The following is a 57671-nucleotide window of genomic DNA, read 5'->3' as shown; positions in this document are numbered from 1 at the left end:
AGCGAAGTGAAATATGGCGAAGAGAATAGCCGTATCGATATTATGTTACAGGCAGATGACCGACAAAACTGCTATATTGAAGTGAAATCGGTTACGTTGGCGGAGAAAGAATACGGTTATTTTCCCGATGCGGTGACCACGCGCGGTCAGAAGCATCTGCGGGAACTGATGGCCGTCGCGGCAAATGGCGACCGCGCGGTGATTTTATTTGCCGTCCTGCATTCGGCAATTGACCGTTTTTCTCCCGCGCATCATATTGATGCCAGATACGCACAGCTGTTAACAGAAGCCCAGGACAAGGGGGTGGAAATTCTCGCCTGGAAAGCGGAACTTTCTACGACGAGGATGACTCTGAATAAGCCGATCGCCGTGGTGTTAAACCCCGGTAAATAAGTGGCTAAATAGTGTTCGGGTCGCAAGCGCGAATACGCTTTTCTTCACAGGGTTGTCAAGTGTAACGTTTAGATAATTGCTATCCGGAAAAGCATCTGCTATTTATAGCGGCCTGATTTTCCCCCACATGGGGATCGATAGTGCGTGTTAAGGAGAAGCAACATGCAAGAAGGGCAAAACCGTAAAACATCGTCCCTGAGTATTCTCGCCATCGCTGGGGTGGAGCCGTACCAAGAGAAACCGGGCGAAGAGTATATGAACGAAGCCCAGCTGGCGCACTTCAAGCGTATTCTTGAAGCATGGCGTAATCAACTCAGGGATGAAGTGGATCGCACCGTATCGCACATGCAGGATGAAGCAGCTAACTTCCCGGACCCGGTAGACCGTGCCGCCCAGGAAGAAGAGTTCAGCCTGGAACTGCGTAACCGCGACCGCGAACGTAAACTGATCAAAAAGATCGAGAAAACGCTGAAAAAAGTTGAAGACGAAGACTTCGGCTACTGCGAATCCTGCGGCGTGGAGATCGGCATTCGCCGTCTGGAAGCGCGTCCGACAGCGGATCTGTGCATTGACTGCAAAACCCTGGCGGAAATTCGCGAAAAACAGATGGCGGGCTAATCCCCTGCTGCCTCACTCTCTGGCGGGAGTCTCTCCCGCCTGGTTCTGTTGTCCGTACCATGACTGACTCACGCTATATAGGGCGCTTCGCCCCCTCCCCCTCCGGCGAACTCCACTTCGGCTCTCTGATCGCCGCGCTCGGCAGCTACCTGCAAGCCCGCGCGAACCAGGGCATCTGGCGTGTTCGTATTGAAGATATCGACCCGCCGCGCGAAGTCCCCGGTGCCGCCGATACCATCCTGCGCCAGCTTGACCACTACGGTCTGCACTGGGATGGCGACGTGCTGTGGCAGTCGCAACGGCACGAAGCCTACCGCGAGGCGCTGACGTGGCTGGGCGAGCAAGGGCTGAGCTATTACTGCACTTGCACCCGCGCGCGGATCCACGCCGTGGGCGGGATCTACGACGGCCACTGCCGCGATCTCGGGCTGGGGGCGGAAAACGCCGCGCTGCGCCTGCGCCAAACCCGTCCGGTGCTGCAGTTTAGCGACCGTCTGCGCGGCACGCTCATCGCCAATGAGCCGCTGGCGCGTGAGGATTTTATTATCCACCGTCGCGACGGGCTGTTCGCCTACAACCTGGCGGTGGTGGTCGACGACCACTTTCAGGGGATCACCGAGATTGTCCGCGGCGCAGACCTGATTGAGCCGACGGTGCGGCAGATTTCGCTGTATCAGCATTTTGGCTGGCAGGCGCCGGATTACCTCCATCTGCCGCTGGCTCTCAATGGCGACGGCAATAAACTCTCTAAACAAAACCACGCGCCGGCGCTGCCGGAAGGCGATCCGCGCCCCGAAATCGTCCGGGCGCTCCGCTTTCTGAATCAGGCGATCCCCGAGGAGTGGCAGGCCCTGAGCATCGATGATTTACTCGTCCAGGCCGTCGCCAACTGGCAGCCGGCGAAAATCGAGCATTCTCAAATGGCTCCCGCTGAGCTATGATTAGCCGCTATTTTTACACTGTACAGTTGATCTGAAGTCCGTCTGACACTACGAGGTGCACCATTTTTACCCGAGTCGCTAATTTTTGCCGTAAGGTGCTAAGCCGTGAGGAGCGCGAGGCAGAAGCCGCCGTCGAACCAACGCCTATGACGGTGATCCCGCGTGAGCAGCATGCTATTTCCCGCAAAGATATCAGTGAAAACGCCCTCAAGGTCATGTACCGCCTCAACAAGGCGGGCTACGAATCCTGGCTGGTCGGCGGCGGCGTCCGCGACCTGCTGCTTGGCAAAAAGCCTAAAGATTTTGACGTTACCACCAACGCCACGCCGGATCAGGTACGCAAGCTGTTCCGCAACTGCCGTCTGGTTGGGCGACGTTTCCGCCTGGCGCATGTGATGTTCGGGCCGGAAATCATTGAGGTCGCCACCTTCCGTGGCCATCACGAAGGGCATACCACCGATCGCGTCACTTCCCAGCGGGGCCAGAACGGCATGCTGCTGCGCGATAACATCTTCGGCTCGATCGAGGAGGATGCCCAGCGTCGCGACTTCACTATCAACAGCCTCTATTACAGCGTGGCGGACTTTACCGTTCGCGACTACGTCGGCGGCATGAAGGATCTGCAGGACGGCGTGATCCGCCTGATCGGCAATCCGGAAACTCGCTATCGCGAGGATCCAGTGCGCATGCTGCGCGCGGTGCGCTTTGCCGCCAAGCTCAATATGACCATCAGCCCGGAAACGGCTGAACCGCTGCCGCGCCTGGCCGCCCTGCTCCACGATGTGCCGCCGGCGCGTCTGTTCGAAGAAGTGCTCAAGCTGCTGCAGGCCGGGTATGGCTACCAGACCTACATGCTGCTGCGGGAATACAGCCTGTTCCAGCCGCTGTTCCCGACCATCACCCGCTACTTTACCGAGCGCGGCGACAGTCCGATGGAGCGGATCATCAGCCAGGTGCTGAAGAATACCGATACCCGCATTCATAACGATATGCGCGTCAATCCGGCCTTCCTCTTCGCGGTGATGTTCTGGTATCCGCTGCTGGAGACGGCGCAAAAAATCGCTCAGGAGAGCGGCCTGGCGTACTACGACGCCTTCGCCCTGGCGATGAACGATGTGCTGGACGAAGCCTGCCGTACGCTGGCGATCCCTAAGCGCATCACCACCCTTATTCGTGATATCTGGCAGCTGCAGCTGCGCATGTCCCGTCGTCAGGGCAAACGCGCCTGGAAGCTGATGGAGCATCCGAAATTCCGCGCCGCCTATGACCTGCTGGAGCTACGCGCCGGCGCCGAGAACAACCACGAACTGCAGCGCCTGACCAAATGGTGGGGCGAATTCCAGGTCGCCGCGCCGCCGGCGCAAAAAGATATGCTCAACGACCTCGGGGACGATCCTGCGCCGCGCCGTCGTCACCGTCGTCCGCGCAAGCGCGCGCCGCGCCAGGGTAACGCATGACTCTGGTCTATATCGCTCTTGGCAGCAACCTTGCTTCTCCACTGGAGCAGGTGCAGGCGGCTATCCGCGCCCTGGGCGAAATTCCGCACAGCCGCGTGGTCGCCGTCTCTTCGTTCTACCGCACGCCGCCGCTGGGCCCGCAGGATCAGCCGGACTATCTCAACGCCGCCGTTGCGCTGGAAACCGCCCTGCCCCCCGAGACGCTGCTCGATCATACTCAGCGCATCGAACTGCAGCAGGGGCGAGTGCGCAAAGCCGAACGCTGGGGGCCGCGCACGCTGGACCTCGATATCATGCTGTTTGGCGATGCTGTCATTAACAGCGAGCGCCTGACCGTTCCGCACTACGATATGAAAAACCGCGGCTTTATGCTCTGGCCGCTGTTCGAGATCGCCCCGGACCTTCACTTTCCTGACGGCCCGGCGCTGCGCGCCGTGCTGGATAATCTCGGCGCGGAAAAGCCCGCCAGCTGGTAATCCCCTCTTCCTTTTTTAGCATTTGCGGCGATCGTCGTAATCGGTTGCCCAAAATCATTGCCCCTCTGAATGCTGCTGTTAGAATGCCGGTTAATATGACTTTCATCATCAGGAAATGTTATGAAACCGACCACCATTGCCCTGCTGCAGAAATGCAAACAGGAAAAGAAGCGCTTTGCCACCATTACCGCCTACGATCACAGCTTCGCGAAGCTGTTCGCCGATGAAGGCATTAATGTGCTGCTGGTAGGCGACTCGCTGGGAATGACGGTGCAGGGTCACGACTCCACCCTGCCGGTTACCGTGGAAGATATCGCCTATCACACCCGCGCCGTCCGCCGCGGCGCGCCAAACAGCCTGCTGCTTGCCGACCTGCCGTTCATGGCCTATGCCACCCCCGAGCAGACCTTTGCAAATGCCGCCATCGTGATGCGCGCTGGCGCCAATATGGTCAAACTCGAGGGCGGCGCCTGGCTGGCCGACACCGTGAGGATGCTGGCGGAGCGCGCGGTGCCGGTTTGCGGCCATCTTGGCCTGACGCCGCAGTCGGTGAACGTATTCGGTGGGTATAAAGTGCAGGGTCGCGGCGATGCGGCGCAGACCCTGTTTGAAGACGCGTTAGCGCTGGAGGCGGCGGGTGCGCAGCTGTTGGTCCTGGAGTGCGTGCCGGTTGAACTGGCGAAGCGCATCACCGACGCTCTGACCATTCCAGTGATCGGCATCGGCGCGGGCAACGTCACCGACGGGCAAATCCTCGTGATGCATGACGCTTTCGGCATTACCGGCGGCCACATTCCTAAATTTGCCAAGAATTTCCTTGCCGAAGCGGGCGACATCCGCGCCGCGGTGCGGCAGTATATTGCCGAAGTCGAATCCGGAGTCTATCCGGGCGAAGAACACAGTTTCCATTAAGGAGTCTTGTTGTGCTGATTATTGAATCCGTACTGCTGCTGCGGCAGCATATCCGCCGTCTGCGTCAGGAAGGTAAGCGTATCGCGTTGGTCCCGACAATGGGCAACCTGCATGATGGTCATATGAAGCTGGTTGATGAAGCCAAAGCCAGTGCGGACGTGGTGGTGGTCAGTATTTTCGTCAATCCGATGCAGTTTGACCGCGTCGACGACCTGGCGCGCTACCCGCGCACCTTACAGGATGATTGCGAAAAGCTGAACAAACGTCATGTCGACTTTGTCTTCGCGCCGACGCCGGCGGAAGTGTACCCCCAGGGTACTGAAGGCCAGACCTACGTCGACGTTCCGGGATTATCCACCATGCTCGAAGGCGCCAGCCGCCCGGGCCATTTCCGCGGCGTGTCGACCATCGTCAGTAAGCTGTTCAACCTTGTTCAACCAGACGTCGCCTGCTTCGGCGAGAAAGACTTCCAGCAGTTGGCGCTGATCCGCAAGATGGTCGCCGACATGGGCTACGACATTGAGATCATCGGCGTGCCGATCGTCCGCGCGAAAGATGGCCTGGCGCTGAGTTCGCGTAACGGCTACCTGACCGCCGACCAGCGCAAAATCGCGCCTGGTCTGTATAAAGTGCTGAGCGCGGTGGCGGAAAAGCTGGCCGCCGGCGATCGGCAGCTCGATGAGATCATCGCTATCGCTGAACAAGAGCTGAATGAGAAAGGCTTCCGCGCCGACGACATTCAGATCCGCGATGCCGACACCCTGCTTGAGCTGACCGATGCCAGCCAGCGCGCGGTGATCCTGATGGCCGCCTGGCTGGGGCAGGCCCGCCTGATCGACAACCGGATCGTCACGCTCGCTCAGTAGACAGCGGGTAAAAATCGGGCAATACTGCCCGGGCTTTTCTCAGGGCGGGCGCCGTGTCCGCTCTGCTACATTAAGGTTGAAGGGTAGAAGTTATGATGCGTAATATGCTGCAGGGCAAGCTCCACCGCGTAAAAGTCACGCAGGCGGACCTGCACTATGAAGGTTCTTGCGCCATTGACCAGGACTTCCTGGATGCGGCCGGTATTCTGGAGAATGAAACTATTCACCTCTGGAACGTCACCAACGGCAACCGTTTCTCCACCTACGCCATTGCCGCCGAGCGGGGCTCCCGGATCATCTCCGTTAACGGCGCCGCCGCGCACTGCGCCAGCGTCGGCGATATTTTGATCATCGCCAGCTTCGTTACCATGTCGGACGAAGAGGCGCGCAGCTGGCAGCCTAACATCGCCTACTTCGAAGGCGACAACGAAATGAAGCGCCAGGCAAAAGCTATTCCGGTACAGGTCGCCTGATGGCCGCGACGCTGCGCTCAGGCGCAGCGTCGGTATTACCCCTGCGGCTGGTTACTGATCAGCCGCGACATCGTCTCCAGCGAATCCGTGCGTAAGATATATAACCGCTTTAACAGAAACGGATTGTCCCCCGGCTTCACCTTCCCACGCACCGTCGTTACCGCCATATGAAACCCGGCGTCATTCGCCGCCTGCACCGCCGTAGCGTTATAGCCGCCGAAGGGATAGGAAAGGTAGAGAACGTGCGGATTAAACTGGCTCAGCGCCCGGCGCGAGCGGGCGAAATCAAACAGAATATTATGGTAATTGCGACTGAATAAAATCGGCCGCCGGCCGGCGTCAACCCGATGCAAGAAGTGAGTATGCGACTGAATATCAAAGACGTCCTGGATCTGGCGTAGCTCGGAAATGCTCATAAACTGCAGGGATTTCGGATCCCACTTCTGCGGATGGCGCTTAATACGCGAGGAGATAATAAACGCGGTGGCATGGAAACCGTACTGTTTCAGCACCGGATAGGCGTAGCGGTTCACCGATTTCAAGCCATCATCGAAAGTGATCGCCACCGCCCGCGCCGGGAGATTGATTTTATTACGCACATAGCCTTCCAGCTGATACAGGGTCAGCGTGGTATAGCCCTGATCGCGCAGCCAGGTCATCTGATTCGTGAAGGCGCGAACCGAGGTGGTGGTCGACGTATGACGAAAACGGGTGTTCTCTTCATCGCGCAGAATATGGTGATAGGTCAGCACGGGAATACCGTGATCCTCCTGCGCGTCCAGACTACTGACCCACGCCAGCCGGTCGCCAATGCGGATCTGAAACCAGGTCTGATTGAGCCGGTCCTTCAGCTTGCTGAGGATCGGATAGCGCAGATTGTTGGCCAGCGTGCCGAACGGCGCGCTGCTTACCGAGGGAGCGTCATAGAGCGGTGTATCTTTCCAGGTGAGTAAATTTTGGTTACTCAGCGGTTTATTAAGATCCCCCAGACGGTCCTCCACCCGCTGCTTGCCCTGCACCGGCTCGAGATGCCCTTTATCAATAAACCCGGTGCCAAAGCCGAAACGAAACTCATAGTAGTCAGCCGCCGTCGGGACGACTGCGAGGATCTGCCCGGCACGAACATTGCCGACGCTGACCACATGGTTTCCCACCTGCGCCCAGATGACCGCGTCTTCGGTGGTTTGCATATAGCGCACAGCCTTGCCGTGCTGGCTAAGCAGGCTGGCGGAGGCGCTGAGTGAGGTCAGGAAAAGAAGCAGGGTCAAAAATCGGGCAAGCATACGCATCAAACCGTTATACCATCAACGGCGGTTATTGTAACAAAAGCGGTATCTGTCCCGCTGCTTAATTTCCCCAGGCATCATGGCGCAACCGGAACGGGGGGTTCTTCTGCTGCTGATGCCACAGGCTGCTCACCATCGGCCCGCCCGCGCTGACGATCGCCTGGCGAAACGCCACGCTGCTTAACGTGCCTCGCAGGAGATACATTCGCTCAAGGAGTGGATAGCTGACGCCGGAGATCACTTCGCAGTGGGTATGTTTGTGACTCATCAGCGCCGCGGCCCGATAAGGCGCCGCACCGGTTTTGTCAGTGAGAAAAATGACCCCGTCCCCGGAGTCGGTGGCATGCAGCGCATCGCACATCATCCGGCTCAACATATTGCTGCTGAGATTGCGCCAGTAATTGACCGCCCGGCACTGGGCCAGCGGACCAAACTTTTGTTCAAGACGATCCAGCATCTCCTGCGCCAGCTCATCGTGACAGGTAATGACCCATCCGAGCATGCTTCCCTCCTTAGCCAGCGAATAATGTAGCAAGGTGAAGATGACGTATCGGTGATGGGAGTCAAAGATAAGCGGTTAGCGCTTCGCATATTTACTTCAGGAAGCGCTAACCATGATGAGTATCAGCTACGCAGGCCGCGACCGCGCTGAATTAACGACCAGCACAGCAGATAGAAGGCGACAATGAACACCACCAGCACGGCGAAGGTGGTCGCCAGCGGGACGTCGTTGATACCGAGGAAGCCGAAGCGAAAACCGCTGATCATGTAGACGATGGGGTTCAGATGCGACAGCCCCTGCCAGAACGGCGGTAGCAGGGTCAGCGAGTAGAACACCCCGCCGAGATAGGTCAGCGGCGTCAGCACAAAGGTCGGGATCAGGCTAATGTCATCGAAGGTCTTGGCAAACACCGCGTTCAGCAGCCCGGCCAGCGAGAACAGCACCGCGGTGAGGAGCAGCGTCAGGGCGACAAACAGCCAGGAGTGAACCTGGAACGGCACAAAGAATAGCGACACCGCGGTCACCAGGATACCTACGCACAGTCCTCGCGCTACCCCGCCGCCCACGTAGCCGGCAATAATCACATGCGTCGGCACTGGCGCCACCAGCAGCTCTTCAATATTGCGCTGAAACTTGGCGCTGAAGAAGGATGAGGCGACGTTGGCGTAAGCATTAGTGATCACCGCCATCATGATCAGGCCTGGGACGATAAACTGCATATAGGTAAAACCATGCATCTCACCAATGCGCGAGCCGATCAGGTTGCCAAAGATCACGAAATACAGGGTCATGGTGATCACCGGCGGCACCAGCGTCTGCACCCAGATGCGCATAAAACGGTGGATCTCTTTGGTCCAGATGCTTTTCAGCGCGACCCAATAAAGCTGCATCATGCTGATTCTCCTTTTCGCTCATGCACCAGCGTGACAAACAGCTCTTCCAGACGGTTGGCTTTGTTACGCATACTCAGTACCTGCACCCCCTGGGCGCTCAGCTGCGCGAAGACGCTGTTAATTCCCTGCTCACGCAGAACCTCCACTTCCAGCGTCGAGGTATCGACCAGCTGGTACTGGTAGCCTTCGAGCTTCGGCACCGGGCTTTTTGGCGCGAGGTCAAGAATAAAGGTCTCTGACTTCAGCTTCGACAGCAGCGCTTTCATCGAGGTGTTTTCCACCAGCTCGCCGTGCTGGATGATGCCGATGTTGCGACATAGCATTTCGGCCTCTTCGAGATAGTGGGTGGTCAGGATAATGGTGGTTCCGCGATCGTTGAGATCCTTGAGAAAGCCCCACATCGAGCGACGCAGTTCAATATCGACGCCGGCGGTCGGTTCGTCGAGGATCAGCAGCTTCGGCTCATGCATCAACGCGCGGGCGATCATCAGACGGCGCTTCATCCCGCCGGAGAGCATTCTCGCGCGTTCGTTGCGTTTTTCCCACAGGTCGAGCTGTTTTAAATACTTTTCACTGCGGGAAAGGGCTTCTTTACGCTCAACGCCGTAGTAGCCCGCCTGGTTAACGACGATCTGCTGCACGGTTTCGAACGGGTTGAAGTTAAACTCCTGCGGCACCAGGCCAAGCTGGCGCTTGGCATTGACGACGTCTTTCTCCAGATCGTAGCCAAAGACATTGACCTGACCAGAGGTTTTGTTCACCAGCGAGCTGATGATGCCGATGGTCGTGGATTTTCCGGCCCCGTTCGGGCCCAGCAGGGCATAAAAATCCCCCGCTTCGACCTGCAGGTCGATCCCCCGCAGCGCCTGAACCCCGCCGGGATAGGTTTTTTTGAGCTGTTTTAATTCCAGAGCAATGGTCATTAAATATCTCTTCTCGTGTCGTGACACGTCATTAACCCGCCTGACTCACGTTTGCGCTGGACCGGCGCTGACGCCGCCAACGCATCTGCAGCCTGAAGTATCACGGGTTAAGATGGTTTTAAAAAAGGTGAGCTTACCCTATATTAGCGCAACGCACTTACTTGGTTACAGGCCGATAACGTCCATGAATGATATAGATACACTCATCAGCAACAATGCACTATGGTCAAAAATGCTGGTGGAAGAGGACCCCGGCTTTTTTGAGAAACTGTCGCAGACGCAGAAACCGCGCTTCCTGTGGATTGGCTGTTCGGACAGCCGCGTTCCCGCTGAGCGACTCACCGGCCTGGAGCCTGGCGAACTGTTCGTGCATCGTAACGTAGCGAACCTGGTGATCCACACCGATCTCAATTGTCTGTCGGTGGTGCAGTATGCCGTCGATGTCCTGGAAGTCGAGCACATTATTATCTGCGGCCACTACGGCTGCGGCGGCGTGCAGGCGGCGGTGGAGAACCCGGAGCTGGGGCTTATCGACAACTGGCTGCTGCATATCCGCGATATCTGGTTTAAGCACAGCTCGCTGCTCGGTGAAATGCCAGAGGAGCGCCGTCTGGATACCCTTTGTGAACTGAACGTGATGGAACAGGTGTACAATCTGGGACATTCGACGATTATGCAATCCGCGTGGAAGCGCGGACAGAAGGTGACCATCCACGGCTGGGCTTACGGGATTCACGACGGACTGCTGCGCGATCTGGATGTCACCGCTGTGAGCAGGGAAACCCTCGAACAGCGCTATCGCCACGGGATCTCCAACCTCAAGATCAAGCACATCAACCACAGATAGCCTTCAGACTTCGCCACCCTGGAGAGCGCGGCGTGCGCTGTCCAGAGTGGGATATCCCCTTACTCGTCCAGCAGGGTGACTTTGCCGATATACGGCAGATGGCGGTAGCGCTGAGCATAGTCGATACCGTAGCCCACCACGAACTCATCCGGAATCGCGAAACCGACGTATTCAACCGGGACGTTCACTTCGCGGCGGCTGGGTTTATCAAGTAGCGTACAAATGGCCAGCGATTTCGGCTCGCGCAGGCTGAGGATTTCGCGAACTTTAGACAGGGTATTGCCGGAGTCGATGATGTCTTCCACGATCAGAACGTCTTTACCACGGATGTCTTCATCCAGATCTTTAAGGATTTTCACATCACGAGTGGTGGACATGCCGCTGCCGTAGCTGGAGGCGGTCATAAAATCGACTTCATGCGGCACCTGCACTTCACGGCACAGGTCGGCCATGAACATAAACGAGCCGCGCAGCAGCCCCACCAGCACCATTTCGCTGCCGCTGTTCTGATAATGTTCGTTGATTTGACGACCCAGTTCCGCGATACGCGCTTTGATCTCGGATTCCGGGATCATCACTTCTACAGTATGTTTCATAATACTAACCATTTGATTCTAAATATAAATCATCAAAGCCGCTGCTTTCGCCCCGACGATGACCGGCAAGCCATCCAGTATACCAGCAAAAAGAAATCTTCGGTGCAGGGATTAATAAAGCCATATTTGTGATTCCGATCACACTTGTTAAATCCTATAATTAATTGCAGTTAAAAAATTTAACAAACACATGAGTAACTTTTTATGGCTGAAACAAAGTCTCAACAATCAAGGCTCCTGGTGACGCTGACTGCGCTATTTGCAGCGTTCTGCGGCCTCTATCTATTAATCGGCGGGGCATGGCTGGTCGTGCTTGGCGGCTCCTGGTACTACCCTATCGCCGGGCTGGTGATGCTGGGCGTGACCGTAATGCTGTTCCGCGGCAAGCGCGCTGCGCTGTGGCTGTACGCCGCGCTGCTGCTGGCGACCATGATCTGGGGCGTCTGGGAAGTTGGTTTCGACTTCTGGGCGTTGACGCCGCGTAGCGATATCCTCGTCTTCTTTGGCATCTGGCTGATCCTGCCCTTTGTCTGGCGTCGTCTGCCGGTGCCTTCCGCTGGCGCCGTTGGCGCGCTGGTCGTCGCCCTGCTGATCAGCGGCGGCATGCTGACCTGGGCTGGTTTTAACGACCCGCAGGAAGTCAACGGCACCCTGAGCGCCGACGCTACGCCGGCCGCACCGATTTCCACCGTCGCCGACGGCGACTGGCCGGCCTATGGCCGTAACCAGGAAGGCCAGCGCTTCTCCCCGCTGAAGCAGATTAACGCCGATAACGTGAAGAACCTGAAGGAAGCCTGGGTGTTCCGCACCGGCGACCTGAAACAGCCGAACGATCCGGGTGAAATCACTAACGAAGTGACGCCGATTAAAGTCGGCGATACGCTCTTCCTGTGTACCGCTCACCAGCGCCTGTTTGCGCTGGACGCCGCCACCGGTAAAGAGAAGTGGCATTTTGACCCGCAGCTGAACGCCGATCCGTCGTTCCAGCACGTCACCTGCCGCGGTGTTTCTTATCACGAAGCGAAAGCGGATAACGCCCCTGCCGACGTCGTCGCCGACTGTCCGCGCCGCATTATCCTGCCGGTGAACGATGGTCGCCTGTTCGCGGTAAACGCCGACAACGGTAAGCTGTGCGAAACCTTTGCTAATAAAGGTATTCTCAATCTGCAGACCAACATGCCGGTCACCACGCCGGGCATGTATGAACCCACTTCACCGCCGATCATCACCGATAAAACCATCGTGATTGCCGGCGCGGTCACCGATAACTTCTCTACCCGCGAGCCGTCAGGCGTGATCCGCGGCTTTGATGTGAATACCGGTAAACTGCTGTGGGCCTTCGATCCGGGTGCGAAAGATCCGAACGCCATCCCGAGCGATGAACATCACTTCACGCTCAACTCGCCGAACTCATGGGCGCCTGCCGCCTACGACGCTAAGCTGGATCTGGTCTATCTGCCGATGGGCGTGACCACTCCGGACATCTGGGGCGGCAACCGTACGCCGGAGCAAGAGCGTTATGCCAGCTCGATTGTGGCACTGAACGCCACCACCGGTAAGCTGGCCTGGAGCTATCAGACCGTCCATCACGATCTGTGGGATATGGACATGCCTTCCCAGCCGACGCTGGCTGATATTGAGGTCAACGGCAAAACCGTACCGGTCATCTATGCCCCAGCGAAAACCGGCAACATCTTCGTGCTGGATCGTCGTAACGGCGAGCTGGTGGTCCCGGCGCCGGAAAAACCAGTACCGCAGGGCGCTGCCAAAGGTGATTACGTTACCAAAACCCAGCCCTTCTCCGATCTGAGCTTCCGTCCGAAGAAAGATCTGACCGGCGCGGACATGTGGGGTGCCACTATGTTCGACCAGCTGGTGTGCCGCGTGATCTTCCACCAGCTGCGCTATGAAGGTATCTTCACCCCGCCGTCTGAGCAGGGCACGCTGGTGTTCCCGGGTAACCTGGGGATGTTTGAATGGGGCGGTATCTCCGTCGATCCGAACCGTCAGGTGGCTATCGCCAACCCGATGGCGCTGCCTTTCGTCTCAAAACTGATCCCGCGCGGGCCAGGCAATCCGATGGAGCCGCCGAAAGATGCGAAAGGCTCTGGTACCGAGTCCGGCGTGCAGCCGCAGTACGGCGTCCCGTACGGCGTAACGCTGAACCCGTTCCTGTCGCCGTTCGGCCTGCCGTGCAAACAGCCGGCCTGGGGGTATATCTCCGCCCTGGATCTGAAAACCAACGAAGTGGTATGGAAAAAACGTATCGGTACTCCGCAGGACAGCCTGCCCTTCCCGATGCCGGTTAAACTGCCGTTTACCATGGGGATGCCGATGCTGGGCGGTCCAATCTCCACGGCCGGTAACGTCCTGTTCATCGGCGCGACTGCAGATAACTACCTGCGCGCGTACAATATGAGCAACGGCGAGAAGCTGTGGGAAGCCCGTCTGCCAGCCGGCGGTCAGGCGACTCCGATGACCTACGAAGTGAATGGCAAACAGTATGTTGTCATCTCTGCCGGCGGTCACGGCTCGTTCGGTACCAAAATGGGCGATTATATTGTCGCCTATGCGCTCCCGGATGACGCCAAATAAAACGCAAAACGGCAACGAAAGTTGCCGTTTTTTTTGGTGTTCCGTCCTTCTTCCCGTTGGGGATCGCAGCAGGTCGCAGAGACTTAAACCGTGAACCCCAACATCATCCCGGTGTCTTCATGTTCCAGCAGGTGGCAGTGGGCCATATAGGCAAACTCCTTCGGCGCCGGATGATCAAACTTCACTAATACTTCACTCACGTCCCCTTCCACACGAACGGTGTCTTTCCAGCCGCGACGATGCGCCGCTGGCGGCTTGCCGTTTTCGCTGAGGATACGGAACTGGGTGCCGTGGATATGGAACGGATGCAACATCATGTCGCCCTTACCAGAAATCACCCAGCGCTCATACTGGCCTCTGGCGGCGGCAAACATCGGCTCATTCATGTCGAAGGCTTTGCCGTTGATGCGGTTGGCGTTATGGAAATCAAAGCCCTTGCCTGACGACATGCCATGCTCCATGCCGGATCCGTGGTTCATGCTCATGTCGCCGTGATGCATATTCCCCATGTCGCTCATGTCGCCATGCCCCATCATGCCGTGATCCATTCCGGCCATCGCCTGGTCGCCATACTTCTCCATCAGCGCCTGCATGCCCATCCGGTCGAGCATCGGATCCATCGACAGATGGAGCTGACGCTGCGTCAGCCCCGTCAGGGACGGTAACGCCGGGAGAGCGGCCAGAGTATCCAGCAGCTTGCCGGAGGCGGGAATGACCAGCGGCTGGACGCGCAGTACCGGCTGTGGTTTATCAAAAGGCGCAATCGCCATGCCCATCTGGCTCACCGGCAGGGTCACCAGATCGAAAGGTTTACCGTCGCTGGTGTCCACCAGCACCTCAAAGCGTTCCCCCATCAAGACCGGCAATTCATCGACCTTGACCGGCTCGGCCAACAGACCGCCATCGCTGGCCACTACGTACAGCGGGCGCTTATCGCTGGTGGCAAAATTGAGGGAACGGGCATTACAGCCGTTCAGCAAGCGCAGGCGCAGCCAGCCGCGCGGCGCGGCATGTTCGGGATAGAGGGCCCCATTGGTCAGTAGCGTATCGCCAAACCAGCCGACGGCGGCGCTCATCACATCCAGCTGATAGTCGATCTCGCCGGCGGCGGTGAACTTCTTATCCTGGACGATCACCGGCACATCATCGATTCCCCACTGCTTAGGCAGCAGCAGGCGCCCGCTCTCTTCATCCTCGATCAGCACCAGGCCGGCCAGCCCCATCGCCACCTGCCGGCCGGTGCTCCCATGCTGATGCGGATGAAACCAGCAGGTCGCCGCCCGCTGCGTTGGCGTGAAGCTTACCGTGCGGGTGGCACCCGGCGCGATAACCCCCTGTGGCCCCCCGTCGACCTCGCCCGGTACCTCCAGACCATGCCAGTGCAGCGTGGTCTCTTCCGCCAGCTGGTTAGTAATATCCACCGTGACGGTCTTCCCCTGCGTCAACTGCAGCGCAGGGCCCAGCAGCGACCCGTTGTAGCCCCAGGTAGTGGCATTCAGGGCGCCAAACCGCGTTTTGCCCGCCTGGATCCTGAGCGCGATGCGGTTGCGCGCATCGGCGGCTAACAGCGACGGTATCGGCAGAGCCGGGCGACTGGCGGCAAAGACCGCCCGGCTCCATAACGGCAATGCGCTGGCCATGCCGACCGCGGCGGTCAGTTTGAGGAAGTCTCGACGTTGCATATTCACATCCTTTTATTCTGCGGGCGAATATTTGAGCTTAAACCCTACCGTAACGGGAAGGTCAAGCAGAAGAGTAAGAATAAAGATCGGCGCTGTGTAAAGAAGTATGCTAATTTGAAGCGTCGGTGATCTAATGGTAGAAAAAATGAAGACGCTTTTCAGAACAATGGTACTCGGCAGCCTGCTTGCTCTCTCCGCCAACAGCTACGCGCTCAGCGAATCCGAAGCGGAAGATATGGCTGATTTAACCGCGGTTTTTGTGTTTCTGAAAAACGACTGTGGCTACCAGAACCTGCCCAACACGCAGATCCGTCGCGCGCTGGTGTTCTTTGCCCAACAGAACCAGTGGGACCTGAGCAACTATGACAGCTACAACATGAAAGCGCTTGGCGAAGACAGCTATCGCGATCTTAGCGGCATTAACATTCCGACGGCGAAAAAATGTAAAGCGCTGGCCCGCGATTCGCTCAGCCTGCTGGCTTACGTTAAATAATTCCCTGCGCGGGCGGCAACGCTCCGCGCCTTTAGCATTTCAATTCCCCCTTTAAATATTTATATTTATTATTGTATATAAACAAACCTTATTTAATTACGAACCTATCAATTTGCCAAATAAAGTAAACCCATAATAATGAAGAATGACTAAAAAACTAATAAAATATCATTATTCATATATTGCAAAATAAAAAGCACCCTTCTAGAATCCGGTAAAAATATACCTACTTCATGGACTGAAATTGTGAATATCTCGCTGACTCTTCGTGTTATCCCTCTCGCCGCGCTGTTAGTAGCCGGCTGTAGCAATACCTCTTCCCGCCAGCCGGTTAAACCGATCGCCACGCCGCTGACGACACAGCAGCAGGCAGAGCAGGAGCGGGCGGCCAGCGAACAAGCGCGCATTGAATCCTGTCGCCAGGCGCTGGATTCGCTAAAAGAGGTTAACCCACAGCAAGCCACTAAACTCAACAATGACTTTAACGCTTTAGTGCGCGCGGCGTCACAATACAATAGCGTGCGCGAGAAAGTGGCGGATCCTACCCGGCTTGGCATTGACTCCATGTATCAGTTTAAATCCATCAAACTGTGCGCCGATATCCAGAAAACGCTGATCGATAGCCTGGTACAGCGTGGTGAAAGCAAACAGCCATGAACAGAGCCGCCACGCTGACCCTCAACGCGCCCCTGCTGATGCTCGTCGCTGCGCTGGCGCTTTCAACCCCCTTCACCGCCGGCGCCGCGCCGGCCTTTCTTGATTACGCCCAACAGCAAACCCAGCAATCTCAGGCGCAAGAAAAAAACGATGCCGCAAGCGCAAAACAAACACAAGAAAGCCGCCAGAGCGCAGATAATAAAAAAACCGGTACCAGCACCTCACAATTACAAAAAAGAATCACCAGCCAGCAGGCGGCGATTGCACAAAAAGATAAGCTTATACAGCAATTAAAAAAACAGCTTGCCGCTACGCCGCAAACGGATACTGCCGGAGCGAATGAGCAAGCGGCGTTGAATAAGAGAATTAATGAATTACAGGTCGCCTTAAGCGCCGCTACTGCAGAAAAAGAGGCATTAATAAAAAAAGCAGGCGTTGTGCAGAATAATAATCTACAGCAAAGCCAGGCCGCGGCGCGTCAGCAGATCCAGCAATTAACGACGCAGATTCAGCAAGCCGAAGCTGAAAATAAACGCCTCAGCGCCAGCTTTACCACGCTTAATAAAGATAAACACGCGCTAATGACCCAACTGGCCGCTGCGGAAAAAGAGAAACAGGCCGCTCTTGAGCAGGTCAAAGCGCTTAACGCTGAAAAACAGCCGCTGACGACCCGGCTGGCCGCCGCGGAAAAAGAGAAACAGGCCGTCCTCGAGCAGGTTAAGGCCCTTAACGCCGATAAGCAGTCGCTGACTATTCGCCTCGCCGCTGCGGAAAAGACGCAGCAGGCTGCCCTCGATCAGGTCAAAGCCCTTAACGCCGATAAACAATCTCTGTCCACCCGGCTCGCCGCTGCGGATAAAGTGCCGCATGGCCCCGCTAACGACGCCGCTGCGCCAAAAAATGAGCCACCAGAGATGGCGGCCATAGTGGCAGCCTATCGCCTGCAGGCGGATAAAGACAACGCCCAGCTACGGATGAAAGAAGATGAAATCGAACTGCTGAGAACGCAGCTTTCTGTACAGTCCAAAACGCGCAGCGGCGAGAGCGCCGCTGCCAAACTCAGCGCATCGGGAGAACAGCAGGCTTATGCGATCGGCGCCTCGATGGGAAGCGAGGCGCTCAACGTCCTTACCACCCGTCGCACTCAGGGAGTTACCGTCGACGCAGGCCTGGTGTTGCAGGGCATCGAAGATGCCTTTCGCGGCCAGCTTCGTCTCGGAGAGCAGGAACGTAACAAAGCGCTGTTTGATGTGTCGCAGCAGGTTTATCAGAACCTGAATAAAATAGAGCAGAAAAACATCAGTGCCGGCAAGAAATATCAGCAGGCGTTTGCGCGCAAAAAAGATGTGGTCTTTAAAGAGGGCGTCTACAGCCGCGTCGATTACCCGGGTAAAGGAAAAATAAGCGGTAACGACCTGGTTACCGTGGTGATCAAAGAGATGCTGACGGACGGGACGGTGATCAACGATATGGAAGCGAAAGATCAGGCGCTTACGCAAAAGCTGGATGCCTATCCCCCGGTGTTTCGCGAACCGCTGAAGCGTCTACAGAACCACGGCTCCGTGACGCTCGTCGTCCCGCCTGAAAAGGCCTATGGCAGTAAAGGATTACCGCCAAAAATCCCGCCAGGCGCCACCATGGTTTATTCCGTGCGGATAGTAGATAGCCAACCCGAGCCGGCAAAATAGCCTCATCCTCTCCACCGCCCTTCCGGGGCGGTGGCTGTTATTCCTGCCTCATTGCTGCAATAACCGCCGTGCATCCTCATCTATAGTTGTCTATGATGTTGCACTCGTTTTACGGGTGTAACAGATGTTAACGAAGGAGGAGCCTTATCGTGGCCGATAATCCACTGTGGCATGAAACGCTGCATGACCATTTTGGTCAGTATTTTAGCGTTGATAACGTGCTGTACCACGAAAAAACCGATCATCAGGATCTGATCATCTTTGATAACCGCGCCTTTGGCCGGGTGATGGCGCTGGATGGCGTCGTACAAACCACCGAACGCGACGAGTTCATCTATCACGAAATGATGACCCATGTGCCGCTGCTGGCTCACGGCAACGCGAAGCATGTGTTGATCATTGGCGGCGGCGATGGCGCGATGCTGCGCGAAGTCTCTCGTCACCGTAGCATCGAAACCATCACCATGGTGGAAATCGACGCCGGGGTAGTTTCATTCTGCCGCCAGTACCTGCCGAACCATAACGCCGGCGCCTATGACGATCCGCGCTTTACGCTGGTGATTGATAATGGCGTCAATTTTGTTAAACAGACGACGCAAACGTTTGACGTGATCATTTCGGACTGTACCGACCCTATCGGCCCGGGAGAAAGCCTGTTCACCTCGGCTTTTTATGAAGGCTGCAAACGCTGCCTGAACCCGGGTGGGATCTTTGTTGCCCAGAATGGCGTCTGCTTCCTGCAACAGGATGAAGCGGTAGGCAGCCATCGCAAGCTAAGCCACTATTTTCGCGACGTCAGCTTCTACCAGGCGGCAATTCCAACCTATTACGGCGGGATCATGACCTTTGCCTGGGCGAGCGACAATGAGGCGCTGCGCCATCTCTCCAGCGAAATCATTCAGGCGCGCTTTCACAAAGCCAACCTGACCTGCCGTTACTACAATCCGGCAATCCATACGGCGGCCTTCGCCTTACCACAATATCTGCATGATGCTCTGTCCGCACCGTGACGCGAAATAAGGGGGTGAACTAAATTGAAAAAATTGAAGCTGCACGGCTTTAACAACCTGACCAAAAGCCTGAGTTTTTGTATCTACGATATCTGTTACGCCAAAACGGCAGAAGAGCGCGACGGCTACATCGCCTATATCGACGAACTCTATAATGCCAATCGCCTGACGGAGATCCTGACAGAAACCTGTTCTATTATTGGCGCCAATATCCTGAATATCGCCCGTCAGGATTATGAACCCCAGGGCGCCAGCGTGACCATTCTGGTCAGCGAAGAGCCTGTCGATCCCAAGCTGATTGACCAGACCGAACATCCTGGCCCGCTACCGGAAACCGTGGTCGCCCATCTCGATAAGAGCCATATCTGCGTGCATACCTACCCGGAGAGCCATCCGGAGGGCGGCCTGTGCACCTTCCGCGCCGATATCGAAGTTTCAACGTGCGGCGTCATTTCCCCGCTTAAAGCGCTGAACTATCTGATTCACCAGCTGGAATCGGACATTGTGACCATTGACTACCGTGTGCGCGGCTTTACCCGCGATATCAATGGGATGAAGCATTTTATCGATCATGAAATCAATTCGATTCAGAACTTTATGTCCGACGATATGAAGTCGTTGTATGACATGGTCGACGTCAACGTTTATCAGGAAAATATCTTCCATACCAAAATGTTGCTCAAGGAGTTCGACCTTAAGCACTACATGTTCCATACCCGACCGGAAGAGTTGACTGCCGAAGAGCGCAAGGTCATTACCGACCTGCTATGGAAAGAGATGCGCGAGATTTACTACGGCCGCAATATTCCTGCCGTGTAATCTATGAAATGCCCGGCGGCGCTTTTGCTTGCCGGGCCTGTAGTTCTGCGCCGCCTGGTAGACCGGGTCAGGCGCTAGCCGCCTGGTAGACCGGGTCAGGCGCTAGCCGCTCCCGGGATTTCCCCTGCTCACGCTACACTTTGCAGGGCTACGGTTCTGCGCCACCCGACATAAAAGGGGTCATTAACGCTGCTGCATAAACTCACGATAGGCGGCGACCACCTGCAGGAAATCCTCAACACCGCACAGAGAGAGACTTTCTTCGTCGTAGTAGCTCATCCCCTCCTCGATTTCGTCGCCGGAAAACTCCAGCTGATTGGCGCGGATCATCACCTCTTCGCCATCCAGCCACAGCGTATATTCATGCCCGGCACGCTGCCAGGAACGCTCGCTGCCCTTCACGGTGCGCGCAGCCTGCTCCACTTCGTCCAGCAGAGCAAGATTGCCTTTCACCTCCTCGTTGAACCAGTGGCCGATCGCCTCGTGATCCATCGACATTCGCACCTTTACCACTCCGGTAATATCGCGCAGAAATTCGTAATCCATAGTCTTTTCCTCTGCAAGGGCAATGCGTCACCGCTGCACTGTACCCATGCAGTAATTATCGCAGCAGACAGAAAGAAAAAAAGCGTAGCGGGCGGGAGGTTTGGAAATAAAAATGCCCGCTGATGCAATGTTCACCGGGCATTGGAGAGTTTATCGCCAAACGGTCAGCCGGGCTGACCGAATGGTTTACACCGCGGTCTGGAAGATCACGCCGTCAGCTTTTTCAGTGTACTGATCCAGCTGGTTGAAGTTCAGATAACGGTAGGTATCTTCCGCCGTCTTATCCACCTGCGCCACGAAGGTCTGGTACTCTTCCGGCGTCGGCAGTTTGCCGAGCAGCGAAGCCACCGCTGCCAGTTCGGCAGAGGCCAGATAGACGTTAGCGCCGGTACCTAAACGGTTCGGGAAGTTACGGGTAGAGGTGGAAACCACCGTCGCGCCGTCGGCCACGCGCGCCTGGTTACCCATACACAGAGAACAGCCAGGGATTTCGATACGCGCCCCGCTCTTACCAAACACGCTATAGTAGCCTTCTTCGGTCAGCTGCGCGGCATCCATACGGGTTGGCGGCGCCACCCACAGGCGAGTCGGCAGTTGGCCTTTGTGGCTGTCCAGCAGCTTACCGGCGGCACGGAAGTGGCCGATGTTGGTCATGCAGGAGCCGATGAACACTTCGTCGATCTTCTCGCCCTGCACATCAGACAGCAGGCGGGCATCGTCCGGATCGTTCGGCGCGCACAGAATCGGCTCTTTAATATCCGCCAGATCGATGTCGATCACTGCCGCGTATTCCGCGTCAGCATCGGCTTCCAGCAGCTGCGGATCCGCCAGCCATTTTTCCATGCCCTGGATACGACGCTCCAGGGTACGGCGGTCGCCGTAGCCTTCGGCGATCATCCACTTCAGCAGAACGATGTTGGAGTTCAGATACTCAACGATCGGCTCTTTATTCAGCTTGATGGTGCAGCCGGCGGCAGAACGCTCCGCCGAGGCATCGGTCAACTCGAACGCCTGCTCGACTTTCAGATCCGGCAGACCTTCGATCTCGAGGATGCGACCAGAGAAGATGTTTTTCTTACCTTTCTTCTCCACGGTCAGCAGGCCCTGCTTGATGGCGTACAGCGGGATGGCGTGGACCAGGTCACGCAGGGTGATCCCCGGCTGCATTTTACCTTTGAAACGCACCAGCACCGATTCCGGCATATCCAGCGGCATCACGCCGGTCGCGGCGGCGAAGGCCACCAGACCAGAGCCTGCCGGGAAGGAGATGCCGATTGGGAAACGGGTGTGGGAGTCACCGCCGGTACCCACGGTATCCGGCAGCAGCATGCGGTTCAGCCAGGAGTGAATCACGCCATCGCCCGGACGCAGAGAAACACCGCCGCGGTTCATGATGAAGTCCGGCAGAGTGTGGTGCGTGGTAACGTCAACCGGCTTCGGGTAGGCCGCGGTGTGGCAGAAGGACTGCATCACCAGGTCTGCAGAGAAGCCCAGGCACGCCAGGTCTTTCAGCTCATCACGGGTCATTGGACCGGTGGTGTCCTGAGAACCGACGGAGGTCATTTTCGGTTCGCAATAAGCGCCCGGACGGATACCGGCAACGCCGCAGGCGCGGCCAACCATTTTCTGCGCCAGCGAGAAGCCGCGGGTGCTTTCCGCCACGTCTTTCGCCTGACGGAAGACATCGCTGTGCGGCAGGCCCAGCGCTTCACGCGCTTTGGTGGTCAGACCGCGACCGATGATCAGCGGAATACGGCCGCCGGCGCGCACTTCGTCGATCAGCACATCGGTTTTCAGCTCGAAGCTGGCCAGCAGTTCGTTGGTCTCGTGGTTACGCACTTCGCCTTTGAACGGGTAAACGTCGATTACGTCGCCCATGTTCAGGTTAGACACATCAACTTCGATAGGCAGCGCGCCCGCATCTTCCATGGTGTTGAAGAAAATTGGCGCGATTTTACCGCCCAGACACAGGCCGCCGCCGCGCTTGTTCGGCACGTTCGGGATATCGTCGCCCATAAACCACAGCACCGAGTTGGTGGCGGATTTACGTGAAGAACCGGTCCCGACCACGTCGCCGACGTAGGCCAGCGGGTAGCCTTTCTGCTGCAGGGCTTCGATCTGTTTGATTGGGCCAACCACGCCCGGCTGATCCGGCTCAATGCCTTCGCGGGGGTTTTTGAGCATTGCCAGCGCATGCAGCGGGATATCCGGGCGCGACCACGCATCCGGCGCCGGAGAGAGATCATCGGTGTTCGTTTCGCCGGTGACCTTGAAGACGGTAACAGTGATTTTCTCTGCCAGCTGCGGACGGTTCAGGAACCACTCGGCGTCAGCCCAGGATTGCATAACCTGTTTAGCATGCTCGTTACCCGCTTTGGCTTTCTCTTCCACGTCGTAGAAGTTATCGAACATCAGCAGGGTATGGGAGAGCGCTTTCGCGGCAATCGGCGCCAGTTTCGCGTCGTCCAGCGCATCGATCAGCGGATGGATATTGTAACCGCCCTGCATGGTGCCCAGCAGTTCAACGGCTTTTTCAGGGGTAACCAGGGGGGAGGTCGCTTCGCCTTTGGCGATCGCGGCAAGGAATCCAGCTTTAACATAGGCGGCTTCGTCGACGCCCGGCGGTACACGGTTAATCAGCAGGTCTAACAGGAATTCTTCTTCGCCCGCAGGCGGGTTTTTCAGCAGTTCTACCAGCGCGGCCATTTGGGTTGCATCTAAGGGTTTGGCAACAATCCCCATGGCGGCACGCTCAGCTACGTGCTTACGGTATTCTTCTAGCACGACGGTTCTCCTCGCTCTCATTGTCATAATGCGGCCTACACGTCTTCAATCAATCTGCCTCTGTCCTGGCTTAGCTTGCCGCGTGACGCATCTTGAAGGATTTAGTGGCTGGGCGATTTTCTTCACGCTCCTGTGAGACAGCAGTTTGTAGGGTAAATGCCCGATACCGCGTCGGCAGCATAGCAGGATTTTTGAAAGGTGTTAATCTGTTTACAAAAAAGCAACATTAAAATTTAGCTGAATCGTTAAGGGCAGGATATTGCAGGCTTTCTGTTCAAATCCCGCGACAAAAATTCCTTTCCGCGTACAACGCCACGGGCCGATCCCAACAATAATCAATAAAAAGCCATACCGCTTACTTATACTCAGCAAACGCGCCGTTTTCGCAGATACTTTAGCGAGATGGGTTACTTTTTGGGTCAGGAGTTTCCATGTCACTGCCGTTCAAACCCCATATTATCGCCCTGCTCTGTAGCGCTGGCTTACTCGCGGCGGCAGGAACACTCTATGTACAAAGCCGAACCCCAGCGACGATCGCTGAACCGCCTGCGCAGCAAGCGCCAGCGCCCGCAGCGTCGACGACACAGCCGGTGGCCGCCACTTACACCCAGGCGCAAATTGATCAGTGGGTCGCCCCTATCGCGCTCTACCCGGACAGTCTGCTGTCGCAGGTGTTGATGGCCTCCACTTATCCCGACAACGTCCTGCAGGCGGTCCAGTGGTCCCAGGATAACCCCGCGATGAAAGGGGATGCGGCCGTGCAGGCGGTTGCCAGCCAGCCGTGGGACCCTAGCGTCAAATCTCTTGTCGCTTTCCCTGCCCTGCTGGCGATGATGGGCGAGAATCCGCCCTGGGTGGAAAATCTTGGCAATGCGTTTTTGGCCCAGCCGCATGATGTGATGGATTCAGTGCAGCGCCTGCGCGCCATTGCCCAACAAACCGGGACGCTGAAATCCACACCGCAGCAGAAAGTGATTGTCACCCCTGCCGCACTGGTTTCAGCCAGCAGCAGCACGGCAGCAACCGCAACCGCCCACACAGCGGCGCCTGCGCCCACGCAGGTCATTAAAATAGAGCCGACCAATCCACAGGTGGTCTATGTTCCCAGCTATAACCCCTCCACCGTCTATGGTACCTGGCCGAACAGCGCCTATCCGCCGGTCTATCTGCCGCCCCCTCCCGGGGAGCAGTTTACCGATAGCTTCGTCAAAGGCTTCGGGTACAGCCTCGGCGTGGCCACCACCTGGGCGCTGTTCAGCAGTATCGACTGGGATGATGATGACCATCACCATCACGATGACGACTACCGCCACGGCGATTACTCGCATAATGGCGATAACATCAATATTAATGTAAATAATTTCAATCATATAACAGGAGAAAACCTGCCGGGAAACCACGTTAACTGGCAGCACAATCCTGCCTATCGCGGACACACACCGTATCCCGATAATACGGTAGCTCAGCGCTTCCATCAGACCAACGTTTCCGGCGGACTGAGCGCGACCCAACATGCGCCAGTCGATCGCGAAGCGCAGCGCCGGGCAGCGATGACCCAGCTGCAGCATAACGTACCGACGGCCACAGCGGGCAATCTGGCGGCAAACAACGCCTCACGCGACGCCCAGCGTCAGGCGGCCTCGGCGCAGCTGAAGCAAGCCACCCAACGCAGTAATTACCGCGGTTACGACAGCACGCCGACCCAACAGCAGCGTCGCGAGGCGGCAAAAACGCAGCTGAAAACCCCCACGCCGCAGCAACAGCAGCGTCGAGAAGCCGCCAGGAGCCACGAGCAGAACCGCACACCTCAGCAGCAGCAGCGCCGGCAGCAGTTCCAGTCCGCCACGCCAGCCCAGCGTCAGCAGACGCTCAGCCATCTGCGCGCCAACGCCCTTAGCGGCAACGAAAGCCGCGCCCCCTCCTGGCAAGCGCAGCAGGAACGAGGACTGCAGAGCCGCCAGTTATCCGGCGTAAACCGCGAGTTACGCGAGGGCGCCAGAGAACGTCTTTCCGAACACCATGAACTGCGTCGCCGCTAAGGATGAGCAGAATGAGAAACCCATTATCCGTTGCCCTGTTTACGTTAATGCTGTCGCCGCTTGCCGCCTTCGCCCAACAGCAGTTTGCCACGCCGGAACAGGCCGCAACTGCGCTGGCCGAAGCGATCAGCCAGCCTAATGAAGCCGCGCTGAGCGAAGTACTCGGCGATAACTGGCAGCAGTTTTTACCCACGGACGGGATCGACCCTGCCGCCGTCGATCGCTTTCAACGCGACTGGCAGGTGAAACATGTCATCATCCAGCAGGGTGACAAAGCCTGGCTCGATGTCGGTAGCGAGGCATGGCGTCTGCCCGTGCCTATCGTAAAAGCGTCTGAGGGATGGCGCTTTGATATGGCCGCTGGCGAAGAGGAGATCCTCACCCGCGCCATCGGCCGCAATGAGCTGTCGGCGATCGCCGCCATGCATGCCTATGTTGATGCCCAGCAGGATTATTATCATCTGAACCACCGCTGGGCGCAGAAAATCATCAGTAGCGAAGGCAAAAAAGATGGCTTGTACTGGCCAACTTCGCCGGGCGAAGCGCCAAGCCCGCTCGGTCCGGCCTTTAGCCCGACGGTGCCCGGTAGCGGCTACCATGGCTATCGCTTTCGAATTATCGCCGGTCGCGATGACCAGAGCGTCGCCTTGCTGGCCTGGCCGATAGCCTGGGGTGAAACCGGCGTGATGAGCTTTATGATCGATCAGCAGGATAGGGTCTATCAGGCCAATCTCGGTGAAGAGAGCGCCGCAAAGGCACAGGAGATAACGCGTTTTACCCCCGACGCTGACGCCGGCTGGCAAGTGGCAGAACCTTAAAAAAAACGCCCGGTTGCACTCACGCAACCGGGCGTTTTCATTCACTTAGCCCTGGTGAGGCATCAGAGAAGGATCGCCGGCAAAGGCTGGTTTTGTGCTGGATAATGCCGCTTCGTCAGCGCTGATGCTACCGGAATTCGCCGCCCATACCCCTTCATTGGTCTTCGTCACCTGCTGATGCTGGGCATTCAGATCCTGGCCCATCGCCGCAATGTGGGTCGTTTCCGTACCGCCGCTGTTGTCCGCCCAGGGAATGTTGGCGTCAGCGGCGCAAGCCACACCGGTAAAAAACGTTGCAGCGACCAGCGCTGTGGTTAAAAAGCGTTTCATCTCACACCTCATCGATATCATTAACTACCTATAAGTTTACTGAGTGACTATTTTCAAAGTATGTATGAGGTGTAGCGGTTTATGAACAGTGACATAGTTCTAAACATCAGGCATAAAAAAAGCGGCTCCCGGAGCCGCTTATGCTTTTTTCCTGAAAGAAAAAGTTACTTTTTCTTCGCTTTGGCGTTTGGCAGGTCGGTGATGCTGCCTTCGAACACTTCCGCCGCCAGGCCAACGGACTCGTGCAGAGTCGGGTGAGCGTGGATGGTCAGGGCGATGTCTTCAGCGTCACAGCCCATCTCGATAGCCAGGCCGATCTCACCCAGCAGCTCGCCGCCGTTGGTGCCGACAATCGCGCCGCCGATAACACGGTGGGTCTCTTTGTCGAAGATCAGTTTGGTCATACCATCTGCGCAGTCAGAAGCGATAGCACGGCCGGAAGCAGCCCACGGGAAGGTGGCGGTTTCGTAGCTGATGCCTTTCTCTTTCGCTTCTTTCTCGGTCAGACCGACCCATGCCACTTCTGGTTCAGTGTAGGCGATGGATGGGATCACTTTCGGATCGAAGTAGTGTTTCAGACCGGAGATAACTTCTGCGGCAACGTGGCCTTCATGGACACCTTTGTGCGCCAGCATCGGCTGGCCGACGATATCGCCGATAGCAAAGATGTGCGGCACGTTGGTGCGCATTTGTTTGTCAACGCGGATGAAGCCGCGATCGTCAACTTCCACGCCCGCTTTACCTGCATCGAGGTTTTTACCATTCGGTACGCGGCCGATAGCGACCAGCACTGCGTCGTAACGCTGCGCTTCCGCCGGTGCTTTTTTACCTTCCATGGAAACGTAAATACCGTCTTCTTTCGCTTCAACGGCAGTCACTTTGGTTTCCAGCATCAGGTTAAATTTCTTGCTGATGCGTTTGGTGAAGACTTTCACCACGTCTTTGTCGGCAGCCGGGATAACCTGGTCGAACATTTCCACCACGTCAATCTCTGAACCCAGCGCATGGTATACGGTACCCATTTCCAGACCGATGATACCGCCGCCCATCACCAGCATGCGTTTCGGTACAGATTTCAGTTCCAGCGCGTCGGTGGAGTCCCATACGCGCGGATCTTCATGCGGGATAAACGGCAGCTGAATCGGACGGGAACCCGCCGCGATGATAGCGTTGTCGAAGTTGATCACGGTTTTGCCGTTTTCGCCTTCCACTTCCAGGGTGTTAGCGCCGGTAAATTTACCCAGACCGTTAACCACCTTCACTTTACGACCTTTGGCCATACCAGCCAGACCACCGGTCAGCTGAGTGATGACTTTTTCTTTCCAGGTGCGGATCTTGTCAATGTCAGTTTTCGGTTCGCCGAAAACGATGCCGTGTTCGGCCAGCGCTTTCGCTTCTTCGATAACTTTTGCCACGTGCAGCAGCGCTTTGGAAGGGATACAACCCACGTTCAGACAAACACCACCGAGGGTGCTGTAACGTTCTACGATGACGGTTTCCAGACCTAAATCAGCGCAACGGAAGGCTGCAGAGTAACCTGCGGGGCCTGCCCCAAGTACCACGACCTGAGTTTTGATTTCAGTACTCATCATGACCTCTGTAATTTATATCCGGCGGGTCTGACGCTATTATTCTTACGCCCAAGTCCACCGGGACGTTCTATCCGCGTGTATTTTACAAAATTGTTAACAATTTTTAAACAACAAACGGCAAACGATTTTGTCCTTTGTTGCTGATAATCCCCAACAGCCTGAGGTTATCAGAAAAAAGCCGGCCGTCAGGCCGGCTTTTTCGATTACATCACCAGGCGGCGAATGTCGCTCAGGGTGTTGTTAATGATGGTAATGAAGCGGGCACCATCAGCACCGTCGATGACGCGGTGGTCGAAGGACAGAGAGATTGGCAGCATCAGGCGCGGCACAAACTCTTTACCATTCCATACCGGCTCCATCGCGGACTTAGACACGCCGAGGATGGCCACTTCCGGCGCGTTAACAATCGGCGCGAAGTGGGTGGTACCCAGGCCGCCGATGCTGGAGATGGTGAAGCAACCGCCCTGCATTTCGCCAGCCGTCAGTTTGCCATCGCGCGCTTTCTTCGAGATGGTGGTCAATTCACGAGACAGCTCGGTGATGCTCTTCTTGTTCACGTCTTTGAAGACCGGAACCACCAGACCGTTCGGGGTATCCACCGCCACACCGATGTTGATGTATTTCTTCAACGTCAGGCGCTGACCATCTTCGGAGAGCGAGCTGTTGAAGCGCGGCATCTGCTCAAGCGCAGCGGCAACCGCTTTCATGATGAAGACCACTGGAGTGAATTTCACGTCCAGTTTGCGCTTCTCAGCTTCGGCATTCTGCTGCTTGCGGAACGCTTCCAGATCGGTGATATCGGTTTTGTCGAAGTGGGTAACGTGCGGGATCATCACCCAGTTACGGCTCAGGTTGGCGCCAGAGATTTTCTGGATACGACCCAGCTCCACTTCTTCGACTTCGCCAAACTTGCTGAAGTCAACCTTCGGCCACGGCAGCATGCCCGGGATACCGCCGCCTGCGGCAGCCGCCGGTGCGGATTCAGCGCGTTTAACCGCGTCTTTCACGTAGGCCTGAACGTCTTCGCGCAGGATACGACCTTTACGGCCGGTGCCTTTCACTTTCGCCAGGTTAACACCGAACTCGCGCGCCAGGCGGCGAATCAGCGGGGTCGCGTGAACGTAGGCATCGTTTTCAGCGAATTCGCTTTTACCTTCTGTTTTCGCAGCCGGCGCAGCGGCAGGCTTAGCGGCCTGAGCCGGGGCAGCAGCTGGTGCCGGGGCAGCAGCCTGAGCCGGAGCGGCGGCAGGCGCAGCGCCTTCCACTTCGAAGACCATGATCAGGGAACCGGTTTTGACTTTATCGCCGGTGCTGATTTTGATCTCTTTAACGGTACCCGCGAACGGCGCCGGAACTTCCATAGAGGCTTTGTCGCCCTCTACGGTGATCAGGGACTGTTCCGCCGCGACTTTATCGCCGACTTTAACCATCACTTCGGTGACTTCAACTTCGTCGCCGCCGATGTCCGGGACGTTAACATCTTTCACGCCTGCTGCGGCAGCCGGAGCCGCAGCAGCCGGCGCGGCAGCCTGTGCCGGAGCGGCTGCAGGCGCAGCGCCCGCCACTTCGAAGATCATAATCAGGGAGCCGGTGGAAACTTTATCGCCGGTATTGATTTTGATCTCTTTGACGGTACCGGCGAACGGCGCCGGAACTTCCATAGAGGCTTTATCGCCTTCTACGGTGATCAGGGATTGCTCAGCGGCGATGGTGTCGCCCACTTTAACCATGATCTCGGTGACTTCGACTTCATCGCCGCCGATATCCGGGACGTGAACTTCTTTCGCTGCCGCGGCAGCCGCTGGAGCAGCGGCGGCCGGAGCGGCTTCTTTCTTCTCTTCCTGCGCAGGTGCAGCGGCGGCTGCACCTTCGGCGGAATCGAAAATCATAATCAGTTTGCCAGTCTCGGTTTTGTCGCCGACGGAGACTTTAATCTCTTTCACGACGCCAGCCTGCGGAGACGGGACTTCCATAGAGGCTTTGTCGCCTTCTACGGTGATCAGCGACTGTTCAGCTTCTACTTTGTCGCCAACTTTGACCAGGATCTCGGTGATTTCAACTTCATCAGCCCCGATGTCCGGTACTTTGATTTCGATAGCCATTATTCTTTTACCTCTTACGCCAGACGCGGGTTAACTTTTTCTGCATCGATGTCGAATTTCGCGATAGCGTCAGCCACCACTTTCTTATCGATTTCACCACGTTTAGCCAGTTCGCCCAGCGCTGCTACGACCACATAGGAAGCATCGACTTCGAAGTGGTGACGCAGGTTTTCACGGCTGTCGGAACGACCGAAGCCATCGGTACCCAGTACGCGGTAATCATCAGCCGGTACGTAAGTACGAACCTGCTCAGCGAACAGTTTCATATAGTCAGTGGATGCCACTGCCGGAGCGTCGTTCATTACCTGAGCGATATACGGCACGCGCGGGGTTTCCAGCGGGTGCAGCATGTTCCAGCGTTCGCAATCCTGGCCATCACGCGCCAGTTCGGTGAAGGAGGTAACGCTATACACGTCGGAACCCACGCCGTAGTCTTTCGCCAGGATCTGCGCTGCTTCACGCACGTGACGCAGGATAGAACCGGAGCCCAGCAGCTGAACTTTACCTTTGCTACCTTCGATGGTTTCGAGTTTGTAGATACCTTTACGGATACCTTCCTCGGCGCCTTCCGGCATGGCCGGCATGTGGTAGTTTTCGTTCAGCGTAGTGATGTAGTAGTAAATGTTCTCTTGCGCTTCGCCGTACATACGGACCAGACCATCATGCATGATGACAGCCACTTCATAGGCGTACGCCGGGTCGTAAGAGATACAGTTCGGGATAGTCAGCGACTGAATGTGGCTGTGACCATCTTCGTGCTGCAGACCTTCGCCGTTCAGGGTAGTACGACCGGAAGTCCCGCCAATCAGGAAGCCGCGAGCCTGCTGATCGCCAGCCGCCCAGCACAGATCGCCGATACGCTGGAAGCCGAACATCGAGTAGTAGATGTAGAACGGGATCATCGGCAGGTTGTTGGTGCTGTAAGAGGTCGCAGCAGCCAACCAGGATGCGCCTGCGCCCAGCTCGTTGATCCCTTCCTGCAGAATCTGGCCTTTCTCGTCTTCTTTGTAGTAAGCAACCTGCTCACGGTCCTGCGGGGTATACTGCTGGCCGTTCGGGCTGTAAATACCGATCTGACGGAACAGACCTTCCATACCGAAGGTACGCGCTTCGTCGGCGATGATCGGCACCAGACGATCTTTGATCGACTTGTTCTTCAGCATCACGTTCAGGGCGCGAACGAAAGCGATAGTGGTAGAGATTTCTTTGTTTTGCTCTTCCAGCAGCGCGCTGAAGTCGGCCAGGGTCGGCAGCTCGAGTTTCTCAGTGAACTTCGGCTGACGAGTCGGCAGATAGCCGTTCAGCTTCTGACGCTGAGCGTGCAGGTAAGTGTGCTCTTCGGAACCTTCCGGGAAGGTTACGTACGGCAGTTTTTCGAGATCGGCATCCGCCACCGGCACATTGAAACGATCGCGGACGTAGCGAACACCGTCCATGTTCATTTTCTTAACCTGGTGCGCGATGTTCTTACCTTCAGCGGTATCGCCCATACCATAACCTTTAATGGTATGCGCCAGGATCACGGTCGGCTGACCTTTGGTCTCCTGCGCTTTCTTCAATGCAGCGTAGACTTTCTTCGGATCGTGACCACCGCGGTTCAGAGCCCAGATCTGCTCGTCAGTCCAGTCAGCGACCAGGGCAGCGGTTTCCGGATATTTGCCGAAGAAGTGCTCACGAACGTAAGCGCCGTCTTTGGATTTGAAGGTCTGGTAGTCGCCGTCAACGGTTTCGTTCATCAGCTGAATCAGCTTACCGCTGGTGTCTTTACGCAGCAGCTCATCCCAACGGCCGCCCCAGATAACCTTGATAACGTTCCAGCCAGCACCACCGAAGATGCCTTCCAGTTCGTTAATGATTTTGCCGTTACCGGTGACCGGGCCGTCCAGACGCTGCAGGTTGCAGTTGATGACGAAGACCAGGTTGTCCAGTTTTTCACGGGTGGCGATGGTGATAGCGCCTTTTGATTCCGGCTCATCCATCTCGCCGTCGCCCAGGAAGGCGTAAACGGTTTGTTCGGAGGTGTCTTTCAGACCGCGGTGTTCCAGATATTTCAGGAATTTGGCCTGATAGATAGCGCCCAACGGCCCCAGACCCATGGATACGGTCGGGAACTGCCAGAATTCCGGCATCAGTTTCGGGTGCGGATAAGAGGACAGACCCTTGCCGTGAACTTCCTGGCGGAAGTTGTCCATCTGCTCTTCGGTCAGACGGCCTTCCAGGAACGCACGTGCATATACGCCCGGAGAGATGTGACCCTGGAAGTACACCAGATCGCCGCCATCTTTCTCAGTGCGCGCACGGAAGAAGTGGTTGAAGCAGACTTCGTAGAAGGTCGCGGAAGACTGATAGGACGCCATGTGGCCGCCCAGTTCGAGATCTTTTTTCGACGCGCGCAGAACGGTCATGATGGCGTTCCAGCGAATCGCAGAACGAATGCGACGTTCCAGATCCAGATTGCCCGGGTATTCCGGCTCATCTTCAACGGCAATAGTGTTGACGTAGTTGCCGGCGGAAGCGCCTGCAGCAACCTTCACTCCGCCTTTACGGGCTTCAGAAAGGAGTTGGTCAATCAGATACTGAGCGCGCTCAACACCTTCTTCACGGATGACCGATTCGATCGCCTGTAGCCAGTCGCGAGTTTCGATCGGATCCACGTCATTGTGTAAACGTTCTGACATGGGGGTATTCCTTATCTATCTAATCGTTGATTAATCTGGAACCTGTCCCATTGAACTCTTCGTTCTTCACGCTGGAACAACCAAAAATTCAATAAGACAGGTTCTGCGTTTAGTTGCCGCGCTCTAAAAATGGCGCTTAAGAACCGGAGTTCTCGTCCTTTCGTTGCTGTAAACGACGCAGTGAGCGCTCTCGACGGCTCTGCTCACGACTACGATCCAGCAAAATTTCCTCAATGAACGCCAGGTGACGGTGCGACGCTTCACGCGCCTGCTCCGGCTCCCCGGCCATTATCGCCTCGAAAATGCGAGTGCGATGGTTGCTGACCAACGGGAGCATTTCCCGCCGGGCATACAGCAATTCAAAGTTCTGACGCACGTTTTGCGCCAACATCGGCTCCATACACCTTAGCAGATGAAGCAACACCACATTGTGTGCCGCCTCGGTGACGGCGATTTGATACTGGACGACGGCGCCGGACTCAGCGTCCAAATCGCCCGACTGCTGAGCGCGTTCAATAGCCTGATGCAGCTCACGGATACGGTCGCGATCCTCATCATTGCTGCGCAGCGCCGCGTAATAGGCCGCGATGCCTTCCAGCGCGTGACGGGTCTCAAGCAGATCGAATTGGGATTCAGGGTGATCGGACAGCAGCTCAACCAGCGGATCGCTGAAGCTCTGCCACAGGCGGCTCTGAACAAACGTTCCACCTCCCTGACGACGAAGCAACAAGCCCTTGGCTTCGAGGCGTTGAATCGCCTCACGCAGCGAGGGGCGGGAAACGTCGAACTGTTTAGCCAGTTCTCGTTCTGGCGGGAGTTTTTCACCGGGGCGCAAGGTCCCCTCAAGAATCAGAAACTCCAGCTGCTGCTCTATCACATCGGATAATTTTGGTTGGCGGATTTTGCTGTAGGCCATATTCCCTGTCTCTGCCATTAGCCCGGAGTCAATTGGTCTTACCAATTTAAAGTTCGTAGCGCTAAAGTAACAAAGTATTCACCTTCTGTCCATACAGGTTTTGATTGAAATCAGTAAACCCGGGACATTTTAACAACCTTACAGAAATAACATTTCAGAAATGTAACCTTGCACAAATGTTACGTTTACTCACAAAGAGGTAGCCTTAACTTTATAGAAACGAAAAATTACGCTTTCTGAACCGATTCAACGCTGCAATAAATGAATGCAAAGTCATTTATAGTGAATAAATAATGACAAAGCAGCATGCATCAAAATACGACAGATTGTGACTATTGATGTCTTTTTAGACACATCGTCATCATCCCTTCATAAAGCAGGTGCATTCAAACGCGCTTACCACTATTCTGCCGGAGACGAAAGGCCTTTTTCGGAATTACCACACAGCCTTCCGTAAACAAAACAATACAGAAACGGAAGTTCCTGAATACACAAACACAACAATATGTGCGCGCCATCACTCAGGTAAAAAGTGGGCCACTTCGCCCAAATTTTCGCTGGCTATGCTTTCAGGCAGGGACAGCAGTGAAGCAGCAACCTGACGGATGACGTACACAAAAAATAACCACACACGAGGTTTCATATGGAAGGTCAACAGCACGGCGATCGGCTGAAGCGCGGCCTGAAAAACCGTCACATTCAGCTCATCGCGCTGGGCGGGGCTATCGGCACCGGCCTGTTTCTGGGGAGCGCGTCCGTCATTCAGTCCGCCGGCCCGGGTATCATTCTTGGTTACGCTATCGCCGGTTTTATCGCTTTCCTGATCATGCGTCAGCTGGGCGAAATGGTGGTGGAAGAGCCGGTGGCCGGCTCATTTAGCCACTTTGCTTACAAATACTGGGGCGGTTTTGCCGGCTTCGCCTCCGGCTGGAACTACTGGGTACTGTATGTCCTGGTGGCCATGGCGGAACTGACCGCCGTTGGCAAATATATCCAGTTCTGGTGGCCGGAAATCCCTACCTGGGCCTCGGCGGCGGTCTTCTTCATCGCCATCAACGCCATTAACCTGACCAATGTCAAAGTGTTCGGTGAAATGGAATTCTGGTTCGCGATTATCAAAGTGGTCGCCGTAGTGGCGATGATTTTGTTCGGCGGCTGGCTGCTGTTCAGCGGCAACGGCGGCCCGCAGGCGACGGTACGTAACCTGTGGGACCAGGGGGGCTTCCTGCCGCACGGCTTTTACGGGCTGGTGATGATGATGGCGATCATCATGTTCTCCTTTGGCGGCCTGGAGCTGGTGGGGATCACCGCCGCGGAAGCGGATAATCCAGAGCAAAGCATTCCTAAAGCCACCAATCAGGTTATTTACCGTATTCTGATCTTCTATGTTGGTTCGCTGGCGGTGCTGCTCTCCCTGCTGCCGTGGACCCGCGTCACCGCGGACACCAGTCCGTTCGTCCTGATCTTCCATGAACTTGGCGATACGCTGGTGGCAAACGCTCTGAACGTGGTGGTGCTGACGGCAGCGCTGTCGGTTTATAACAGCTGCGTCTACTGCAACAGCCGTATGCTGTTCGGCCTTGCTCAGCAGGGCAACGCGCCAAAAGCGCTGCTCAGCGTCGACAAACGCGGCGTGCCGGTGAATACCATTCTCGTCTCGGCCCTGGTCACTGCGCTGTGCGTGCTGATCAACTACCTGGCGCCTGAATCTGCTTTCGGTCTGCTGATGGCGCTGGTGGTCTCGGCCCTGGTCATCAACTGGGCGATGATCAGCCTCGCGCATATGAAATTCCGTCGTGCCAAAAAGCAGCAGGGCGTGGTCACGCGTTTCCCGGCCCTCTTCTATCCGCTGGGCAACTGGCTGTGCCTGCTGTTTATGGCGGCGGTGCTGGTGATTATGCTGATGACCCCGGGGATGGCGATTTCCGTCTGGCTGATCCCGGTATGGATTGCGGTGCTGGGCGTGGGCTACCTGTTTAAAGAGAAAGCCGCCGCCACCATAAAAGCACAATAATACATCTCACCAATACTTCACTTTGCTCTGCGCCCTCCCCTGAATAATGGGCGCAGAGCATTGTTATCTGCTTCACACTTTCCCCTCCATAGCTTATTTATCCATATCGTCAACGAGTTCCTGCAACGTATTTCTGCCAACCGCAGCCAATAATTCTCTCCATACTGCAACGGAGAGACCGCACATGGCAGAGAACACGCTTTCAATAAGAGAAAAGATTGGTTACGGGATGGGTGATGCCGGATGCAATATTATCTTTGGCGCCATCATGCTGTTTGTGAACTATTTTTACACTGATATATTCGGACTGGCGCCGGCGCTGGTCGGCGTACTTCTGCTCTCGGTGCGAGTCATCGATGCGGTAACCGACCCTATCATGGGCGCTCTTGCCGACCGCACCCGTAGTAAATATGGTCGCTTTCGTCCATGGCTGCTGTGGATCGCCTTCCCCTACGCCCTGTTCAGCGTCCTGATGTTCACCACTCCTGAGTGGACCTACAATAGCAAAGTCATCTATGCGTTTGTGACCTACTTTCTGCTGTCGATTACCTATACCGCGATTAATATTCCCTACTGCTCGCTGGGAACGGTGATGACCGCCGATCCGAAAGAGCGTGTTGCCTGCCAGTCTTATCGTTTCGTCATGGTGGGTATCGCCACGCTCCTGCTGTCATTGACGCTGCTGCCAATGGCCGACTGGTTCGGCGGCGCCGATAAAGCGAAGGGCTACCAGATGGCGATGACCGTGCTGGCCTTTATCGGTATGTGTATGTTCCTGTTTTGCTTCGCCACCGTGCGCGAACGTATCCGCCCGGCGGTGCAGACGAATGACGAACTGAAAAAAGATCTGAAAGACGTCTGGAAAAATGACCAGTGGGTGCGCATCCTGCTGCTAACGCTTTGCAACGTCTGTCCGGGCTTTATCCGCATGGCCGCCACCATGTACTACGTCACCTGGGTGATGGGACAAAGCACCCATTTTGCCACCCTGTTTATCAGCCTCGGCGTAGTTGGGATGATGATTGGCAGCATGCTGGCGAAAGTCCTGACCGACCGCTGGTGCAAACTGCAGGTTTTCTTCTGGACCAATATCGTGCTGGCCGTGTTCTCCTGCGCCTTCTATTTCTTTAATCCACACGCCACCACGCTGATTATGGTGCTCTACTTCCTGCTCAACATTCTGCATCAAATCCCTTCCCCGCTACACTGGTCGCTAATGTCCGACGTTGATGACTACGGCGAATGGAAAACCGGCAAGCGCATCACCGGTATTAGCTTCTCCGGTAATCTGTTCTTCCTGAAGGTCGGCCTGGCGGTCGCCGGGGCAATGGTCGGTTTCCTGCTGTCATGGTACGGCTACGACGCCGGCGCGAAAGCGCAAAGCGCCTCCGCGCTGAACGGTATCGTGCTGCTATTCTCAGTCATTCCCGGCGTCGGCTATCTGATCACCGCCGGCGTGGTGCGCCTGCTGAAGGTTGACCGTACCCTGATGCGCCAGATTCAGAGCGATCTGGAGAAGCGCCGCAGCAACTACAGCGAGCTGAACGAATACCAGGAACTGAAAACCAGTGAACACGTAAGGAAAGCCTGATGAACAACTGGCCAAACCCCTTTATTGAACAGCGTGCAGATCCCTTTATCCTGCGCCATCTTAGCCACTACTACTTTATTGCCTCGGTGCCGGAATACGACCGGCTGGAGATCCGGCGCGCGGTAACCCTTGAAGGATTACGCGATGCTGAGCCGGTCGTGGTTTGGCGCGCGCCGCAAAGCGGGCCGATGAGCCAGCTGATTTGGGCGCCGGAGCTGCATGAAATAGACGGTAAGTGGTATATCTATTTTGCCGCCACCCATACTCACGATCTGGATGCGCTGGGGATGTTCCAGCATCGCATGTTCGTTCTCGAGTGCGCTGACAGCGATCCGCTGACCGGCCGCTGGCAGGAAAAAGGCCAGGTGGTCACGCCTTTCGATACCTTCGCCCTCGATGCCACCACTTTTACCCATCAGGGGAAACGCTGGTATCTGTGGGCGCAAAAATCCCCGCATATCGAAGGCAACTCAAACCTGTATCTCGCCGAAATGGCTAACCCGTGGACGTTAAAAGGCGAGCCGGTCATGCTGAGCAAGCCGGAGTTCGACTGGGAGTGCCGGGGATTTAAGGTCAACGAAGGGCCTGCGGTACTGATGCATGGCGATAAGCTATTTATCAGCTATTCCGCCAGCGCCACCGATGAAAACTACTGCATGGGGTTGTTATGGATCGACCGGCAGGCCGATCCGCTGCAGCTGGCAAACTGGCATAAAGCTCCGCAGCCGGTGTTCCGCACCAGCTATGAAAACCGCCAGTATGGCCCAGGTCATAATAGTTTTACCCAAACGCCGGAAGGGGAAGATGTGCTGGTGTACCACGCGCGGAATTACACCGAGATTGAAGGCGACCCGCTGTATGATCCCAATCGCCATACGCGGTTAAAGCTGGTCAGCTGGCGGGAAGACGGGATGCCCGACTTCGGTATTCCACCGGCGGATACGCTGTAGCGGTTCGGAATGTTACCCGCTGGCGCGGGTTCTCCAGGCCGGGTCAGGCGAAGCCGCCACCCGGCAACATGACCAGCACGGCGTCTGATATATCGCCCGGCGGCGCTGTTGCTTGCCGGGCCTACGTGACGTGAGCCTGCGGGTGACTCGCCAGGCCGGATAAGCGCAGCGCCATCAGGCAACAAAAGCCCCGCAGGTACGTACATCGTGGCAGGCAGCGCGCGGGCTCAGGCCGTTAAACCAGGGTACCGTAAATCGTCAGCAGCGCCATAATCACCACTACCACCAGCGAAGTCTTCTTAGCCATCGATACCGCAGCCTTCGGCGTCGCTACTTTATCCACGTGCGGCTCACGGGCCAGGGAATACTGCGCCAGGCGGGTCAACACCTGATACTGCGACGAATGGCGGTCGCCCAGCGAAGCAAACCACGCCGGGAGCGCTTTTTCACCATGGCCCACCAGGGCATAGACCACCCCCACCAGACGCACCGGCAGCCAGTCCACAATATGCAGGATACCATCGATCCCGGACTGCAACCGGTGGTGCGGCGTCTGGTAGCGCGCCAGCCATGTCTGCCAGGCGCGCAGTACGCTGTAGGCGATAAGCGTCAGCGGGCCCCAGGCACCCCCCACGACAAACCAGAAAAGCGGCGCCAGATAGTATCGATAGTTAATCCACAGCAGCGCATTTTGCAGTTCGCTAAGGTACTCACGCTCATCACAGCCCGGCGGCACGCCGTGAATCAGCGTCAGCTCGCTGGCCATGGCATCGCAGGCGCGACTGTCATTGCGCGACGCCGCTTTCAGATAGGCATGGTAGTGCAGCCGAACTTTGCCGGCGCCAATGCATAGCAGGCCCAGTAAAATCCAGAACACCAGCAGCGGTATGTTAAACAGCTGCCCCTGCAGCAGACGCTGAATGATATACACGACCGCGACGGCCACCAGCGTCATCAGCAGCGTGCCCGGTAACGAGAAATGTTTTATCCGGCGAAACACCACCTCCAGCCGATGATCAAGCTGCCAGTGTTCGCCCAGCTTAAACAGCCGTTCGGCGATAAGCACCAACAGCGTCGTAAACAGCGTCATGAGGTCTCCTTTTCTGACGGGGCGCTGAGCAGCGCACGGTATTTTATCCAGTCAAAGGCCGGTCCTGGATCGGTTTTCCGCACGGGCGCGATATCGCTGTGGCCCGCAATGTTTTCGGCGATAGCCGGATAAAGCGCGATCAGCAGATCCGTCACCGCCGCCAGCTGCCGGTACTGCGCGTCGGTATACGCCAGAGTATCGGTGCCTTCCAGCTCTATGCCGATGGAAAAGTCATTGCAGCGTTCGCGTCCCTGATAACAGGAGACGCCCGCATGCCACGCCCGCTTATCGAAAGGCACATACTGCACGATTTCGCCATCACGGCGAATCAGACAATGCGCCGAAACGCGCAGATGAGCAATCTCGGCAAAGAAAGGATGCGCGTGCGGATCCAGGGTACCAGTGAACAGCGCATCAATCCACGGACCACCAAATTCCCCCGGTGGCAGGCTAATGTTATGCACCACCAGTAAGGAAGGGGTCTCTTCATCCGGACGGCAGTCATGGTGCGGCGAGGGAACCCGACGCGCGCCGACCAACCACCCCTCGTTCAACTGCATGCGGGATCTCCTTTCGCGAACTCATGCTTCCGGGCCACACGCCGGCCCAAAGGATGAAGTGTGTATGGTACTGAAACGTCGTTCAGGTTAGCATGTTTCCCACTTCTGAATCTTATCTATCTGGAGCTTTATCATGTCGCCTCGTCGTTACAACCCCGACCGCCGCCGTGACGTGCTGCTGGAACGTATTAATCTCGATATTACCGATGCTGTCGCACACTCCCTACGGGAAGATCTGGGCGGCGAAGTCGACGCCAACAACGATATTAGCGCGCAATTATTGCCGCAGGATGCACGCTCCCATGCGGTGGTCATTACTCGTGAAGATGGCGTCTTCTGTGGCAAACGCTGGGTGGAAGAGGTCTTTATTCAGCTCGCCGGTGACGATGTGAATATCACCTGGCACGTGGCCGACGGCGATGCGGTCAAAGCCGACCAGCCGCTGTTCGAATTGGAAGGCCCGTCGCGTATTCTGCTCACCGGCGAACGCACGGCGCTGAACTTTGTGCAAACCCTCTCCGGCGTCGCCAGCGTCGTCCGTCGCTATGTCGACCTGCTCGCCGGCACCAAAACCCAACTGCTGGATACGCGCAAAACGCTGCCAGGGCTGCGTACCGCGCTGAAATACGCGGTACTCTGCGGCGGCGGCGCCAACCATCGACTGGGCCTGTTCGACGCGTTCCTGATTAAAGAAAACCACATTATCGCCTCCGGATCGATCCGTCAGGCAGTGGAAAAGGCGTTCTGGCTGCATCCTGATGTGCCGGTGGAAGTGGAAGTGGAAACCCTGGATGAACTGGAGCAGGCGTTAAAAGCCGGGGCCGATATCATTATGCTCGATAACTTCACCACCGACCTGATGCGCGAGGCGGTGAAAATTACCGCAGGCCAGGCGGCGCTGGAGGTCTCCGGCAACGTTACCTTTGACACCATCCGCGAATTCGCCGATACCGGCGTCGACTATATTTCCGTCGGCGCCCTGACCAAACATGTGCAGGCGCTCGACCTGTCGATGCGCTTCCGCTGAGCAACAGGCCTTCACGCTTCCGGGCGTGAAGGCCTGAATTTGCGGCCCGCCTCGCAGTCGCCCGTGCTCACCATGAAATCCAGATAAAAACCCTGGAACCCGCTTTCCCGGATCGTTTTCGCCCCCTCGCCTGCGCCCCTCAATCCCTTCACAGTGCTCCTGTCACAACAAGGAGCGACTTATGGATAAACAACGAGGTTTTACCCTGATTGAACTGATGGTGGTTATCGGAATCATCGCCATTCTTAGCGCCATCGGCATCCCGGCCTACCAGAACTACCTGCGTAAAGCCGCCCTCACCGACCTGCTGCAGACCTTTGTCCCTTACCGGACAGCCATCGAACTTTGCGCGCTCGATCATGGCGGCCTAACGCCATGCGACGGCGGCAGCAACGGCATTCCCTCGCCGACAACCACGCGCTACCTCTCCGCCATGAGCGTGGCCAAAGGGGTCGTCACCCTCACCGGTCAGGAGAGTCTGAACGGACTGGGGGTCACCCTGACGCCGACCTGGGACAATGCCGAGGGCGTCACCGGCTGGCAGCGCGTCTGCACCATCACCGGCAATAGCGCGCTTCAGCAGGCCTGCGAAGACGTTTTCCGGGTGAAGTGAGGGCGAATGCATGAAAACAGAACAGCTGATCCCTCTCTGCCGTCGCTACCACGCCATGCTGCTGCATAGCGATGAACAGACAATCTCTATTGCGGTGGTTAATACCCCGCCGGCGGAGTTAATGGAGGCGCTACGCTTCGCGACGCAAAAGCGGATCGACATTGAATGCTGGAGCCAGGAGCAGATGGATAAGCGTCTGCAGGCCCAGGAAAAGCAGGCGCAACTGGCGCAGAACGACGGGCCGGAAAATATCGCCGAACGGGTCAACCAGATCCTCGAACAGGCCCTGCGTCAGCGGGCGTCTGATATTCATATCGAGCCCACGGAAACGCACTTACGCATCCGCCTGCGGGTCGATGGCGTCCTTCACGCCCTACCGTTGCTGGCTCCCGAACTGGCCGCACCGGTTATCGCGCGACTCAAGGTCCTGGCCAGTCTCGATATCGCCGAGCACCGTTTACCGCAGGATGGCCAGTTCGCGCTGAATCTTGCGGGACGACCGCTCTCTTTTCGCATCGCCACTCTGCCCTGCCGCTATGGCGAAAAGATTGTCCTGCGCCTTCTGCATCAGGTTGACCAGGCGCTGGATCTGGAAGCACTCGGACTCTCATCCTCCCAGCTGGCGGCCTTTCGCCAGGCGCTGAACCAGCCGCAGGGTCTGCTGCTGGTCACCGGCCCAACCGGAAGCGGGAAAACGGTGACCCTCTACAGCGCCCTGCAGGCCAGAAACCGTGAGCAAGTGAATATCTGTAGCGTGGAGGATCCACTGGAGATCCCCATCGCCGGGATGAACCAGACGCAAATCAATCCCCGCGCCGGACTCACTTTTCACAGTGTGCTGCGCGCCCTGTTACGCCAGGATCCGGATATTGTCATGGTGGGCGAGATCCGCGATGCCGAGACCGCTGAAATCGCGCTCAAAGCCGCCCAGACCGGTCATCTGGTGCTCTCCACCCTGCACACCAATTCCACCAGCGAAACCCTGACGCGCCTGCAGCAAATGGGCATCGCCCGCTGGATGATTTCCTCTGCGCTCTCGCTGGTCATCGCCCAGCGTCTGGTCCGCAAGCTGTGTCCCCACTGTCGGCGTAATGCCGGCAGCGCCGCCGACCTGCCGCACAGCCTGTGGCCCCGCCCGCTGCCACGCTGGCAGGCAGCGGGCTGCGAACATTGTTACCACGGATATTACGGCCGGCTGGCGCTGTTCGAAGTGCTGCCTGTTACCCCCGGGCTACGCCAGGGGATAGTCCAGGGACTTAACGCCATTGAGATTGAATCTCTGGCGCGAGCCGCGGGGATGATGACGCTTTTTGAAAGCGGCTGTCAGGCTATCGAACAGGGATTGACCAGCCTCGAAGAGGTGGTGCGGGTGCTGGGGATCCCCCATGGCGACTAAGCGTCTCTGGCGCTGGCGCGGTATCGATGTGCAGGGCGCCCCCTGTCAGGGGATGCTATGGCAAACCAAGCGTCTGGAGGTCCTGCAGCACCTCCAACAGCAGCGAGTCATACCGCTGGCCGTACGCCGCTGTGCGGTGAAGCAGAGCCTCTGGCACCCGCGCTACAGTTGCGAAACGATCCGCCAGCTGGCGACCCTGCTGCAGGCCGGCCTGCCGCTGGCGGAAGGGTTATCGCTGCTGGCGCAGCAGCAGTCGCATGCCCAGTGGCAGGCGCTGCTTGAGGCGCTGGGCCGCGAGCTGGCCCAGGGCGTGGCGTTCTCTGCCGCGCTGGCGCAGTGGCCCCAGGCTTTTCCGCCACTATATCTGGCGATGATTAGCACCGGCGAACTGACGGGCAAGCTCGATATCTGCTGCCTGCAGTTGGCGAATCAGCAGCAGGAGCAGCAGCGGCTCGCCAGCAAAGTCAAAAAAGCGCTGCGCTACCCGCTGATCGTGCTCTCTCTGGCGCTGTTGGTGGTGCTGGGGATGCTCTATTTTGTCCTGCCCGAGTTCACCGCCATCTACCAGACGTTCAGTACGCCGCTACCGCTATTGACGCGGATGGTCGTTGCGGCAGGCGACATGCTAAGTCGCGGCTGGCCGCTGCTGCTGGCCTCGCTGCTGAGCCCGCTGCTGCTCAACCAGCTGATCCGGCGGCGCAGCGACTGGTTGCTGCGCCGCCAGCGGTTGCTTAACGCGCTCCCTCTCATTGGCTCCCTGATCGGCGGACAACAGCTGAGCCTGATCTTCACCATCCTGGCGTTAACCCAAAGCGCCGGTATTAGCTTTCTGCAGGGGCTGCAAAGCGTTGAAGAGTCCCTGTCGTGCCCGCTGTGGCGCCAGCGTCTGGCGCAGGCCCGCGCGCTGATCGTTCAGGGGGAGCCGATTTGGCAGGCGTTAAGCCGCTGCGGCGGTTTTACACCGCTGTGCCTGCAGCTCATCCGCACGGGGGAAAGCGCGGGAGCGCTGGATCAGATGCTGGAAAACCTGGCGCATCACCATCGCCAGCAAACCTATCAGCGAGCCGATAGTCTGGCTGCGCATCTTGAACCAATGATGCTGGTGATAACCGGCTCGCTGGTCGGGATTCTGGTGGTGGCAATGTATTTGCCCGTTTTTCACCTGGGCGATGCCATTGGCGGGGCGGGAGGATGAGAAACACTGGCGCCGCGCAGGCGCCAGTGCAGCCGATTACAGGCTATTGAATACCCGGTTCTCTTGTTCCTGAACGCGGATAAAGGTCGTACGCTTGGTCAGCTCTTTCAGACGCGAGGCGCCAACGTAGGTGCAGGCAGAACGCAGGCCGCCGAGAATATCACGTGCGGTATTCTCCACCGGTCCACGCAAAGGCAGCTTAACGGTTTTGCCTTCCGCCGCGCGGTATTTCGCGACACCGCCCACATGGCGGGTCATCGCCGACTCGGAGCTCATGCCGTAGAACAGCATGAATTTCTCTCCGTTCTCTTCAACGATGGTTCCGCCGCTCTCTTCATGGCCCGCCAGCATGCCGCCAAGCATCACGAAATCAGCGCCGCCGCCGAAGGCTTTCGCCACATCGCCCGGCATGGTGCAACCGCCGTCGCTGATGATCTGGCCGCCAAGGCCGTGCGCCGCATCGGCACACTCAATCACGGCGGAGAGCTGCGGATAGCCGACCCCGGTCTTAACGCGGGTGGTGCAGACGGATCCCGGGCCGATGCCAACTTTGACGATATCGGCGCCGGAGAGGATCAGCTCTTCGCACATTTCACCGGTGACCACGTTCCCGGCGATGATAGTTTTTTGCGGCCAGGCTTCGCGCGCCTTCGCCACGAACTGTACAAAGTGCTCAGAGTAGCCGTTGGCGACGTCGATACACACAAAATTCAGCTGTGGGTTCTGAGAGAGGATCTGCTGGGTTTTTTCGAAATCCGCATCGGACGTGCCGGTGGAAACCATCACATGCTTGAGTACGTCTGCGGATGCGCCCTGGGTAAACGCCAACCATTCTTCAGCGGTGTAGTGCTTATGTACCGCGGTCAGAATACCAAAAGTGGCCAGCGCTTTAGCCATGCTGAAGGTGCCGACGGTATCCATGTTAGCCGCAATAATCGGCACGCCGGACCAGGTCAGGCCTGAATGTTTAAAGGTGAATTCACGTTCCAGCTCAACATCAGAACGGCTTTTGAGGGTAGAGCGTTTCGGGCGGATAAGAACGTCTTTGAAACCAAGCTTCAGATCTTCTTCAATACGCATGTGCGAATTCCTGGGGTTAATGGCATGAATGTGAGAGCACAACTCCAGTGACGTTATCATACGCGCGAATCAGGCCCGCGCAAGACTGCGATTTTCACTTTTTTTACGCTACAATCGTATAAATTTACCTGGTGAATGGAGAAAAAGGCGCCTATGCCTTCCCCTGCCGGAGTATTGTTTTTAACCATTTGATTTGCTTGATTAAAACAAACAGTATAGCGGACGGCGATCCCGGTTGGCGCGGGGCCCTCACGACATGCTCACTGTCGCCTCCCCGGCGCGCTGCCAGTCATCGCTGTCTGCCTGCAAAAAATACGAGCAATCCGTTTCAGGGTCAGAAGATATGGGGTACACAGTCGCGTTAACAGGCGGGATCGGCAGCGGTAAAAGTACGGTCGCCGACGCCTTCGCGCAGCTTGGGGTTAAGGTTATCGATGCCGATGTTATCGCCCGTCAGGTGGTCGAGCCCGGTACCCCGGCGCTCCAGGCCATTGTCGGCCACTTCGGACCACAGATGATTGCCCCCGACGGCACGCTGAACCGCCGCCTGCTGCGGGAAAAAATTTTTGCTCACGTGGAGGAAAAAGCCTGGCTCAATGCGCTGTTGCACCCGCTGATTCAGCAGGAAACGCGCCGCCAGATGCAGGCCGCCACCTCCCCTTATCTCCTCTGGGTCGTACCTTTGCTGGTCGAAAACCGCCTGTCCAGTCTGGCCGATCGCGTACTGGTCGTCGATGTGCCGAAAGAGACGCAAATCGAACGCACCATGCTGCGCGATAAGGTCAGCCGCGAACATGCTGAACATATTCTTGCCGCCCAGGCCACGCGCCAGCAGCGCCTGGCCGTCGCGGACGATGTTATTGAAAACACTGGCACGCCGGATGCAGTGGCATCGGATGTTGCCCGCCTGCACGAAAAGTATTTAACGCTGGCATCGCAGGCCGCCTCACAGGAAAACTCGTAATGCATACCCCCGTTCTGTTTGAACATCCTCTTAATGAGAAAATGCGCACCTGGCTGCGCATCGAATTTCTGATCCAGCAGATGGCTTTCCATCCGCAGATTGCCAGCCATGCCGATGCGCTCCATTTTTTCCGTAACGCCGGCGATCTGCTGGATGTCCTGGAGCGCGGCGAGGTGCGCACTGACCTGGTTAAAGAGCTGGAACGCCAGCAGCGTAAGCTCCAGTCATGGGCAGAAGTGCCGGGCGTCGATCAGGAGCGCATTAACGAGCTGCGCCACCAGTTGAAGCAGTCCTCCAGCACCCTGATGGCCGCGCCGCGCATTGGTCAGTTTCTGCGTGAAGATCGCCTGATTGCGCTGGTGCGTCAGCGCCTGAGTATTCCTGGCGGCTGCTGCAGCTTCGATTTACCGACCCTGCATATCTGGCTCCATATGCCACAGGCGCATCGCGACGAGCAGGTGGCCAGCTGGCTTGCCAGCCTCGATCCGCTGGTCCAGTCCCTGAGCCTGATCCTCCAACTTATCCGCAACTCCGCGCTGTTCCGCAAACAGACCAGCCTCAACGGCTTTTATCAGGATAATGGCGAAGATGCCGATCTGCTGCGCCTGCGTCTCGATCTGGCTCACCAGCTTTATCCGCAAATTTCCGGCCATAAGAGCCGTTTCGCCATCCGTTTCCTGGCGCTGGACAGTGAATATGGGATCGTGCCGGAGCGCTTTGATTTTGAACTGGCCTGCTGTTAAGGAGATAACATGTCAGAAGAGACTATCGTCAACTGCCCGACCTGCGGCAAAACTGTGGTGTGGGGCGAGCAGAGTCCGTTTCGTCCGTTCTGTAGCAAGCGCTGCCAACTGATCGATCTGGGAGAATGGGCTGCGGAAGAGAAGCGCATCCCCAGCGCGGGGGATCTCTCCGATAGCGATGACTGGAGCGAGCAGCAACCCTGATTTGATGGCAAGCTAACCCGGCGCCTGGCGGGTTAGCCTCGCGACCCGGGGCTCAGCCCTGGGCGATAAGTTTGCTGATAACCGGTTCATTCGCCGGAGGAAAAGCCGCCGGATCCAACGTTGGTCCCGCCATCCACCGACCCGGCTGCCCTTCTTTACCCCACGGCTCGCCTTGCCAACTTTCCACGAGGAAAAACCACAGCGTAATATGGCGATCGGGGAACTGATACTCCAGCTTATCAAAGAGCGAAGAGGTGGTGACCGTAATCCCAACCTCCTCCTGCAGTTCGCGGATTAGCGCCTGCTCAGGCGTCTCATCAGATTCAATCTTCCCGCCCGGGAACTCCAGCTTATTCGCCATATGGGCATCGGCGGCGCGCTGGGTAATAAAGATTTCGCCTTGCGGATTGCGAATTATCCCGACGGCGATTTGCAGTTTTTTCATTGAATGCGCTCCATAAAAAAGGCGCAGAACTCTGCGCCTTTGTTTGTTTTATCAGACCTTAGCTCAGACGGCCGTGGCACTGTTTGTACTTTTTGCCGGAGCCGCACGGGCACGGATCGTTACGGCCCACTTTACGTTCGCCGGTTTGCGCCGCCAGATCCTGGGCTGCGGCTTCATCATCGCTCTGATGGCTGAGCTGCTGCATCTGCGCCAGGCGCTCGGCCTCTTCACGACGCTGCTGTTCCATCGCCTCGACTTCTTCCGGCATCCGCACCTGGACTTTGCTCAGGGTGCTGATCACTTCATACTTCAGTGACTCCAGCATCGCGGCAAACATCGAGAACGATTCGCGCTTGTACTCCTGCTTCGGATCTTTCTGCGCATAGCCGCGCAGGTGGATACCCTGGCGCAGGTAATCCATCGCCGCCAGGTGCTCTTTCCACAGCGAATCCAGAGTCTGCAGCATCACGCCTTTCTCGAAGTGGCGCATCATCTCGGCGCCGACCACTTCTTCTTTACGCTGGTAGGTTTCTACCGCGCTCTGCAGAATACGTTCGCGCAGGGTCTCTTCATGCAGCTCCGGCTCTTTATCCAGCCACTCTTTGATTGGCAGGTCGAGGTCGAAGTCGTTTTTCAGACGCTCCTGCAGACCTTCGATATCCCACATCTCCTCCAGCGACTGCGGCGGAATATGGGCATCGATCGTCGCCTTAAAGACGTCTTCGCGGATGCTGTTGATGGTTTCGCTGACGTCAGACACGTCCAGCAGCTCGTTACGCTGGGTGTAGATCGCCCGGCGCTGGTCGTTGGCCACATCATCATATTCCAGCAGCTGCTTACGGATATCGAAGTTACGGCTTTCCACTTTACGCTGGGCGTTGGCGATCGCCTTGGTGACCCACGGGTGCTCAATCGCCTCACCTGGTTTCATTCCCAGTTTACGCATCATGCCAGACACGCGATCGGAGGCGAAGATACGCATCAGGGCATCTTCCATTGACAGGTAGAAGCGGGAAGAACCGGCATCCCCCTGACGACCAGCACGGCCGCGCAGCTGGTTATCGATACGGCGAGATTCATGACGCTCGGTACCGATGATGTGCAGACCGCCTGCGGCCAGTACCGCATCGTGGCGTACCTGCCAGTCGGCTTTGATTTTCTCAATCTGCTCTGGCGTTGGGTTTTCCAGCGCAGCGACTTCCGCCTGCCAGCTACCGCCGAGCATAATATCGGTACCACGACCCGCCATGTTGGTGGCGATGGTCACCGCGGAAGGGTAGCCCGCCTGGGCGACGATATCCGCCTCGCTGGCGTGGAATTTGGCGTTCAGGACGTTGTGCTTGATGCCGGCTTTAGTCAGTTCGCGGGAAACCACTTCAGATTTTTCGATCGAGATAGTCCCCACCAGCACCGGCTGACCGGCAGCGGTACGAGTTTTGATATCTTCGATAATTGCCTGAATTTTTTCCGCTTCGGTCATATAGACCAGATCCGCCATGTCTTTACGGATCATCGGACGGTTGGTCGGTACAACCACGGTATCCAGCTTATAGATAGAGCTGAATTCAAAGGCTTCGGTATCGGCTGTACCGGTCATCCCCGCCAGCTTCTCGTACAGACGGAAGTAGTTCTGGAAGGTGATAGAGGCCAGAGTCTGGTTCTCGTTTTGGATCTCCACGCCCTCTTTGGCCTCAACGGCCTGGTGCAGACCATCGGACCAGCGGCGGCCCTGCATCGTACGGCCAGTGTGCTCATCGACGATGATAACTTCGCCATCTTTGACAATGTAGTCAACGTCGCGGGTGAACAGCGCATGGGCGCGCAGCGCGGCGGTAACGTGGTGCATCAGCATAATGTTGGTTGGAGAGTACAGGGACTCACCTTCATCCATAATGCCTTCCTGTACCAGCAGCTCTTCAATCAGCACCAGACCACGTTCGGTCAGGTTAACCTGACGCGCTTTTTCATCCACCGAGAAGTGGCCTTCGCCAGTGAAAGTATCCGAATCCTCTTTTTCCTGGCGGATCAGATGCGGGATGATTTTGTTTACCTTGCGGTACATTTCAGAGCTGTCTTCCGCCGGGCCGGAAATGATCAGCGGCGTACGCGCCTCATCGATCAGGATGGAGTCCACCTCATCCACCAGCGCATAGTGCAGTTTACGCTGAACGCGCTCTTCCGGGCTGAAGGCCATGTTGTCGCGCAGGTAGTCGAAGCCGTATTCGTTGTTGGTGCCATAGGTGATATCGGCAGCGTAAGCTTCACGCTTCGCCGGCGCCGGCAGGCCGGACATGTTGATGCCAACTGTCATGCCCAGGAATTCAAACAGCGGGCGGTTATTTTCGGCGTCACGCTGGGCCAGATAGTCGTTGACGGTCACTACGTGAACGCCTTTGCCGGTTAGCGCGTTGAGGTACGCCGGCAGGGTCGCGGTCAGGGTTTTACCTTCACCGGTACGCATCTCGGCGATGCAGCGATCGTTAAGCACCATACCGCCCAGCAGCTGGACGTCGAAGTGGCGCATGCCGAATACGCGCTTACTGGCTTCGCGAACGACGGCGAAAGCTTCAGGGATCAGGCTTTCCAGCGTTTCGCCTTTTTCCAGGCGCGCGCGGAATTCAGCGGTTTTCGCTTTCAGCTCGTCATCAGAGAGTTTTTCCATCGCCGGTTCCATGCCGTTGATGATATTGACGACTTTGCGCATACGACGCAGCGTACGGTCGTTACGGCTGCCGAAAACCTTGGTTAACATTTTGATAAGCATAATAAAATCTCAAACGCCCCGCGGTGCGGAGTCACAAAAAATAGGATGGTCCGTGGTTATTTTCAGCTGAGACGTTGAGGCCCTGCGCGGATCCCCGCCACCTGGCTTATCCAGGCGCTGACGCGGAAGGCAGAATATGAAGAAGGGATGTAACCCGCCTGGCGGATCACCACCGGCGGCGTGCTGTCCTGCGTCAGCAGCGCGCTGAGGGTGTCGAGCAGCGCCAGATGCTGAGCCTGCAGCGGGGAAGTTTCTTCCGCCACCGGCAGCGCCTGCGGCGCCATGGCGAAGGAGAGATGACGAATAACGGTGCGAATGGCGTGCTGATGCCAGTAGTCGACGGTAAAGCTGGGCCGGCGATTCGTCTCCAGCAGCGCCAGCTGAGAGAAATTAACCTTGCTCGGATTGTGATTGCTGGCGGTCGCCTTCGCTGGCGCCGCGGTCTCGTGACCGTTGCTTAGCGCAGGCAGGCCGAGGCTGGCCGCGACCATCCCCAACAGGAGATGCGGCCAAAAATACCGTCTGCCAAACTGTCGCCAGCGCGTCAGCAATCCACTCACGTTCATTACCTTTCTTTGCTAGACCCGTCGTCGTTCAGGCTGTCTCTTTATTGATGTTTTTCGCAGGACAACCTGATGTCCACGGGGTAAAGCAACCCTGAGAAATAATTTTGCGCTCAAATACTAACATTAATACCGGCCTGAGGCAGCATGAATGAAGGCGATTGCCCGGCGAAAACGCTTAATAAAGCAGCGAACGCACGCTAATTATTATCCAGGGATCGCAGCGAAAATAACTGGAGGGTGCTATAAAAGAAAAACGACTGGCTCCCTGGTCGGAGAGAGTACCAGGTTACCAGTCGAATTTACTGAATGGTCAGGCTTACGCCAGAACCATCGACGGTGCGCGGAACGCCATTGGCAGTTTTGCGTCGTCTTCGAAGGTCACATACTCCCAGGCTTCCTGTTTTGCCAGAACCGCCTGCAGCAGTTTGTTGTTCAACGCGTGACCCGATTTGTACGCCGTGAATGCGCCGATAATGTTGTGACCACACATAAACAGGTCACCGATCGCATCCAGCATTTTGTGGCGAACAAATTCGTCTTCAAAGCGCAGACCGTCTTCGTTCAGTACGCGATAATCGTCAACAACGATGGCACAATCGAAGCTGCCGCCCAGGCACAGGCCGCGGGACTGCAGATATTCGATATCGCGCATAAAACCGAAGGTACGCGCACGGCTAATCTGACGCATGAACGCATCGGCCGAGAAGTTCAGCGTATAGCGCTGGGTGCTGGCATCAATCGCTGGATGGTTAAAATCGATGGTGAAGTCCAGCGAAAAACCATTGTACGGTTTGAATTCAGCCCATTTGTCGCCATCTTCGACGCGAACCGTCTCTTTGATACGTACAAATTTCTTGGCGCAGTTCAGTTCATCAATGCCGGCGTCCAGCAACAGATAAACGAACGGAGCCGCACTGCCGTCCATAATCGGGATTTCCGGCGCATCGACTTCAACAATAATGTTGTCGATACCCAGGCCAGCCAATGCGGCGTTCAGGTGTTCAACCGTAGAAATCCGCACGTCATGCTCATTAACCAGGCAAGTACAGAGCATGGTATCACGCACAGATTTGGCATCAGCCGGAAAATCTACCGGTGGATTCAAGTCGGTGCGACGATAGATGACCCCGGTATTTGCCGGCGCAGGGCGTAACGTCAGTGTGACTTTCTTGCCGGTATGCAAACCGACGCCAGTCGCCTGAACGATACGTTTAAGAGTCCTTTGTTTGATCATCGTATAATCTCGCCAATTTACCTATCCAACCGAAGTGTACACCACTATCGGGAGGCCAGTTTAGCACAAAGAGCGCAGATGCCCAACTTCCAGTCGATTCTTAATCGGCTTGCTTACGCAGGAAGGCTGGGATATCCAGATAATCCGGCTCTTTCGCGGTTTGCGGCGTATTGTCGTTCACCACTTTGGCTGCCGGCTTCTGCTCTTGCGTCAGCGGCGACATACCATGCTGCTGGTAACGATCCATCACCGGCTGCTGAACCTGCTTGTTGGTTACCAGGGTGATTTCCGGACGCTTATCCATGCCAATACCGGTCGCCACTACGGTCACGCGCAGCTCGTCGTTCATATCCGGGTCCAGAGAGGTACCGATAACTACGGTCGCATTATCCGAGGCAAAAGCACGGATGGTGTTACCCACAGTTTCGAACTCGTCCAGACGCAGGTCGAAGCCCGCAGTAATGTTGACCAGCACGCCGCGCGCGCCTGACAGGTCGATATCTTCCAGCAGCGGAGAAGAGATAGCCATTTCAGCCGCCTCTTCCGCACGGTCTTCACCGCTCGCCACCCCGGAGCCCATCATCGCGTAGCCCATTTCAGACATCACGGTACGGACGTCTGCGAAGTCGACGTTCATCAGACCCGGACGGGTGATCAGTTCGGCGATACCCTGCACCGCGCCTTTCAGGACGTCGTTTGCCGCGCCGAATGCGTCGAGCAGGGAAATTCCACGACCCAGGACCTTCAGCAGCTTGTCGTTCGGGATGGTGATCAGTGAGTCAACATGCTTGGACAGCTCGGTGATCCCCTGCTCAGCGAACGCCATGCGCTTCTTACCTTCAAAATTAAACGGCTTAGTGACCACCGCAACGGTGAGGATCCCCAGATCCTTCGCCACTTCCGCGACTACGGGCGCCGCGCCGGTACCGGTACCGCCGCCCATGCCTGCCGCGATGAACACCATGTCTGCGCCATCAAGGGCTGCGCGCAGCGCTTCACGGTCTTCATCAGCCGCGTTACGGCCGACTTCCGGGTTCGCGCCCGCGCCCAGACCTTTGGTAATACCGCTACCGATCTGGATAGTCTGGCCAACCGCCGTCTTACGCAGCGCCTGCGCATCGGTGTTTACCGCGAAGAATTCAACACCCTCAATGCGCTCGCGCACCATGTGTTCAACGGCGTTACCGCCGCCGCCACCGACGCCGATGACTTTAATCACCGCGTCGTTGGTCAGTTCCATAGGTTCAAACATAGTTTCTCTCCGTCTTGTGCCTGTCGCCTGAGAACGCTAATTGTCTGCGTTCTCTTAAAAAATTAAAACTCTTTTCGCAGCCAGCTGTTGAGTCGCTTAATCCACGAGCCCACTGAGGCCGTCACGCGTTTTTCTACTTCCGCTTCACCACTGAGATGTGACTCTTTTCCGTAGTGCAGCAGCCCCACCGCCGTTGAATAATACGGCTCCTGGGCATAGTCGGTTAAACCGGTGATGTTCAGCGGCGCGCCAATGCGCACCTGAGTATGGAACACGCGCTGCGCACAGGCCGCCAGACCTTCAATTTGCGCCGCGCCGCCGGTTAACACAATCCCCGCCGCCAGATGATGTTTAACACCCTGCTGGCGGAGCTGTTCCTGCAGCTGCAGGATCTCTTCATTGACCAGGTTAAGCAGCTCGGTATAGCGCGGTTCAATCACCTCTGCCAACGTCTGACGCTGCAGGCTACGCGGAGGACGTCCACCAACGCTCGGTACTTCGACGTTTTCGTCTTTACCGACGATGGAACCCAATGCGCATCCGTGACGAACCTTGATGGCTTCGGCATCGCTCGGCGGCGTACCGAAGGCATAGGCGATATCGCTGGTCACCACGTTACCGGCATACGGGATCACTTTGGTGTGACGCAATGCGCCGCCGGTGTAGACGGCGATATCCATTGTACCACCGCCGATATCCACAACGCAGACGCCCAGCTCACGTTCGTCTTCTGTTAATACCGAATAACTGGCCGCTAACCCGGCGAAAATAAGTTGGTCAACTTTCAGACCACAACGTTCCACTGCTTTAACAATGTTTTTTGCCATATCGTTATGGCAGGTGATCAGATGCACCTTCGCCTGCATACGCACGCCGGACAGCCCTACCGGGTTTTTAATCCCTTCCTGGTAGTCGATAGCATATTCCTGCGGAATCACGTGCAGGACACGATGTTCATCGCGAACGCGAACCGACTTCGCGGTGTGGACCACGTTCTCGACGTCGTCCTGCGTCACTTCTTCTTCCGAAATCGGTACCATCCCGATTTCATTCTGACAGCTTATATGTTTACCCGAAAGTGCCAAATAAACTGATGAAATCTGGCAATCCGCCATCAGTTCGGCCTGGTCGATGGCGCGCTGTACGCATTTCACCACCGACTCGAGGTCGTTCACACCGCCTTTATCCATACCACGCGATGGGCAACTGCCCACGCCGATGATATTGATCATGCCGTCGGGCAGAACTTCCCCTACTAAAGCGGCCACCTTGGCGGTGCCAATCTCCAGTCCAACTACCAGTTTTCTGTCCGTCGCCTTGATCATTGTTGTTCTGCCTGTGCCTGATTCTGTTGTTGATTAGTTTCCTCTGCGGGAGCAGGTACCCAGCCCACTGCCGCACCCGAGTCATAACGCAAATCAACGTAGCTAATCCGTTTGCCGTCGGTCTGCGCCTGCTGCTGAAGAACCGGGTAGAGTTCCATAAAGCGCTGAAGCCGTTTCATGGTATCGCCACGGCCAAGGTTGAGCTTGATGTCATTATTAAGCGTCAACTGCCAGGAGCGACGGGCGGTCATCGCCGCCACTTTCAACGTGAATTTATCCTTTGCCAGCACCTGCCCCATGTCACGATACCCCTGCAGCACTTCGTTCTCGCTGCCTTCGGGACCGTATAACATCGGTAAATTCTGTTTGCTGGTGCGATCCGCCGGCACGCTGAAGGCATTTCCTTCTGCATCCACCATATGTTGATCATTCCAGCGCGCAATCGGCACATATTCAACCAGATGAATCTTCAATTCATCGGGCCACTGCTTTCGGACGCTCGCCTGCTTAATCCACGGCAGACGTTCAATCTGGCTCTGGATGATGTTCACATCCTGAGTCATAAAGGTACCCGGCGAACCCAGCGCCAGGATCGCCTGACGGATGTCATCATTGCGCGTATAGTGACGCTCGCCGGTCACCACCATCTTCGACAGCGGTAAGCGCTGCGCATCTTCCATCCAGCCAAGAACCATCCACCCGCTGACCAGCACGGTAAACAGCACCGCCAGCAGGAAAACGATCCCTGCCAGCCGCGTTCCATTACTCCGACGCGAAGAAGAAGCCTCTTCTTCATGGTTCCGCGTATTCAGCGCAGCCTGCGACATATCACCCCGCCAGGTCCAGAATTCGTACAACAAGCTGGGAGAAGCTCATTCCTGCCTGACGCGCCGCCATTGGCACAAGGCTATGGCTGGTCATGCCCGGGGAAGTATTCGCTTCCAGCAGATAAAACTGGCCATCGCTGTCCAGCATCACGTCAATACGGCCCCAGCCTTTGCAACCCAGAACATTCCAGGCTTTAAGCACCAGGTTCTGAATAGCTGACTCACGCGCGGGATCTTCAAATCCTGGGCAGAAATATTGCGTCTCATCAGAGAGATACTTCGCCTCATAATCATAGAAGGTTCCCGCGGCCTGGATACGTATTGACGGTAAAATTTCTTCACCGACTATGGCGACGGTAAATTCCGGTCCACTGAGCCATTTTTCGACCAAAACTTCATCATCATGCTGAAAAGCCAACGCCAATGCGCTCGCTAAATCACAACTTTCGCTGACTTTCGACATCCCGACGCTGGAGCCTTCACGGCTCGGCTTGATGATGACCGGCAGACCCAGCGCCGCAATTTGCTGTTCGACGTCAGTAGACAGCCCGGCGGCAAACTGGGCGCGGGTCAGCGCCACCCACGGCGCGACCGGTAATCCGGCGCCCTGCCACAGCCACTTGCTGCGCAGTTTATCCATTGAAATCGCCGAAGCCATCACGCCGCTGCCGGTATAAGGCAGCTGGATTAACTCCAGCAGCCCCTGCAGAGTGCCATCTTCCCCGCCGCGGCCGTGGAGGGCAATAAACGCTTTCTTAAAGCCCTGCTTTTTTAGCTGGGTAATATCAACATCGCGCGGGTCGACCGGATGGGCGTCCACCCCGCCTTCACGCAGCCCGGCCAGCACCGCCGCGCCTGAATTCAGCGACACTTCACGTTCAGCGGAGGTTCCACCGAAAAGCACCGCGATTTTATCAGCCATGGCGCTCCTCCTCCGTTTTTTGCGGGATCAGTTTGATTTCAGCCAGGTGGCGGGCGATTTTACCGATGTTACCGGCGCCCTGCACCAGTACTAAATCGTTGCCGGTCAGGACTGACGCCAGCATCTCCGCGGCCTGGGCCGAATCGGGCACCAGGATCGGATCCACTTTCCCGCGGCCGCGAATGGTGCGGCACAGCGAGCGGCTGTCGGCGCCCGGGATCGGCGCTTCGCCCGCCGGATAGACGTCCAGCATCAGCAGGGCATCCACCTGGGTCAGCACGTTGGCAAAATCATCATACAGATCGCGGGTACGGGTATAACGGTGCGGCTGGAATACCATCACCAGGTTTTTATCCGGCCAGCCGGCGCGCGCTGCTTTAATGGTGGCGTCCACTTCCGTCGGGTGGTGACCGTAATCATCGATCAGCATCGCGCTGCCCGGTTTGCCGTTGACTTCGGCCAGCGGAAACTCGCCAAGAAAATCAAAGCGGCGTCCAGTTCCCTGGAAGCTCTCCAGTGCGCGCAGAATAGCCCGATCGTCAATCCCCTCTTCCGTCGCCACGGCGACGGCCGCCGCCGCGTTCAGCGCGTTATGGCGTCCCGGGGCATTGAGCGTCACCTGCAGGATCGCTTTATCCTGGCGCACCAGGCGGAAATGCCCCTGCGCCCCAACCTGACGATAGTCCTCGACGCGTACGTCGGCGTCGTCGCTAAAACCGTAGGTGGTGATCTGCCGGCCAACGCGCGGCAGCAGTTCCCGGATCACCGGATCGTCCACGCACATCACCGCGCGTCCGTAGAACGGCAGGTTGTGCAGGAAGTTGATAAAGGTCTGCTTCAGATTCTCAAAGTCGCCATGGTAGGTATCCATGTGATCGGCTTCGATGTTGGTGACAATGGCCACCATCGGCTGCAGATGCAGAAACGACGCGTCGCTCTCATCCGCTTCCGCGATGAGGTAACGGCTATGGCCAAGA

The 57671-nt window shown here is 56.9% G+C and carries 53 protein-coding genes (2 of these 53 only partly in view); 27 read left to right on the top strand and 26 right to left on the bottom strand.

Annotated features, from left to right (window positions below):
• The 8 genes from sfsA to panD all read left to right on the top strand — a co-directional run.
• Positions 1-393 carry the 3' portion of a DNA/RNA nuclease SfsA gene (sfsA, locus tag BHE81_RS01340; RefSeq protein ID WP_023342992.1) on the top strand. The gene continues 324 nt to the left of window position 1, outside the view, so 393 of the gene's 717 nt are visible here — the last part of the coding sequence; its start codon lies off the left edge, out of view; the stop codon is at positions 391-393.
• Positions 394-555: 162 nt separating this feature from the next.
• Positions 556-1011 carry an RNA polymerase-binding protein DksA gene (dksA, locus tag BHE81_RS01335; RefSeq protein WP_002888845.1) on the top strand — a complete coding sequence of 152 codons (456 nt, stop codon included), beginning with the start codon at positions 556-558 and terminating at the stop codon, positions 1009-1011.
• A 59-nt stretch (positions 1012-1070) separates the two neighbouring features.
• On the top strand, positions 1071-1952 hold the full coding sequence (gene gluQRS / locus BHE81_RS01330; protein WP_004177391.1) for a tRNA glutamyl-Q(34) synthetase GluQRS: 882 nt from the start codon (positions 1071-1073) through the stop codon (positions 1950-1952).
• A 62-nt stretch (positions 1953-2014) separates the two neighbouring features.
• The gene (gene pcnB, locus BHE81_RS01325; RefSeq protein WP_071784135.1) at positions 2015-3409 is read left to right on the top strand and encodes a polynucleotide adenylyltransferase PcnB; all 1395 of its coding nucleotides are present in this window, start codon (positions 2015-2017) and stop codon (positions 3407-3409) included.
• Positions 3406-3885, top strand: a complete 480-nt coding sequence (gene folK / locus BHE81_RS01320; protein ID WP_004151947.1) for a 2-amino-4-hydroxy-6-hydroxymethyldihydropteridine diphosphokinase — start codon at positions 3406-3408, stop codon at positions 3883-3885. Before pcnB ends, folK begins: the two co-directional genes overlap by 4 nt.
• 120 nt (positions 3886-4005) lie before the next feature.
• A complete protein-coding gene (panB, locus tag BHE81_RS01315) occupies positions 4006-4797 on the top strand; it encodes a 3-methyl-2-oxobutanoate hydroxymethyltransferase (protein ID WP_002888841.1) in 792 nt (263 codons plus the stop codon).
• 11 nt (positions 4798-4808) lie between these two features.
• Positions 4809-5663, top strand: coding sequence for a pantoate--beta-alanine ligase (panC, locus tag BHE81_RS01310; protein ID WP_002888835.1), 855 nt, complete (start codon positions 4809-4811; stop codon positions 5661-5663).
• Between the two features lie 92 nt (positions 5664-5755).
• The gene (gene panD / locus BHE81_RS01305; RefSeq protein WP_002888834.1) at positions 5756-6136 is read left to right on the top strand and encodes an aspartate 1-decarboxylase; all 381 of its coding nucleotides are present in this window, start codon (positions 5756-5758) and stop codon (positions 6134-6136) included.
• Positions 6137-6171: 35 nt separating this feature from the next.
• Here panD and BHE81_RS01300 read toward each other — a convergent pair whose 3' ends face one another.
• The 4 genes from BHE81_RS01300 to BHE81_RS01285 all read right to left on the bottom strand — a co-directional run bounded on the left by BHE81_RS01300 (position 6172) and on the right by BHE81_RS01285 (position 9740).
• Positions 6172-7425 (bottom strand): polysaccharide deacetylase family protein, encoded by a 1254-nt coding sequence (locus tag BHE81_RS01300; RefSeq protein ID WP_011977665.1) that lies wholly within the window; start codon positions 7423-7425, stop codon positions 6172-6174.
• A 58-nt stretch (positions 7426-7483) separates the two neighbouring features.
• On the bottom strand, positions 7484-7924 hold the full coding sequence (locus BHE81_RS01295; RefSeq protein WP_004177394.1) for a PTS sugar transporter subunit IIA: 441 nt from the start codon (positions 7922-7924) through the stop codon (positions 7484-7486).
• 122 nt (positions 7925-8046) lie between these two features.
• Positions 8047-8817: an ABC transporter permease gene (locus BHE81_RS01290; RefSeq protein ID WP_002888827.1), complete on the bottom strand. Its 771-nt coding sequence runs from the start codon at positions 8815-8817 to the stop codon at positions 8047-8049.
• Positions 8814-9740 carry an ABC transporter ATP-binding protein gene (locus BHE81_RS01285; RefSeq protein WP_002888823.1) on the bottom strand — a complete coding sequence of 309 codons (927 nt, stop codon included), beginning with the start codon at positions 9738-9740 and terminating at the stop codon, positions 8814-8816. Before BHE81_RS01285 ends, BHE81_RS01290 begins: the two co-directional genes overlap by 4 nt.
• A gap of 184 nt (positions 9741-9924) precedes the next feature.
• Between BHE81_RS01285 and can the strand changes: the two genes are divergently transcribed.
• The gene (can, locus tag BHE81_RS01280) at positions 9925-10587 is read left to right on the top strand and encodes a carbonate dehydratase (RefSeq protein ID WP_002888821.1); all 663 of its coding nucleotides are present in this window, start codon (positions 9925-9927) and stop codon (positions 10585-10587) included.
• A 59-nt stretch (positions 10588-10646) separates the two neighbouring features.
• On the opposite strand, the gene hpt is transcribed toward can, so the two are convergent.
• Complete coding sequence (gene hpt, locus BHE81_RS01275; RefSeq protein WP_002888819.1) at positions 10647-11183, bottom strand: hypoxanthine phosphoribosyltransferase; 537 nt, start codon at positions 11181-11183, stop codon at positions 10647-10649.
• A 4-nt stretch (positions 11184-11187) separates the two neighbouring features.
• A complete protein-coding gene (locus BHE81_RS27985; protein WP_012542835.1) occupies positions 11188-11307 on the bottom strand; it encodes a hypothetical protein in 120 nt (39 codons plus the stop codon).
• A gap of 80 nt (positions 11308-11387) precedes the next feature.
• Here BHE81_RS27985 and BHE81_RS01270 point away from each other — a divergent pair, with 80 nt between their 5' ends.
• On the top strand, positions 11388-13778 hold the full coding sequence (locus BHE81_RS01270; protein WP_002888816.1) for a glucose/quinate/shikimate family membrane-bound PQQ-dependent dehydrogenase: 2391 nt from the start codon (positions 11388-11390) through the stop codon (positions 13776-13778).
• Positions 13779-13861: 83 nt separating this feature from the next.
• Here BHE81_RS01270 and cueO read toward each other — a convergent pair whose 3' ends face one another.
• Complete coding sequence (cueO, locus tag BHE81_RS01265; RefSeq protein WP_023302301.1) at positions 13862-15460, bottom strand: multicopper oxidase CueO; 1599 nt, start codon at positions 15458-15460, stop codon at positions 13862-13864.
• 145 nt (positions 15461-15605) lie between these two features.
• On the opposite strand from cueO, the gene BHE81_RS01260 reads away from it, so the two are divergent.
• From BHE81_RS01260 to speD, 5 genes are all read left to right on the top strand, one after another.
• Entirely contained in the window at positions 15606-15953 is a 348-nt protein-coding gene (locus BHE81_RS01260; protein WP_002888808.1) for a YacC family pilotin-like protein, read from the top strand.
• A 246-nt stretch (positions 15954-16199) separates the two neighbouring features.
• Positions 16200-16610, top strand: a complete 411-nt coding sequence (locus BHE81_RS01255; protein ID WP_149888778.1) for a hypothetical protein — start codon at positions 16200-16202, stop codon at positions 16608-16610.
• Positions 16611-17095: 485 nt separating this feature from the next.
• On the top strand, positions 17096-18298 hold the full coding sequence (locus tag BHE81_RS01250; protein WP_172622136.1) for an FKBP-type peptidyl-prolyl cis-trans isomerase: 1203 nt from the start codon (positions 17096-17098) through the stop codon (positions 18296-18298).
• Between the two features lie 149 nt (positions 18299-18447).
• Positions 18448-19308 (top strand): polyamine aminopropyltransferase, encoded by an 861-nt coding sequence (gene speE / locus BHE81_RS01245; RefSeq protein WP_110246432.1) that lies wholly within the window; start codon positions 18448-18450, stop codon positions 19306-19308.
• A gap of 24 nt (positions 19309-19332) precedes the next feature.
• Positions 19333-20127 carry an adenosylmethionine decarboxylase gene (gene speD / locus BHE81_RS01240; RefSeq protein ID WP_002888739.1) on the top strand — a complete coding sequence of 265 codons (795 nt, stop codon included), beginning with the start codon at positions 19333-19335 and terminating at the stop codon, positions 20125-20127.
• Between the two features lie 183 nt (positions 20128-20310).
• On the opposite strand, the gene yacL is transcribed toward speD, so the two are convergent.
• Positions 20311-20673, bottom strand: coding sequence for a protein YacL (gene yacL / locus BHE81_RS01235; protein WP_002888737.1), 363 nt, complete (start codon positions 20671-20673; stop codon positions 20311-20313).
• Positions 20674-20859: 186 nt separating this feature from the next.
• The gene (gene acnB / locus BHE81_RS01230) at positions 20860-23457 is read right to left on the bottom strand and encodes a bifunctional aconitate hydratase 2/2-methylisocitrate dehydratase (RefSeq protein WP_002888735.1); all 2598 of its coding nucleotides are present in this window, start codon (positions 23455-23457) and stop codon (positions 20860-20862) included.
• 431 nt (positions 23458-23888) lie between these two features.
• On the opposite strand from acnB, the gene BHE81_RS01220 reads away from it, so the two are divergent.
• Both BHE81_RS01220 and BHE81_RS01215 read left to right on the top strand, forming a co-directional pair.
• A complete protein-coding gene (locus tag BHE81_RS01220; RefSeq protein WP_023302304.1) occupies positions 23889-25496 on the top strand; it encodes a DUF3300 domain-containing protein in 1608 nt (535 codons plus the stop codon).
• Between the two features lie 11 nt (positions 25497-25507).
• Complete coding sequence (locus BHE81_RS01215; RefSeq protein ID WP_002888733.1) at positions 25508-26314, top strand: DUF2950 family protein; 807 nt, start codon at positions 25508-25510, stop codon at positions 26312-26314.
• Positions 26315-26359: 45 nt separating this feature from the next.
• Here BHE81_RS01215 and BHE81_RS01210 read toward each other — a convergent pair whose 3' ends face one another.
• The 5 genes from BHE81_RS01210 to pdhR all read right to left on the bottom strand — a co-directional run bounded on the left by BHE81_RS01210 (position 26360) and on the right by pdhR (position 33932).
• The gene (locus tag BHE81_RS01210; RefSeq protein WP_002888732.1) at positions 26360-26644 is read right to left on the bottom strand and encodes a hypothetical protein; all 285 of its coding nucleotides are present in this window, start codon (positions 26642-26644) and stop codon (positions 26360-26362) included.
• 164 nt (positions 26645-26808) lie between these two features.
• Positions 26809-28233 carry a dihydrolipoyl dehydrogenase gene (gene lpdA, locus BHE81_RS01205; RefSeq protein WP_002888731.1) on the bottom strand — a complete coding sequence of 475 codons (1425 nt, stop codon included), beginning with the start codon at positions 28231-28233 and terminating at the stop codon, positions 26809-26811.
• A gap of 206 nt (positions 28234-28439) precedes the next feature.
• The gene (gene aceF / locus BHE81_RS01200; protein ID WP_004191990.1) at positions 28440-30338 is read right to left on the bottom strand and encodes a pyruvate dehydrogenase complex dihydrolipoyllysine-residue acetyltransferase; all 1899 of its coding nucleotides are present in this window, start codon (positions 30336-30338) and stop codon (positions 28440-28442) included.
• A 14-nt stretch (positions 30339-30352) separates the two neighbouring features.
• Positions 30353-33016 carry a pyruvate dehydrogenase (acetyl-transferring), homodimeric type gene (gene aceE / locus BHE81_RS01195; RefSeq protein ID WP_023302305.1) on the bottom strand — a complete coding sequence of 888 codons (2664 nt, stop codon included), beginning with the start codon at positions 33014-33016 and terminating at the stop codon, positions 30353-30355.
• A gap of 136 nt (positions 33017-33152) precedes the next feature.
• Entirely contained in the window at positions 33153-33932 is a 780-nt protein-coding gene (gene pdhR, locus BHE81_RS01190) for a pyruvate dehydrogenase complex transcriptional repressor PdhR (protein ID WP_002888699.1), read from the bottom strand.
• Positions 33933-34575: 643 nt separating this feature from the next.
• Here pdhR and aroP point away from each other — a divergent pair.
• The 3 genes from aroP (at position 34576) to BHE81_RS01175 (ending at position 38487) form a co-directional block, all read left to right on the top strand.
• Positions 34576-35946, top strand: a complete 1371-nt coding sequence (gene aroP, locus BHE81_RS01185; RefSeq protein WP_004147090.1) for an aromatic amino acid transporter AroP — start codon at positions 34576-34578, stop codon at positions 35944-35946.
• 184 nt (positions 35947-36130) lie between these two features.
• Positions 36131-37537, top strand: coding sequence for a glycoside-pentoside-hexuronide (GPH):cation symporter (locus BHE81_RS01180; RefSeq protein ID WP_004145929.1), 1407 nt, complete (start codon positions 36131-36133; stop codon positions 37535-37537).
• A complete protein-coding gene (locus tag BHE81_RS01175; protein ID WP_023302306.1) occupies positions 37537-38487 on the top strand; it encodes a family 43 glycosylhydrolase in 951 nt (316 codons plus the stop codon). The genes BHE81_RS01180 and BHE81_RS01175 overlap by 1 nt, the downstream gene beginning before the upstream one ends.
• A 235-nt stretch (positions 38488-38722) precedes the next feature.
• Here BHE81_RS01175 and ampE read toward each other — a convergent pair whose 3' ends face one another.
• On the bottom strand, positions 38723-39577 hold the full coding sequence (gene ampE / locus BHE81_RS01170) for a beta-lactamase regulator AmpE (RefSeq protein WP_002888694.1): 855 nt from the start codon (positions 39575-39577) through the stop codon (positions 38723-38725).
• The gene (gene ampD / locus BHE81_RS01165) at positions 39574-40137 is read right to left on the bottom strand and encodes a 1,6-anhydro-N-acetylmuramyl-L-alanine amidase AmpD (RefSeq protein WP_002888692.1); all 564 of its coding nucleotides are present in this window, start codon (positions 40135-40137) and stop codon (positions 39574-39576) included. The genes ampE and ampD overlap by 4 nt, the downstream gene beginning before the upstream one ends.
• 133 nt (positions 40138-40270) lie before the next feature.
• Here ampD and nadC point away from each other — a divergent pair, with 133 nt between their 5' ends.
• From nadC to hofC, 4 genes are all read left to right on the top strand, one after another.
• Positions 40271-41164 (top strand): carboxylating nicotinate-nucleotide diphosphorylase, encoded by an 894-nt coding sequence (gene nadC / locus BHE81_RS01160; RefSeq protein WP_002888684.1) that lies wholly within the window; start codon positions 40271-40273, stop codon positions 41162-41164.
• Positions 41165-41345: 181 nt separating this feature from the next.
• On the top strand, positions 41346-41777 hold the full coding sequence (gene ppdD / locus BHE81_RS01155) for a prepilin peptidase-dependent pilin (protein WP_002888683.1): 432 nt from the start codon (positions 41346-41348) through the stop codon (positions 41775-41777).
• Positions 41778-41787: 10 nt separating this feature from the next.
• On the top strand, positions 41788-43173 hold the full coding sequence (gene gspE / locus BHE81_RS01150; protein WP_004145935.1) for a type II secretion system protein GspE: 1386 nt from the start codon (positions 41788-41790) through the stop codon (positions 43171-43173).
• The gene (hofC, locus tag BHE81_RS01145) at positions 43163-44368 is read left to right on the top strand and encodes a protein transport protein HofC (RefSeq protein WP_004182933.1); all 1206 of its coding nucleotides are present in this window, start codon (positions 43163-43165) and stop codon (positions 44366-44368) included. The genes gspE and hofC overlap by 11 nt, the downstream gene beginning before the upstream one ends.
• A 36-nt stretch (positions 44369-44404) precedes the next feature.
• Here hofC and BHE81_RS01140 read toward each other — a convergent pair whose 3' ends face one another.
• Entirely contained in the window at positions 44405-45448 is a 1044-nt protein-coding gene (locus BHE81_RS01140) for a GMP reductase (RefSeq protein WP_004145938.1), read from the bottom strand.
• 343 nt (positions 45449-45791) lie between these two features.
• On the opposite strand from BHE81_RS01140, the gene coaE reads away from it, so the two are divergent.
• Genes coaE through yacG form a run of 3 tightly spaced genes read left to right on the top strand, consistent with a single transcriptional unit; the run spans position 45792 to position 47359 of the window.
• Positions 45792-46412: a dephospho-CoA kinase gene (coaE, locus tag BHE81_RS01135; protein ID WP_004145940.1), complete on the top strand. Its 621-nt coding sequence runs from the start codon at positions 45792-45794 to the stop codon at positions 46410-46412.
• Positions 46412-47155: a cell division protein ZapD gene (zapD, locus tag BHE81_RS01130; protein WP_023302307.1), complete on the top strand. Its 744-nt coding sequence runs from the start codon at positions 46412-46414 to the stop codon at positions 47153-47155. The genes coaE and zapD overlap by 1 nt, the downstream gene beginning before the upstream one ends.
• A gap of 9 nt (positions 47156-47164) precedes the next feature.
• Positions 47165-47359, top strand: coding sequence for a DNA gyrase inhibitor YacG (gene yacG / locus BHE81_RS01125; RefSeq protein ID WP_002888644.1), 195 nt, complete (start codon positions 47165-47167; stop codon positions 47357-47359).
• A 52-nt stretch (positions 47360-47411) separates the two neighbouring features.
• On the opposite strand, the gene mutT is transcribed toward yacG, so the two are convergent.
• From mutT to murC, 9 genes are all read right to left on the bottom strand, one after another.
• On the bottom strand, positions 47412-47804 hold the full coding sequence (mutT, locus tag BHE81_RS01120; RefSeq protein ID WP_004145942.1) for an 8-oxo-dGTP diphosphatase MutT: 393 nt from the start codon (positions 47802-47804) through the stop codon (positions 47412-47414).
• Between the two features lie 58 nt (positions 47805-47862).
• On the bottom strand, positions 47863-50568 hold the full coding sequence (secA, locus tag BHE81_RS01115) for a preprotein translocase subunit SecA (RefSeq protein ID WP_002888638.1): 2706 nt from the start codon (positions 50566-50568) through the stop codon (positions 47863-47865).
• Between the two features lie 62 nt (positions 50569-50630).
• Positions 50631-51128 (bottom strand): secA translation cis-regulator SecM, encoded by a 498-nt coding sequence (gene secM / locus BHE81_RS01110; protein WP_002888635.1) that lies wholly within the window; start codon positions 51126-51128, stop codon positions 50631-50633.
• Between the two features lie 322 nt (positions 51129-51450).
• On the bottom strand, positions 51451-52368 hold the full coding sequence (gene lpxC, locus BHE81_RS01105; RefSeq protein WP_002888632.1) for a UDP-3-O-acyl-N-acetylglucosamine deacetylase: 918 nt from the start codon (positions 52366-52368) through the stop codon (positions 51451-51453).
• A gap of 100 nt (positions 52369-52468) precedes the next feature.
• Positions 52469-53620, bottom strand: coding sequence for a cell division protein FtsZ (gene ftsZ, locus BHE81_RS01100; protein WP_002888628.1), 1152 nt, complete (start codon positions 53618-53620; stop codon positions 52469-52471).
• Between the two features lie 62 nt (positions 53621-53682).
• A complete protein-coding gene (ftsA, locus tag BHE81_RS01095; protein ID WP_002888625.1) occupies positions 53683-54945 on the bottom strand; it encodes a cell division protein FtsA in 1263 nt (420 codons plus the stop codon).
• Positions 54942-55772 (bottom strand): cell division protein FtsQ, encoded by an 831-nt coding sequence (gene ftsQ / locus BHE81_RS01090; protein WP_002888624.1) that lies wholly within the window; start codon positions 55770-55772, stop codon positions 54942-54944. The genes ftsA and ftsQ overlap by 4 nt, the downstream gene beginning before the upstream one ends.
• A gap of 1 nt (position 55773) precedes the next feature.
• Positions 55774-56694, bottom strand: coding sequence for a D-alanine--D-alanine ligase (locus tag BHE81_RS01085; RefSeq protein ID WP_002888623.1), 921 nt, complete (start codon positions 56692-56694; stop codon positions 55774-55776).
• Positions 56687-57671: the 3' portion of a UDP-N-acetylmuramate--L-alanine ligase gene (murC, locus tag BHE81_RS01080; RefSeq protein WP_004145947.1), read on the bottom strand. The gene runs 491 nt beyond the window's last position; only the last 985 of its 1476 coding nucleotides appear in the window; its start codon lies off the right edge, out of view; its stop codon occupies positions 56687-56689. Before murC ends, BHE81_RS01085 begins: the two co-directional genes overlap by 8 nt.

Origin of the sequence: Klebsiella sp. AqSCr (assembly GCF_008452795.1) — a bacterium.
Taxonomy (GTDB): domain Bacteria; phylum Pseudomonadota; class Gammaproteobacteria; order Enterobacterales; family Enterobacteriaceae; genus Klebsiella; species Klebsiella pneumoniae.
Note: the sequence above shows the minus strand (reverse complement) of the source record. Positions and strands in the feature narration are given on the sequence as shown.

Excerpts from the sequence above, each read along its gene's own strand:
- BHE81_RS01295 (WP_004177394.1), bottom strand. The coding sequence starts at position 7,924 with ATGCTCGGATGGGTCATTACCTGTCACGATGAGCTGGCGCAGGAGATG.
- hpt (WP_002888819.1), bottom strand. The coding sequence starts at position 11,183 with ATGAAACATACTGTAGAAGTGATGATCCCGGAATCCGAGATCAAAGCG.
- aroP (WP_004147090.1), top strand. The coding sequence starts at position 34,576 with ATGGAAGGTCAACAGCACGGCGATCGGCTGAAGCGCGGCCTGAAAAAC.
- BHE81_RS01300 (WP_011977665.1), bottom strand. The coding sequence starts at position 7,425 with ATGCGTATGCTTGCCCGATTTTTGACCCTGCTTCTTTTCCTGACCTCA.
- BHE81_RS01215 (WP_002888733.1), top strand. The coding sequence starts at position 25,508 with ATGAGAAACCCATTATCCGTTGCCCTGTTTACGTTAATGCTGTCGCCG.
- yacG (WP_002888644.1), top strand. The coding sequence starts at position 47,165 with ATGTCAGAAGAGACTATCGTCAACTGCCCGACCTGCGGCAAAACTGTG.
- secA (WP_002888638.1), bottom strand. The coding sequence starts at position 50,568 with ATGCTTATCAAAATGTTAACCAAGGTTTTCGGCAGCCGTAACGACCGT.
- ampE (WP_002888694.1), bottom strand. The coding sequence starts at position 39,577 with ATGACGCTGTTTACGACGCTGTTGGTGCTTATCGCCGAACGGCTGTTT.
- dksA (WP_002888845.1), top strand. The coding sequence starts at position 556 with ATGCAAGAAGGGCAAAACCGTAAAACATCGTCCCTGAGTATTCTCGCC.
- BHE81_RS01175 (WP_023302306.1), top strand. The coding sequence starts at position 37,537 with ATGAACAACTGGCCAAACCCCTTTATTGAACAGCGTGCAGATCCCTTT.
- BHE81_RS27985 (WP_012542835.1), bottom strand. The coding sequence starts at position 11,307 with ATGGCTTTATTAATCCCTGCACCGAAGATTTCTTTTTGCTGGTATACT.
- BHE81_RS01180 (WP_004145929.1), top strand. The coding sequence starts at position 36,131 with ATGGCAGAGAACACGCTTTCAATAAGAGAAAAGATTGGTTACGGGATG.
- aceF (WP_004191990.1), bottom strand. The coding sequence starts at position 30,338 with ATGGCTATCGAAATCAAAGTACCGGACATCGGGGCTGATGAAGTTGAA.
- nadC (WP_002888684.1), top strand. The coding sequence starts at position 40,271 with ATGTCGCCTCGTCGTTACAACCCCGACCGCCGCCGTGACGTGCTGCTG.
- ftsQ (WP_002888624.1), bottom strand. The coding sequence starts at position 55,772 with ATGTCGCAGGCTGCGCTGAATACGCGGAACCATGAAGAAGAGGCTTCT.
- gluQRS (WP_004177391.1), top strand. The coding sequence starts at position 1,071 with ATGACTGACTCACGCTATATAGGGCGCTTCGCCCCCTCCCCCTCCGGC.
- lpdA (WP_002888731.1), bottom strand. The coding sequence starts at position 28,233 with ATGAGTACTGAAATCAAAACTCAGGTCGTGGTACTTGGGGCAGGCCCC.
- folK (WP_004151947.1), top strand. The coding sequence starts at position 3,406 with ATGACTCTGGTCTATATCGCTCTTGGCAGCAACCTTGCTTCTCCACTG.
- hofC (WP_004182933.1), top strand. The coding sequence starts at position 43,163 with ATGGCGACTAAGCGTCTCTGGCGCTGGCGCGGTATCGATGTGCAGGGC.
- ppdD (WP_002888683.1), top strand. The coding sequence starts at position 41,346 with ATGGATAAACAACGAGGTTTTACCCTGATTGAACTGATGGTGGTTATC.
- BHE81_RS01270 (WP_002888816.1), top strand. The coding sequence starts at position 11,388 with ATGGCTGAAACAAAGTCTCAACAATCAAGGCTCCTGGTGACGCTGACT.
- BHE81_RS01085 (WP_002888623.1), bottom strand. The coding sequence starts at position 56,694 with ATGGCTGATAAAATCGCGGTGCTTTTCGGTGGAACCTCCGCTGAACGT.
- BHE81_RS01260 (WP_002888808.1), top strand. The coding sequence starts at position 15,606 with ATGAAGACGCTTTTCAGAACAATGGTACTCGGCAGCCTGCTTGCTCTC.
- yacL (WP_002888737.1), bottom strand. The coding sequence starts at position 20,673 with ATGGATTACGAATTTCTGCGCGATATTACCGGAGTGGTAAAGGTGCGA.
- BHE81_RS01285 (WP_002888823.1), bottom strand. The coding sequence starts at position 9,740 with ATGACCATTGCTCTGGAATTAAAACAGCTCAAAAAAACCTATCCCGGC.
- gspE (WP_004145935.1), top strand. The coding sequence starts at position 41,788 with ATGAAAACAGAACAGCTGATCCCTCTCTGCCGTCGCTACCACGCCATG.
- BHE81_RS01220 (WP_023302304.1), top strand. The coding sequence starts at position 23,889 with ATGTCACTGCCGTTCAAACCCCATATTATCGCCCTGCTCTGTAGCGCT.
- panB (WP_002888841.1), top strand. The coding sequence starts at position 4,006 with ATGAAACCGACCACCATTGCCCTGCTGCAGAAATGCAAACAGGAAAAG.
- ampD (WP_002888692.1), bottom strand. The coding sequence starts at position 40,137 with ATGCAGTTGAACGAGGGGTGGTTGGTCGGCGCGCGTCGGGTTCCCTCG.
- ftsZ (WP_002888628.1), bottom strand. The coding sequence starts at position 53,620 with ATGTTTGAACCTATGGAACTGACCAACGACGCGGTGATTAAAGTCATC.
- BHE81_RS01290 (WP_002888827.1), bottom strand. The coding sequence starts at position 8,817 with ATGATGCAGCTTTATTGGGTCGCGCTGAAAAGCATCTGGACCAAAGAG.
- BHE81_RS01210 (WP_002888732.1), bottom strand. The coding sequence starts at position 26,644 with ATGAAACGCTTTTTAACCACAGCGCTGGTCGCTGCAACGTTTTTTACC.
- BHE81_RS01140 (WP_004145938.1), bottom strand. The coding sequence starts at position 45,448 with ATGCGTATTGAAGAAGATCTGAAGCTTGGTTTCAAAGACGTTCTTATC.
- lpxC (WP_002888632.1), bottom strand. The coding sequence starts at position 52,368 with ATGATCAAACAAAGGACTCTTAAACGTATCGTTCAGGCGACTGGCGTC.
- aceE (WP_023302305.1), bottom strand. The coding sequence starts at position 33,016 with ATGTCAGAACGTTTACACAATGACGTGGATCCGATCGAAACTCGCGAC.
- pdhR (WP_002888699.1), bottom strand. The coding sequence starts at position 33,932 with ATGGCCTACAGCAAAATCCGCCAACCAAAATTATCCGATGTGATAGAG.
- zapD (WP_023302307.1), top strand. The coding sequence starts at position 46,412 with ATGCATACCCCCGTTCTGTTTGAACATCCTCTTAATGAGAAAATGCGC.
- ftsA (WP_002888625.1), bottom strand. The coding sequence starts at position 54,945 with ATGATCAAGGCGACGGACAGAAAACTGGTAGTTGGACTGGAGATTGGC.
- panD (WP_002888834.1), top strand. The coding sequence starts at position 5,756 with ATGATGCGTAATATGCTGCAGGGCAAGCTCCACCGCGTAAAAGTCACG.
- cueO (WP_023302301.1), bottom strand. The coding sequence starts at position 15,460 with ATGCAACGTCGAGACTTCCTCAAACTGACCGCCGCGGTCGGCATGGCC.
- mutT (WP_004145942.1), bottom strand. The coding sequence starts at position 47,804 with ATGAAAAAACTGCAAATCGCCGTCGGGATAATTCGCAATCCGCAAGGC.
- can (WP_002888821.1), top strand. The coding sequence starts at position 9,925 with ATGAATGATATAGATACACTCATCAGCAACAATGCACTATGGTCAAAA.
- coaE (WP_004145940.1), top strand. The coding sequence starts at position 45,792 with ATGGGGTACACAGTCGCGTTAACAGGCGGGATCGGCAGCGGTAAAAGT.